This is a genomic window from Serratia sp. TSA_198.1, assembly GCF_052686505.1.
Genome location: NZ_JBQZFP010000003.1, coordinates 400,683 through 457,108, shown reverse-complemented (window position 1 = coordinate 457,108; position 56,426 = coordinate 400,683). Strand labels below are relative to the sequence as shown.

At 56.8% G+C, this 56,426-nt stretch carries 53 protein-coding genes, 1 pseudogene and 2 CRISPR repeat arrays; of the genes and pseudogenes, 30 read left to right on the top strand and 24 right to left on the bottom strand.

The genetic code is table 11. The features are described from left to right. Positions 1–80 precede the first annotated feature (80 nt). The 6 genes from pnp to yedF all read left to right on the top strand — a co-directional run bounded on the left by pnp (position 81) and on the right by yedF (position 6,976). On the top strand, positions 81–2,204 hold the full coding sequence (gene pnp, locus ACUTSW_RS16725) for a polyribonucleotide nucleotidyltransferase (RefSeq protein ID WP_062869311.1): 2,124 nt from the start codon (positions 81–83) through the stop codon (positions 2,202–2,204). 128 nt (positions 2,205–2,332) lie between these two features. Next, positions 2,333–3,217, top strand: a complete 885-nt coding sequence (gene nlpI / locus ACUTSW_RS16720; RefSeq protein ID WP_004952871.1) for a lipoprotein NlpI — start codon at positions 2,333–2,335, stop codon at positions 3,215–3,217. Positions 3,218–3,334: 117 nt separating this feature from the next. Beyond that, on the top strand, positions 3,335–3,415 hold the full coding sequence (gene yrbN / locus ACUTSW_RS16715; RefSeq protein ID WP_096335046.1) for a protein YrbN: 81 nt from the start codon (positions 3,335–3,337) through the stop codon (positions 3,413–3,415). Further along, entirely contained in the window at positions 3,405–5,378 is a 1,974-nt protein-coding gene (locus tag ACUTSW_RS16710; protein WP_062869313.1) for a DEAD/DEAH family ATP-dependent RNA helicase, read from the top strand. Before yrbN ends, ACUTSW_RS16710 begins: the two co-directional genes overlap by 11 nt. 147 nt (positions 5,379–5,525) lie before the next feature. Next, entirely contained in the window at positions 5,526–6,740 is a 1,215-nt protein-coding gene (gene yedE, locus ACUTSW_RS16705) for a selenium metabolism membrane protein YedE/FdhT (RefSeq protein ID WP_013811280.1), read from the top strand. Then, entirely contained in the window at positions 6,737–6,976 is a 240-nt protein-coding gene (gene yedF, locus ACUTSW_RS16700) for a sulfurtransferase-like selenium metabolism protein YedF (protein WP_004952879.1), read from the top strand. Before yedE ends, yedF begins: the two co-directional genes overlap by 4 nt. Positions 6,977–6,984: 8 nt before the next feature. Here the strand turns inward: yedF and ACUTSW_RS16695 are convergent, their stop codons facing one another. Next, positions 6,985–7,851, bottom strand: coding sequence for a helix-turn-helix transcriptional regulator (locus ACUTSW_RS16695; protein WP_004952881.1), 867 nt, complete (start codon positions 7,849–7,851; stop codon positions 6,985–6,987). Positions 7,852–7,972: 121 nt separating this feature from the next. Here ACUTSW_RS16695 and ACUTSW_RS16690 point away from each other — a divergent pair, with 121 nt between their 5' ends. Then, positions 7,973–9,415: an MFS transporter gene (locus ACUTSW_RS16690; protein WP_445584927.1), complete on the top strand. Its 1,443-nt coding sequence runs from the start codon at positions 7,973–7,975 to the stop codon at positions 9,413–9,415. A 44-nt stretch (positions 9,416–9,459) separates the two neighbouring features. On the opposite strand, the gene ACUTSW_RS16685 is transcribed toward ACUTSW_RS16690, so the two are convergent. After that, positions 9,460–10,473 (bottom strand): luciferase-like monooxygenase, encoded by a 1,014-nt coding sequence (locus ACUTSW_RS16685; RefSeq protein ID WP_241921393.1) that lies wholly within the window; start codon positions 10,471–10,473, stop codon positions 9,460–9,462. Positions 10,474–10,697: 224 nt separating this feature from the next. Here ACUTSW_RS16685 and ACUTSW_RS16680 point away from each other — a divergent pair, with 224 nt between their 5' ends. From ACUTSW_RS16680 to ACUTSW_RS16625, 12 genes and pseudogenes are all read left to right on the top strand, one after another. Further along, positions 10,698–11,669 (top strand): HlyD family secretion protein, encoded by a 972-nt coding sequence (locus ACUTSW_RS16680; RefSeq protein WP_445584926.1) that lies wholly within the window; start codon positions 10,698–10,700, stop codon positions 11,667–11,669. Next, positions 11,651–12,805: an ABC transporter permease gene (locus ACUTSW_RS16675; RefSeq protein ID WP_062869328.1), complete on the top strand. Its 1,155-nt coding sequence runs from the start codon at positions 11,651–11,653 to the stop codon at positions 12,803–12,805. Before ACUTSW_RS16680 ends, ACUTSW_RS16675 begins: the two co-directional genes overlap by 19 nt. Beyond that, positions 12,802–13,941 (top strand): ABC transporter permease, encoded by a 1,140-nt coding sequence (locus tag ACUTSW_RS16670; protein WP_006323279.1) that lies wholly within the window; start codon positions 12,802–12,804, stop codon positions 13,939–13,941. Before ACUTSW_RS16675 ends, ACUTSW_RS16670 begins: the two co-directional genes overlap by 4 nt. A 179-nt stretch (positions 13,942–14,120) precedes the next feature. Beyond that, positions 14,121–15,675: a CRISPR direct-repeat array (repeat unit 29 nt; unit sequence GTGTTCCCCGCGTCAGCGGGGATAAACCG). Between the two features lie 364 nt (positions 15,676–16,039). Continuing rightward, positions 16,040–18,724, top strand: coding sequence for a CRISPR-associated helicase Cas3' (gene cas3, locus ACUTSW_RS16665; protein ID WP_445584925.1), 2,685 nt, complete (start codon positions 16,040–16,042; stop codon positions 18,722–18,724). A gap of 582 nt (positions 18,725–19,306) precedes the next feature. Next, a complete protein-coding gene (casA, locus tag ACUTSW_RS16660; protein ID WP_445584924.1) occupies positions 19,307–20,887 on the top strand; it encodes a type I-E CRISPR-associated protein Cse1/CasA in 1,581 nt (526 codons plus the stop codon). Continuing rightward, positions 20,874–21,461, top strand: coding sequence for a type I-E CRISPR-associated protein Cse2/CasB (gene casB, locus ACUTSW_RS16655; protein WP_445584923.1), 588 nt, complete (start codon positions 20,874–20,876; stop codon positions 21,459–21,461). Before casA ends, casB begins: the two co-directional genes overlap by 14 nt. Positions 21,462–21,482: 21 nt before the next feature. Continuing rightward, positions 21,483–22,544 carry a type I-E CRISPR-associated protein Cas7/Cse4/CasC gene (gene cas7e / locus ACUTSW_RS16650; RefSeq protein WP_445584922.1) on the top strand — a complete coding sequence of 354 codons (1,062 nt, stop codon included), beginning with the start codon at positions 21,483–21,485 and terminating at the stop codon, positions 22,542–22,544. An 11-nt stretch (positions 22,545–22,555) separates the two neighbouring features. Continuing rightward, positions 22,556–23,284 carry a type I-E CRISPR-associated protein Cas5/CasD gene (gene cas5e / locus ACUTSW_RS16645; RefSeq protein ID WP_445584921.1) on the top strand — a complete coding sequence of 243 codons (729 nt, stop codon included), beginning with the start codon at positions 22,556–22,558 and terminating at the stop codon, positions 23,282–23,284. Further along, on the top strand, positions 23,284–23,949 hold the full coding sequence (gene cas6e, locus ACUTSW_RS16640; RefSeq protein WP_445584920.1) for a type I-E CRISPR-associated protein Cas6/Cse3/CasE: 666 nt from the start codon (positions 23,284–23,286) through the stop codon (positions 23,947–23,949). Before cas5e ends, cas6e begins: the two co-directional genes overlap by 1 nt. 3 nt (positions 23,950–23,952) lie before the next feature. Continuing rightward, positions 23,953–24,873 carry a type I-E CRISPR-associated endonuclease Cas1e gene (gene cas1e / locus ACUTSW_RS16635; RefSeq protein ID WP_445584919.1) on the top strand — a complete coding sequence of 307 codons (921 nt, stop codon included), beginning with the start codon at positions 23,953–23,955 and terminating at the stop codon, positions 24,871–24,873. Further along, on the top strand, positions 24,873–25,166 hold the full coding sequence (gene cas2e, locus ACUTSW_RS16630; protein ID WP_445584918.1) for a type I-E CRISPR-associated endoribonuclease Cas2e: 294 nt from the start codon (positions 24,873–24,875) through the stop codon (positions 25,164–25,166). The genes cas1e and cas2e overlap by 1 nt, the downstream gene beginning before the upstream one ends. An 84-nt stretch (positions 25,167–25,250) precedes the next feature. Beyond that, positions 25,251–28,271: a CRISPR direct-repeat array (repeat unit 29 nt; unit sequence GTGTTCCCCGCGCTAGCGGGGATAAACCG). Between the two features lie 15 nt (positions 28,272–28,286). Further along, positions 28,287–28,463, top strand: a pseudogene (locus tag ACUTSW_RS16625) (ABC transporter permease); the annotation flags it as partial. Between the two features lie 15 nt (positions 28,464–28,478). Here ACUTSW_RS16625 and ACUTSW_RS16620 read toward each other — a convergent pair. Together ACUTSW_RS16620 and ACUTSW_RS16615 are read right to left on the bottom strand one after the other, a co-directional pair. Beyond that, entirely contained in the window at positions 28,479–29,114 is a 636-nt protein-coding gene (locus ACUTSW_RS16620; RefSeq protein ID WP_445584917.1) for a CerR family C-terminal domain-containing protein, read from the bottom strand. A 30-nt stretch (positions 29,115–29,144) separates the two neighbouring features. Further along, positions 29,145–30,401, bottom strand: a complete 1,257-nt coding sequence (locus tag ACUTSW_RS16615; protein WP_445584916.1) for a M24 family metallopeptidase — start codon at positions 30,399–30,401, stop codon at positions 29,145–29,147. Between the two features lie 368 nt (positions 30,402–30,769). On the opposite strand from ACUTSW_RS16615, the gene ACUTSW_RS16610 reads away from it, so the two are divergent. Both ACUTSW_RS16610 and ACUTSW_RS16605 read left to right on the top strand, forming a co-directional pair. After that, positions 30,770–31,138, top strand: coding sequence for a hypothetical protein (locus tag ACUTSW_RS16610; protein ID WP_445584915.1), 369 nt, complete (start codon positions 30,770–30,772; stop codon positions 31,136–31,138). Positions 31,139–31,184: 46 nt separating this feature from the next. Next, positions 31,185–31,388 carry a hypothetical protein gene (locus ACUTSW_RS16605; protein WP_445584914.1) on the top strand — a complete coding sequence of 68 codons (204 nt, stop codon included), beginning with the start codon at positions 31,185–31,187 and terminating at the stop codon, positions 31,386–31,388. 69 nt (positions 31,389–31,457) lie between these two features. Here the strand turns inward: ACUTSW_RS16605 and ACUTSW_RS16600 are convergent, their stop codons facing one another. Together ACUTSW_RS16600 and ubiU are read right to left on the bottom strand one after the other, a co-directional pair. Beyond that, entirely contained in the window at positions 31,458–32,336 is an 879-nt protein-coding gene (locus ACUTSW_RS16600; RefSeq protein ID WP_445584913.1) for a U32 family peptidase, read from the bottom strand. An 11-nt stretch (positions 32,337–32,347) separates the two neighbouring features. Then, on the bottom strand, positions 32,348–33,343 hold the full coding sequence (ubiU, locus tag ACUTSW_RS16595; protein WP_202291422.1) for a ubiquinone anaerobic biosynthesis protein UbiU: 996 nt from the start codon (positions 33,341–33,343) through the stop codon (positions 32,348–32,350). Positions 33,344–33,570: 227 nt separating this feature from the next. On the opposite strand from ubiU, the gene ubiT reads away from it, so the two are divergent. Further along, complete coding sequence (ubiT, locus tag ACUTSW_RS16590) at positions 33,571–34,092, top strand: ubiquinone anaerobic biosynthesis accessory factor UbiT (RefSeq protein WP_445584912.1); 522 nt, start codon at positions 33,571–33,573, stop codon at positions 34,090–34,092. Continuing rightward, positions 34,086–34,589, top strand: a complete 504-nt coding sequence (locus ACUTSW_RS16585) for a GNAT family N-acetyltransferase (RefSeq protein WP_062869342.1) — start codon at positions 34,086–34,088, stop codon at positions 34,587–34,589. Before ubiT ends, ACUTSW_RS16585 begins: the two co-directional genes overlap by 7 nt. On the opposite strand, the gene ACUTSW_RS16580 is transcribed toward ACUTSW_RS16585, so the two are convergent. Beyond that, positions 34,576–34,878: a GIY-YIG nuclease family protein gene (locus tag ACUTSW_RS16580; protein WP_062869343.1), complete on the bottom strand. Its 303-nt coding sequence runs from the start codon at positions 34,876–34,878 to the stop codon at positions 34,576–34,578. The two genes, ACUTSW_RS16585 and ACUTSW_RS16580, sit on opposite strands and share 14 nt — an antisense overlap. Positions 34,879–35,636: 758 nt before the next feature. Between ACUTSW_RS16580 and ACUTSW_RS16575 the strand changes: the two genes are divergently transcribed. From ACUTSW_RS16575 to ACUTSW_RS16565, 3 genes are all read left to right on the top strand, one after another. After that, positions 35,637–35,795 carry a hypothetical protein gene (locus ACUTSW_RS16575; protein WP_445584911.1) on the top strand — a complete coding sequence of 53 codons (159 nt, stop codon included), beginning with the start codon at positions 35,637–35,639 and terminating at the stop codon, positions 35,793–35,795. 179 nt (positions 35,796–35,974) lie between these two features. Then, entirely contained in the window at positions 35,975–36,409 is a 435-nt protein-coding gene (locus ACUTSW_RS16570) for a YhbP family protein (protein ID WP_197928844.1), read from the top strand. A gap of 48 nt (positions 36,410–36,457) precedes the next feature. Then, positions 36,458–37,096 (top strand): NAD(P)H-binding protein, encoded by a 639-nt coding sequence (locus ACUTSW_RS16565; protein WP_445584910.1) that lies wholly within the window; start codon positions 36,458–36,460, stop codon positions 37,094–37,096. Here ACUTSW_RS16565 and phnP read toward each other — a convergent pair. From phnP to phnF, 11 genes are all read right to left on the bottom strand, one after another. Then, positions 37,047–37,829 (bottom strand): phosphonate metabolism protein PhnP, encoded by a 783-nt coding sequence (gene phnP, locus ACUTSW_RS16560; protein ID WP_197928840.1) that lies wholly within the window; start codon positions 37,827–37,829, stop codon positions 37,047–37,049. The genes ACUTSW_RS16565 and phnP overlap by 50 nt on opposite strands. A 150-nt stretch (positions 37,830–37,979) precedes the next feature. Further along, entirely contained in the window at positions 37,980–38,582 is a 603-nt protein-coding gene (locus ACUTSW_RS16555; RefSeq protein WP_063202367.1) for a DapH/DapD/GlmU-related protein, read from the bottom strand. Continuing rightward, positions 38,579–39,148 carry a ribose 1,5-bisphosphokinase gene (gene phnN / locus ACUTSW_RS16550; RefSeq protein ID WP_063202365.1) on the bottom strand — a complete coding sequence of 190 codons (570 nt, stop codon included), beginning with the start codon at positions 39,146–39,148 and terminating at the stop codon, positions 38,579–38,581. Before phnN ends, ACUTSW_RS16555 begins: the two co-directional genes overlap by 4 nt. Next, positions 39,148–40,284 carry an alpha-D-ribose 1-methylphosphonate 5-triphosphate diphosphatase gene (gene phnM, locus ACUTSW_RS16545; RefSeq protein ID WP_013811300.1) on the bottom strand — a complete coding sequence of 379 codons (1,137 nt, stop codon included), beginning with the start codon at positions 40,282–40,284 and terminating at the stop codon, positions 39,148–39,150. Before phnM ends, phnN begins: the two co-directional genes overlap by 1 nt. Further along, the gene (gene phnL / locus ACUTSW_RS16540; RefSeq protein ID WP_445584909.1) at positions 40,284–40,988 is read right to left on the bottom strand and encodes a phosphonate C-P lyase system protein PhnL; all 705 of its coding nucleotides are present in this window, start codon (positions 40,986–40,988) and stop codon (positions 40,284–40,286) included. Before phnL ends, phnM begins: the two co-directional genes overlap by 1 nt. Positions 40,989–41,003: 15 nt before the next feature. After that, positions 41,004–41,792 carry a phosphonate C-P lyase system protein PhnK gene (phnK, locus tag ACUTSW_RS16535; RefSeq protein ID WP_445584908.1) on the bottom strand — a complete coding sequence of 263 codons (789 nt, stop codon included), beginning with the start codon at positions 41,790–41,792 and terminating at the stop codon, positions 41,004–41,006. Continuing rightward, positions 41,792–42,652, bottom strand: a complete 861-nt coding sequence (locus ACUTSW_RS16530; RefSeq protein ID WP_004952938.1) for an alpha-D-ribose 1-methylphosphonate 5-phosphate C-P-lyase PhnJ — start codon at positions 42,650–42,652, stop codon at positions 41,792–41,794. The genes phnK and ACUTSW_RS16530 overlap by 1 nt, the downstream gene beginning before the upstream one ends. Further along, the gene (locus tag ACUTSW_RS16525) at positions 42,645–43,730 is read right to left on the bottom strand and encodes a carbon-phosphorus lyase complex subunit PhnI (RefSeq protein WP_445584907.1); all 1,086 of its coding nucleotides are present in this window, start codon (positions 43,728–43,730) and stop codon (positions 42,645–42,647) included. Before ACUTSW_RS16525 ends, ACUTSW_RS16530 begins: the two co-directional genes overlap by 8 nt. Further along, entirely contained in the window at positions 43,730–44,311 is a 582-nt protein-coding gene (gene phnH, locus ACUTSW_RS16520; protein WP_445584906.1) for a phosphonate C-P lyase system protein PhnH, read from the bottom strand. The genes ACUTSW_RS16525 and phnH overlap by 1 nt, the downstream gene beginning before the upstream one ends. Before the next feature lie 3 nt (positions 44,312–44,314). Beyond that, entirely contained in the window at positions 44,315–44,758 is a 444-nt protein-coding gene (phnG, locus tag ACUTSW_RS16515) for a phosphonate C-P lyase system protein PhnG (RefSeq protein WP_445584905.1), read from the bottom strand. Further along, a complete protein-coding gene (gene phnF / locus ACUTSW_RS16510; protein WP_174523968.1) occupies positions 44,759–45,484 on the bottom strand; it encodes a phosphonate metabolism transcriptional regulator PhnF in 726 nt (241 codons plus the stop codon). 294 nt (positions 45,485–45,778) lie between these two features. Between phnF and ACUTSW_RS16505 the strand changes: the two genes are divergently transcribed. From ACUTSW_RS16505 to ACUTSW_RS16495, 3 genes are all read left to right on the top strand, one after another. Then, positions 45,779–46,837: a permease gene (locus tag ACUTSW_RS16505; protein ID WP_445584904.1), complete on the top strand. Its 1,059-nt coding sequence runs from the start codon at positions 45,779–45,781 to the stop codon at positions 46,835–46,837. 45 nt (positions 46,838–46,882) lie between these two features. Continuing rightward, a complete protein-coding gene (locus ACUTSW_RS16500) occupies positions 46,883–47,071 on the top strand; it encodes a hypothetical protein (protein WP_445584903.1) in 189 nt (62 codons plus the stop codon). Positions 47,072–47,238: 167 nt separating this feature from the next. Next, entirely contained in the window at positions 47,239–47,514 is a 276-nt protein-coding gene (locus ACUTSW_RS16495) for a putative quinol monooxygenase (protein ID WP_445584902.1), read from the top strand. Between the two features lie 174 nt (positions 47,515–47,688). Here ACUTSW_RS16495 and ACUTSW_RS16490 read toward each other — a convergent pair whose 3' ends face one another. The 4 genes from ACUTSW_RS16490 to ACUTSW_RS16475 all read right to left on the bottom strand — a co-directional run bounded on the left by ACUTSW_RS16490 (position 47,689) and on the right by ACUTSW_RS16475 (position 52,434). After that, on the bottom strand, positions 47,689–48,342 hold the full coding sequence (locus tag ACUTSW_RS16490) for a haloacid dehalogenase-like hydrolase (RefSeq protein WP_445584901.1): 654 nt from the start codon (positions 48,340–48,342) through the stop codon (positions 47,689–47,691). Positions 48,343–48,542: 200 nt separating this feature from the next. Next, positions 48,543–49,007 (bottom strand): anaerobic ribonucleoside-triphosphate reductase-activating protein, encoded by a 465-nt coding sequence (nrdG, locus tag ACUTSW_RS16485; RefSeq protein ID WP_126527414.1) that lies wholly within the window; start codon positions 49,005–49,007, stop codon positions 48,543–48,545. Between the two features lie 168 nt (positions 49,008–49,175). Further along, positions 49,176–51,314: an anaerobic ribonucleoside-triphosphate reductase gene (gene nrdD, locus ACUTSW_RS16480; RefSeq protein WP_445584900.1), complete on the bottom strand. Its 2,139-nt coding sequence runs from the start codon at positions 51,312–51,314 to the stop codon at positions 49,176–49,178. A 214-nt stretch (positions 51,315–51,528) separates the two neighbouring features. After that, positions 51,529–52,434, bottom strand: coding sequence for a LysR substrate-binding domain-containing protein (locus tag ACUTSW_RS16475; protein ID WP_445584899.1), 906 nt, complete (start codon positions 52,432–52,434; stop codon positions 51,529–51,531). Between the two features lie 104 nt (positions 52,435–52,538). Here ACUTSW_RS16475 and ACUTSW_RS16470 point away from each other — a divergent pair, with 104 nt between their 5' ends. Then, a complete protein-coding gene (locus ACUTSW_RS16470; protein WP_197928818.1) occupies positions 52,539–53,063 on the top strand; it encodes an NAD(P)H-dependent oxidoreductase in 525 nt (174 codons plus the stop codon). 206 nt (positions 53,064–53,269) lie between these two features. Here ACUTSW_RS16470 and treC read toward each other — a convergent pair whose 3' ends face one another. Together treC and treB are read right to left on the bottom strand one after the other, a co-directional pair. Continuing rightward, the gene (gene treC, locus ACUTSW_RS16465) at positions 53,270–54,934 is read right to left on the bottom strand and encodes an alpha,alpha-phosphotrehalase (RefSeq protein WP_445584898.1); all 1,665 of its coding nucleotides are present in this window, start codon (positions 54,932–54,934) and stop codon (positions 53,270–53,272) included. A 56-nt stretch (positions 54,935–54,990) separates the two neighbouring features. Continuing rightward, the gene (gene treB / locus ACUTSW_RS16460) at positions 54,991–56,406 is read right to left on the bottom strand and encodes a PTS trehalose transporter subunit IIBC (protein WP_062869377.1); all 1,416 of its coding nucleotides are present in this window, start codon (positions 56,404–56,406) and stop codon (positions 54,991–54,993) included. Between the last annotated feature and the right edge of the window lie 20 nt (positions 56,407–56,426).

The window sequence follows — 56,426 nt, the reverse complement described above, 5'->3', positions numbered from 1 at the left end:
GATGTAGTGAGAAGGCAAATCGAGTCACTGGCGTGTCGAGTCGTCAATACGATTGCGCGTCGTTAATCAAGGATATAATTTTGCTGACACCGATCATTCGCAAATTCCAGTATGGCCAGCATACCGTCACCATCGAGACCGGTATGATGGCTCGTCAGGCCACCGCCGCCGTTATGGTGAGCATGGATGACACCGCAGTATTCGTTACCGTAGTTGGCCAGAAAAAAGCCAAGCCAGGCCAAAGCTTCTTCCCACTGACCGTTAACTATCAGGAGCGTACTTACGCTGCTGGTCGTATCCCGGGCAGCTTCTTCCGTCGTGAAGGCCGTCCGAGCGAAGGCGAAACCCTGACCTCACGCCTGATTGACCGTCCGATCCGTCCACTGTTCCCGGACAGCTTCCTGAATGAAGTGCAAGTGATCGCGACCGTAGTTTCCGTTAACCCGCAGGTAAACCCGGACATCGTTGCGATGATCGGCGCTTCTGCTGCTCTGAGCCTGTCCGGTATTCCGTTCAACGGCCCAATCGGCGCTGCACGCGTGGGTTACATCAACAATCAGTACGTGCTGAACCCAACGACCGACGAGCTGAAAGAAAGCAGCCTGGACTTGGTGGTTGCCGGTACCGCTGGCGCAGTGCTGATGGTTGAATCCGAAGCTGACGTTCTGAGCGAAGATCAGATGCTGGGCGCTGTGGTCTTTGGCCATGAGCAACAGCAGATTGTTATCGAGAACATCAACTCCCTGGTTGCCGAAGCCGGTAAGCCTAAGTGGGACTGGCAGGCACCTGCAGTCAACGAAGCGCTGCACGCGCGCGTTGCAGAACTGGCAGAAAGCCGTCTGGGCGACGCTTACCACATCACCGAGAAACAAGAGCGTTACGCTCAGGTAGATGCGATCAAGAGCAGCGTAATTGAAACCCTGCTGGCACAGGACGAAACCCTGGACGCGTCTGAAATTCAGGATATCCTGGGCAGCGTTGAGAAAAACGTTGTACGTAGCCGCGTGCTGCGTGGCGAGCCGCGTATCGACGGCCGTGAAAAAGACATGATCCGTGGTCTGGACGTGCGCACCGGCGTGCTGCCGCGTACCCACGGTTCCGCACTGTTCACCCGTGGCGAGACTCAGGCTCTGGTTACTGCAACGCTGGGCACCGCCCGTGACGCGCAAAACCTGGATGAGCTGATGGGTGAGAAAACCGACAGCTTCCTGTTCCACTACAACTTCCCTCCGTACTCCGTAGGTGAGACCGGTATGGTGGGTTCGCCTAAACGTCGTGAAATTGGTCACGGTCGCCTGGCGAAACGCGGTGTATTGGCTATGATGCCTAAACCAGAAGATTTCCCGTACACGGTGCGTGTGGTTTCTGAAATCACCGAATCCAACGGTTCTTCTTCAATGGCTTCTGTCTGTGGTGCCTCTCTGGCGCTGATGGACGCAGGCGTGCCAATCAAGGCAGCCGTTGCGGGTATCGCAATGGGCCTGGTTAAAGAACAAGATAACTTTGTCGTTCTGTCCGACATTCTGGGTGACGAAGATCACCTGGGCGACATGGACTTCAAAGTAGCCGGTAGCCGTGACGGTATTACCGCGCTGCAGATGGACATTAAAATTGAAGGCATCACCCGCGAAATCATGCAGGTGGCACTGAACCAGGCCAAGGGCGCGCGTCTGCACATCCTGGGCGTGATGGAACAGGCTATCAGCACCCCGCGTGGCGATATCTCTCAGTTCGCACCACGTATCCACACTATCCGAATCAACCCGGACAAGATCAAAGACGTGATCGGTAAAGGCGGCTCTGTCATCCGTGCGCTGACCGAAGAGACCGGCACTACCATCGAAATCGAAGATGATGGTACGGTTAAAATTGCTGCTACCGACGGTGAGAAAGCCAAGTTCGCTATCCGCCGTATCGAAGAGATCACCGCAGAGATCGAAGTGGGCCGTATTTACCAGGGTAAAGTGACCCGTATCGTTGATTTCGGCGCATTCGTGGCGATCGGCGGTGGTAAAGAAGGTCTGGTGCACATCTCTCAAATCGCTGACAAGCGCGTTGAGAAAGTGACCGACTATCTGCAGATGGGTCAGGAAGTACCGGTTAAGGTACTGGAAGTTGACCGTCAGGGCCGTGTGCGTCTGAGCATCAAAGAAGCTACAGCGCCAGAAGCAGGTTCATCTGCACCTGCGCCTGAAGCAGAATAACTGTATAGATAGATTTACAGCTCCCCGCCATGGGGTTGGGAGCTGTTCGTATCGCGCGGGTAGGATGCCTGCGTATTAGCAAACGGATGACAGGATGTTCATCCAATGTTTGTCTTCGGGAGTGGGAAATGAAGCCTTTCTTGCGCTGGTGTTACGTTGCGACAGCACTCATGCTGGCAGGATGCAGCAACCATGATTGGCGTAAAGACGAAGTTTTGGCGATCCCGTTGCAGCCAACGCTGCAGCAGGAAGTGATCCTGGCGCGCATGGAACAAATACTTGCCAGCCGGGCACTGACGGACGATGAGCGTGCGCAGCTTTTATATGAGCGCGGTGTGCTGTATGATAGCCTCGGGCTACGTGCACTGGCGCGCAATGATTTCTCGCAAGCGCTGGCGATACGTCCTGATATGCCAGAAGTTTTCAACTACCTGGGCATTTACTTAACGCAGGCAGGCAATTTTGATGCTGCCTATGAAGCGTTTGATTCTGTACTAGAGCTTGATCCAACTTACAATTACGCGCGTTTAAACCGGGGCATCGCACTGTATTATGGCGGCCGCTTCCCGTTGGCGCAGGATGATCTGCAGGCGTTTTATCAAGACGACCCAAACGATCCCTTCCGTTCGTTGTGGCTGTATCTTGTGGAAAGAGAAATCGATCCCAAGAAGGCTGACGTAGCGCTCCAGCAGCGTTATGACAAAGCGAACCGAGGGCAATGGGGATGGAATATTGTCGAATTCTACCTGGGCAACATCAGTGAAAAAACGCTGATGGAAAAGCTCAAGGCAGATGCAACGGATAACACTTCGCTCGCTGAGCATCTCAGTGAAACTGACTTCTATTTGGGTAAACACTACCTGAGTCTGGGGGACAAGGACACCGCTTCGGCGCTGTTCAAACTGACGGTTGCTAACAACGTTCATAATTTCGTTGAGCACCGCTATGCATTGTTGGAATTGGCGCTGTTGGGCCAAGAACAAGACGACCTATCGGAATCGGACCAGCAATAGCTGACGAACAACTATCAGCCTGATATACATTGGTTTTATAGCCAAAGTTATCGCCTTAACGGGCGAGGGCTTCTTTGTTCGTTTTATAATCTAATTTGAGCCGGTTCACACTTTTCAATGAAAATGACTGAAAATTTTCTCGACGAGTTATGTAGACTGGCTGCCATTATTAATGAGGCACGTGTACATGACTACTGAGCTTGAAACCTCTTTTGCTGACCTGGGGCTGTCTGCTCCTATCATTTCTGCCCTGACCGATCTGGGCTACGAAAAACCGTCACCGATCCAGGCTGAGTGTATTCCTCACCTGTTGAACGGCCGTGATGTGCTGGGCATGGCACAGACCGGTAGCGGTAAAACTGCAGCGTTCTCGCTGCCACTGCTGCACAACCTTGACGCTTCCCTGAAGGCACCACAGATTCTGGTGCTGGCACCGACCCGCGAACTGGCGGTTCAGGTTGCTGAAGCGATGACTGATTTCTCTAAACATATGACTGGCGTTAACGTTGTTGCCCTGTACGGCGGCCAACGTTACGACGTACAGCTGCGCGCCTTGCGTCAGGGCCCACAAATCGTAGTGGGTACCCCAGGCCGTCTGCTGGACCACCTGAAACGCGGCACGCTGAACCTCTCTAACCTGAGCGGTCTGGTGCTGGATGAAGCCGACGAAATGCTGCGCATGGGCTTTATCGAAGACGTAGAAACCATCATGGCGGAGATCCCGGCTGAACATCAGACCGCGCTGTTCTCTGCAACCATGCCGGAAGCGATCCGTCGCATTACCCGTCGCTTCATGAAAGATCCGCAGGAAGTGCGCATTCAGTCCAGCATCACTACCCGTCCGGACATCAGCCAGAGCTACTGGACTGCGCAAGGCATGCGCAAGAACGAAGCGCTGGTGCGTTTCCTGGAAGCTGAAGACTTTGATGCGGCGATCATCTTCGTGCGTACCAAAAACGCGACCCTGGAAGTGGCTGAAGCGCTCGAGCGCAGCGGTTACAGCAGCGCCGCACTGAACGGTGACATGAACCAGGCACTGCGTGAGCAGACCCTGGAGCGTCTGAAAGACGGTCGTCTGGATATCCTGATCGCTACCGACGTTGCCGCTCGTGGTCTGGACGTTGAGCGTATCAGCCTGGTTGTGAACTACGACATCCCTATGGATTCCGAGTCTTACGTTCACCGTATCGGCCGTACCGGTCGTGCTGGTCGCGCCGGCCGTGCGCTGCTGTTCGTGGAAAACCGCGAACGCCGCCTGCTGCGCAACATCGAACGCACCATGAAGCTGACCATTCCAGAAGTTGAGCTGCCAAATGCAGAGCTGCTGGGTGAGCGTCGTCTGGCCAAGTTCGCCGCTAAAGTACAGCAACAGCTGGAAAGCAGCGATCTGGACATGTACCGCGCACTGTTGGCTAAACTGCAGCCGGAAGAAGAGCTGGAAATGGAAACCCTGGCCGCAGCACTGCTGAAAATGGCGCAGGGCGAACGTCCTCTGATTCTGCCACCGGATCCGGTGTTCAAACCGCGTCAACGTCGTGAGTTCAACGACCGTGACGAGCGTGGTTCTGATCGTGGCAACGACCGTCGCCGTGAAGCGCGTCCAGACAGCCGTGACGGTGGTGCCGAGCGCCCACGTCGCGAACGTCGTGACGTTGGCGAAATGCAGCTGTACCGCATTGAAGTGGGCCGTGATGACGGTGTGGAAGTTCGTCATATCGTTGGCGCGATCGCTAACGAAGGTGACATCAGCAGCCGTTACATCGGTAACATCAAGCTGTTTGCCGGTCACTCCACCATCGAACTGCCAAAAGGCATGCCGGGCGAGATCCTGTCTCACTTTACCCGTACCCGCATCCTGAACAAGCCGATGAACATGCAATTGCTGGGCGATGCGCAGCCGCATGAACGTCGTGAGCGTCGCGAAGGCGGTGCTCCAGGTGCAGGTGGCGAGCGTCGTGGCGGTGGTCGTCCGTTCAACGGCGAACGTCGTGAAGGTGCCGGCGCCGGTGCACCGCGTCGTTCTTTCAGTGAGCGTCGCGAAGGCGGTGCTCCTGCTGCAGCTGGCGAACGTCGTGGCAACGCCAGCCGTGACGGTCAACGCGCACCGCGTCGTGATGATGCCGCTCCGGCTGCACCACGTCGCCGTTTCGGTGATGCATAACGTCTGATTTAACCGTTCGCGGTTAGTCACACTGAAAAACCAGCCTTCGGGCTGGTTTTTTTATGCCTGAAATTTGCCGTTAAGCGCGGTTAAATGGCGTATCCTTTATAAGGTTTTTTCTTATGGATACTACGCACAGGAGATGCCATGAGTTGGCAGCAATTTAAATCTCAATACCTGGTGCGCTTTTGGGCGCCACTGCCGGCGGTGATTGCCGCCGGGATACTCTCGACTTACTACTTCGGCATGACCGGCACCTTCTGGGCGGTAACCGGCGAATTTACCCGCTGGGGCGGCCATCTGTTGCAGGCGTTCGGTCTGCATCCTGAGCAATGGGGTTACTTTAAGGTCATTGGCCTTGAGGGCACGCCGTTGCAACGCATCGACGGCCGGATGATCATCGGTATGTTCGCCGGCTGTATCGCCGCCGCGCTGTGGGCCAACAACATCAAGCTACGCCGGCCACAGCACCGTATCCGCATTGTGCAGGCGCTGTTGGGCGGCATTATCGCCGGCTTCGGCGCGCGGCTGGCGATGGGGTGTAACCTGGCGGCATTCTTTACCGGCATTCCGCAGTTCTCGCTGCACGCCTGGTTCTTCGCGCTGGCGACCGCAGCCGGTTCTTACTTTGGCGCCAAATTTACCCTGCTGCCGCTGTTTCGTATTCCGATAAAACTGCAAAAAGTGCAGGCTGCCGCGCCGCTGACGCAAAAGCCAGAGCAGGCGCGTCGTCGTTTCCGCCTGGGAATGGTGATTTTTTGCCTGTCGATCGCCTGGTCGCTATGGACGCTGTTTGATGCGCCGAAGCTCGGTATCGCCATGCTGTTCGGCATCGGTTTTGGTTTGTTGATTGAACGCGCGCAGATCTGCTTCACCTCGGCGTTCCGCGATCTGTGGATCACCGGCCGCACCCACATGGCGAAAGCGATCATTATCGGCATGGCGGTCAGCGCCATCGGTATTTTCAGTTACGTGCAGCTCGGCGTTGCGCCTAAAATCATGTGGGCCGGCCCCAATGCGGTAATTGGCGGGCTGCTGTTCGGTTTCGGCATCGTACTGGCAGGCGGCTGCGAGACCGGCTGGATGTACCGCGCGGTGGAAGGGCAGGTGCATTATTGGTGGGTCGGGTTGGGCAATATCATCGGCGCCACGCTGCTGGCTTACTACTGGGACGATTTGGCCCCGGCGCTGGCTACCGACTATGACAAGGTCAACCTGCTGGACACCTTCGGGCCGATCGGCGGCCTGCTGGTCACTTACCTGCTGCTGGCGCTGGCGTTTGCCGCGATGCTGTGGTGGGAGAAACGCTTTTTCCGCGCCAAACCCGACGCACAGGTGGTTAATTTAAGGAGAGTGTCATGAAACAGGCGGCGATAGTGCCGGATTACCGGCTGGATATGCTCGGCGAGCCTTGCCCCTACCCGGCGGTGGCGACGCTGGAAGCCATGCCGCAGCTGAAACCGGGGGAAATTCTGGAGGTGATCAGCGATTGCCCGCAGTCGATCAACAACATTCCGCTCGATGCGCGCAACCACGGTTACAAGGTGCTGGATATCCAGCAGGACGGTCCGACCATCCGCTACCTTATCCAACGCTGACCCCCAGGTTACTCTGCGCCGCCGGTCAACTGATGCAGGCGGCGTTCACTCTGCTCATCTGCCGGCACATACACCAGCATCCGATCGCCGTTGCGCGGCGCCGACCACCAGTTATTCTGCCGCAGGCTCATCACCCCGACTAACGGATGGCGAAAGCGTTTGACGTTGTTGTCGATGCTGCGCACCTCATGCCTCTCCCAGAGGGTGCGGAAATCCTCAGAGACCGCCAGATAGCGCGCCAGTTGCGCCTCCCAGATCGGTTCGCCCAAATGCTCCGCCATTTGCGCGCGAAACAGCGCCACCATTTTCGGCATTACTTCATCCCAGTCCAACTGGCTGGCACGCCAGTGCTCGTGGGTGAACGCCAAATAGATACAGTTGCGATCTTCCGGTGGCAGTTCGGCCAGTTCGACGCCCATCAGCAGGCAATAGGCCCGGTTGAAACCCAGGATATCGAAGCGTGCGTTGGAAATGATTGCCGGCAGCGGGTCGAGCTGATCAAGGATTTTTTGCCCGTATGCCGACAACGGCTCACAGCCGTCGTTTTGCGTAGACGCCGGCAAGCTTTGTCCCGCCAGCCTGAACAGGTGGTGAGTTTCCGCTTCGTTGCATTGCAGTGCATTGGCGATCGCGGTCAGCGTTTTTGGCGAGGCTTGAATCGGCCGCCCCTGTTCCAACCAGGTGTACCAGGTGATGCCAACGTCGGCCAACTGCGCGACTTCTTCACGGCGCAGGCCGGGCGTGCGGCGTTGACGCATACGCGCAAGCCCCAGCCGGTTGGGATCCAGGCTCTCGCGGCGTGTGCGCAGAAAAGCGCCCAACAGCTTGCGGTTATCGGCGTGAACGCCAGAGGTAGTGCGGGTAGTTACGGGCATGAATAATTTACTCCTGCAACAAGACCGGTAGTTTTTATACCATGATAATCAAGCACTGGTACCCGTTTGCTTTAAGGGTGATGCTAATCACATTCCTGGGGTAACACAATGGATGAGAAGCATGAGCACACCATCAACGGCGGCCAAGCTGGGCCGCGTGGGGTTAATTATTTTATTGGCGGGGCAGTTGCTGCCGATGATCGATTTTTCCATCGTGAATGTCGGGCTGGATGCGATAGCGCAGTCGCTGGGAGCCAGCCCGGCGCAGTTGGAACTGATTGTGGCGGTCTACGGCGTGGCGTTCGCCGTCTGTCTGGCGATGGGCGGCCGCTTGGGGGATAACCTGGGGCGGCGCACCCTGTTCCTGTGGGGCGTGCGGATATTTGCCGTGGCCTCATTGATGTGCGGATTGGCGAACTCCGTCTGGCTGTTATTGGTGGCTCGCGTGTTGCAGGGGGTTGGCGCGGCGTTTATCGTGCCGCAAATCCTGGCCACCATTCATGTGTGCCTGCGGGGCCGCGAGCATACCAAGGCGCTGGGAATGTACGGGGCTATCGGTGGGTTGGCGTTTATCGTCGGCCAGGTGCTGGGCGGGTTGCTGATCACCCTTGATATTGCCGGCAGCGGCTGGCGCAGCGTATTCCTGATTAATATTCCGGTGTGCCTGTTGGTGCTGGCCTGCGCCCATCGCTGGGTGCCGAATACCCGTGGGGAGAAGCGGGTGAATGTCGATCTCCCCGGCACGCTGTTGCTTGGATTGACCATCGCCTGCCTGCTGTTCCCGCTGGCATTGGGGCCGGTATGGCACTGGCCGTGGCCTTGCCTGGTGCTGCTGGCGGCCAGCATCCCGCTGTTGTGGTTACTGTGGCGGGTCGAACGGCGGCAGGAGCAACGGCGTAATTTCCCGTTGTTGCCGCCGGCGCTGCTGCGCTTGCCGAGCGTGCGCTTCGGGCTGGTGATCGCCATCCTGTTCTTCTCCTGCTGGAGCGGCTTTATGTTTGTGATGGCGCTGACGCTGCAATCCGGCGCGGGGCTGAGCTCATTCCAGTCAGGCAATGCGTTTATCGCGCTCGGGGCGGCCTATTTTCTTTCATCGCTGCTGAGCAGCACGGTGGTGGAGCACTTCGGCAAGGTGCGGACGCTGATGTTTGGCTGCCTGATCCAGATGGTGGGTCTGTTGGCGCTGATGCTGACGTTGAAACTGGTCTGGCCGCATCCGGGGCTGTGGAATTTGATCCCGGCGACGGTGTTGATTGGCTTCGGGCAGGCGTTTATCGTCAGCAGTTTCTTTCGCATCGGCCTGTCTGACGTACCGACAGAGCACGCCGGCTCCGGCAGTGCCATGCTGGCTACGGTGCAACAGACGGCGCTGGGGCTGGGGCCGATCCTGCTGGGCACGCTGCTGGTGCAGATGCTGCATTTGGCGCCCGGTAATTACCTGAATGCGGTGCTGGTGGCGATTGCGGCCGAATTTTGCCTGATGCTGGTGTTGCTGAGCCGCACGTTGCTGTTTCTGCGGGCCGAACGCCGCCAGCAGGTGCATGAAGCGATAAAACAGGCCTGACGGCCCGGTTAAAGGTGGGGGAAGCCATTTCCCCCACCGTTCATTTAGCCTTTCACCACATCGCCTTTCACTCCGGCGACAATCTCAAACGAATGCAGCCGTGCCTGATGGTCAAAGATCTGGCCGTTGACCATGATTTCATCCGCGCCGGTTTCACGCAGCAGCGCCTGCAACCCGTGGCGAACGGTGCTTTCATTACCGACTATCGACATGCGCAGCGCCTGATCGACACCGTATTGCTCTCCGGCGCTCCATAGCGCGTGGATATTGTCCACCGGCGGCGGCAACGGGCCCGGCGAACCGCGGCGCAGGTTAATGAATTGCTGTTGCATCGAGGTGAACAGCCGGCGGGCCTCTTCGTCGCTGTCGGCGGCTACCACGTTGACGCACACCATGGCATGCGGCTGTGCGCATTGCTCGGAAGGTTTGAAGTTATCGCGATACAGCTTCAGCGCCTGGAACAGCATTTCCGGCGCAAAGTGGGAAGCGAAGGCGAACGGCAGGCCAAGCTGTGCCGCCAGCTGTGCGCTGTACAGGCTCGAGCCCAGTAGCCAGATCGGCACATGTAAGCCCTGGCCCGGCACGGCCTGCACCGGTTGGCCTGGTTGCGCATCGCAGAAATAATGCTGCAGTTCCTGCACGTCACGCGGGAAGTTATCCACTTCGCCGGACAGGTGGCGGCGCAGCGCCATCATGGTGCGCTGATCGGTACCGGGCGCGCGGCCAAGGCCCAGATCGATACGCCCCGGGTACAACGATTCCAGCGTGCCGAACTGTTCGGCGATCACCAGCGGCGCATGGTTAGGCAGCATCACGCCGCCGGAACCGAGGCGGATGCTCTGGGTACCGGCGGCCAGAAAGCCCAACAGTACCGAGGTGGCCGCACTGCCGATACCGGTCATATTGTGATGTTCCGCCAACCAATAGCGCTGAAAGCCCCATTTTTCGGCATGTTGTGCTAAATCTAAAGAGGCGTGAAACGCATCGCGCGGTTTGGCCCCTTGCGGAATGGGGGATAAGTCCAGTACCGAAAGCGGTACCACGGTTTTTTCAGTCATGACATCGTCCATCAGAGGAGTGATCGCTTAAAGGGCGATTGCAGGAGTCTGCAAACTACAAAGTCGAATGTGCTTTAGCGTTAAAAGCATAATCCAATTTAAGGTTATAAAAGAGGATATATGTGCTTGTGATATCCTTATGAGAAAAATGGTCTTTTTAGAGCCTATTAAAATATGGACGTGATGATCCCCACCTGCCGCTTACCGTTCCGGGAGCCTGAATAATGAAAAAAAAGACGCTGTTTACCCTGTTGTTGATGGTGGTGGCGATCGCTATGGCGATATTGTTCCGCGCGCATAATCAGGATCTGCTGTTGCAGGGCGAGGTGGATGCGCCGGAAGTGATTGTGGCCTCCAAAGCCAAGGGGCGGGTGATCGAGCGCCTGGTGGAGCGTGGCGATGACGTAAAGGGCGGGCAGGCGATGATTCAGCTCGACAGCCCGGAACTGATGGCGCAGCTGCGTTCCGCACAGGCGACGCGCGATGAGGCCAAAGCGCAGCTTGATCAGTCGCTGCATGGCACGCGTGAAGAGAGCATCCGCAATCTGCGCGCCAGCCTGGCGCAGGCCGAGGCGCAATACCGCAATGCGCAGAATGATTACAATCGCAACCTGAGTATCGCCGGCAAAGGCTATATCTCAAAGTCCGAACTGGACAGCTCGCGCCGTTCGCGCGATACCGCTTTCCAACAGGTGCAGGCCGCCAAGGCCAATCTGGACGAAGGCGTCAACGGCGACCGTATCGAACTGCGGCAGCAATACGCCGCGGCGCTGCGGGCGGCGGAAGAGAACCTGCTGGAAGTGAAAGCCCAAACCGATGATCTACGGGTTTTAGCGCCGGTGGACGGCGAAGTGGGGCCGATCCCGGCGGAAGTGGGTGAACTGCTGAATGCCGGTAGCCCGCTGGTGACGCTGATCCGCGTACCGGATGCCTACTTCGTGTTTAACCTGCGCGAAGACATTCTGGCTCACGTACGCAAAGGCGATAAGATCCAAATGCGGGTGCCGGCGCTGCAGAACAAAATGATTGAGGCAGAGGTGCGCTACATCGCGCCGCTGGGCGATTACGCCACCAAACGCGCCACCCGCGCCACCGGTGACTTTGATCTGAAAACCTTTGAAGTGCGCCTGTATCCGTCACAGCCGGTGGACGGTTTGCGTCCGGGGATGAGCAGCTTATGGCTATGGAAAGAGTAAAAGCCGGTTGGCGCTGCTTCAGCCACGCGTTTGACAACGAGTGCCGCATCGCCTTTCGCAGCCCGGTGGTGCACTGGTTAAGTTGGATCTTCCCGCTGATGCTGTTTGGCCTGATCAGCAGCAACTTCTCGGAAGGCACCTTGCTCGATTTGCCGGTATCGGTGGTGGACAGCGATCACAGCTCGTTGTCCAAATCGCTGACCCGCAGGCTGGATGCCGGCTCCCATGCCCACGTCGAAGCCTACGATGGCGGGCTGGATGAATCGCTGCACCGCCTGCGCAGCGCGCAGGATTATGCGCTGCTTTACATCCCGCCGGATTTCGAGGCCAACGCGCTGGCGGGCAAGCAGCCGAGCGTGGTGATGTATTACAACGCGCTGTTTTACGGCGCCGGGCTGTATTCCACTCAGGATTTCAGCGGCCTGATGACTGAAATCAACGCCAGTACCCGCAGCATCATCGCCGGCGAGATGGGCAAAACGTTGCCGCCGCTGGCGGACGTCACGCTGTCGTACGGCAGTTTGTTCAACGCCAGCGGCAGCTATATTTATTATCAGCAATTCGCCGCCACTATTCACCTGCTGCAGCTGTTTGTGGTGACCTGCATGATTTACGTGCTGGCGCGCAGCAAGTCACTGTTGAAGGCCAGGCCGTTCAGCCTGGCGCTGCTCGGCAAACTGGCGCCTTACACCCTGTGTTTCACCAGCCTGCTGATGGTGGAGATCGCGGCACTGGTGGGCATTTTTGACGCCCGCGTCAGCGGCAATCCCTTGTTTATGCTGATGATCGCCTTTTTTTACGTGATGGCGGCGCAGAGCGTCGGCCTGCTGCTGTTTACCTTTACCGGCAGCACTATCACTGCCTACAGCCTGATCGGCATCCTGGTGAGTATCGCGTTGACCTTCTCGGGCATGGCGGTGCCGGAGCTGTCGATGCCGCTGCCGGCGCGGATTATCTCCAATATCGAGCCGCTGACCCACGCGCTGTACGCCATGTTCGACGTGTTCCTGCGGCAGGTGCCGGCCAGCGCCATCTTCAGCGTCTGCGCGCTGCTGGCGGTCTACCCGCTGGTTACCGCGCTGCTGGTGCGTAACCGGCTGTTGCAGCGGTTGTTGAAGGAAGGGGGCGCGGGATGAAGATCTATTGGCAAACCTTTGTCCGGGTGCTGCTTGGCATGCTGGAACGGCCGATGTGGCTGATGCTGCTCCTGTCGTTGTGCATTATGAGCATGGTGTATGCCAACCGCACGGTGTGGGATCTGCCGGTTGGCGTGGTCGATCAGGACCATAGCACCGCCAGCCGCCAGTTGATCCGCCAACTGGACGCTACCTCGAAAATCGCGATTCAGACCTACGACAGCCAGGAGCAGGCCCAGCGAGACCTTGGCTGGCGCAAGCTGTTTGCGGTGATCATCATGCCGGTGGATCTGGAGAAGAAGATCCTGAGCGGGCAGAATATCGTGGTGCCGGTGTACGGCGACGCGACCAACCGCCTGGCCAACGGCCAGATCCAGCAGGACGTAGTGGCGGCTTATCAACAACTGTTGAGCCAGTACAACAACGGGCTGCTGCTGCGCAGCGGTTTCAGCGAACGCCAGGCGCAGGTGATCCTGACGCCGATCGTGGGGCAGACGCTGGACGTGTTCAACCCCGGCATCAGCTTTGCGGCAATCATTTTCCCCGGCCTGCTGGTCATGCTGTTGCAGCACTCGTTGTTGATCGCCTGCATACGCGTCAGCATCGCCATGAAGAGTACGCCGGGCGGTAAAGCACCGTTGGCGGCGCATCTGGGCGGGTTGACGGCGCTGCTGCCGATCTGGTTATTCCTGTCGATCGTGCTGTTTGTGCTGTGGCCGTGGGTGCTGGGTTACCGCCAGACGGCGGGCATCCCGGAAATTCTGTTGCTGACCTTCCCGTTCCTGCTGGCGGTGCTGGGGTTGGGCAAGCTGGTGACCGAGTGCTTGCGCAGCGTCGAGATGATCTACCTGACGCTGGCATTTATCACCACGCCGATATTCTACCTCTCCGGCACCATCTGGCCGCTGCAGGCGATGCCGGGCTGGGTGCGAACCATTTCCTATTGCATCCCCTCCACCTGGGCCACCAAGGCGATAGCCGGGGTTAACCAGATGGGGTTGTCGCTTAACGAAGTGTGGGGCGACGTGGTGATGCTGCTGGTCCTGGGGATTATTTATACCTTGCTGGGCGTCGGCGTGGGCTTTCTGCGCAACAGCGTGGCGTTGCGCAGCCTGTTTCGCAAGCGGAGTGCATAGCGCGAGGTGGTTGTAGTATTGCCGCAATAGTAGAGGTTTTCGGTGAATTTGCATTTTTGCAAATACGTGGTTTTTTATTGCATAAATATCAAATGGTTAGATTTTTTCAAAATGACTTAATTGTTGGTGGAATTTTATAGTCTTAAAAAATACAATTAATTCAGTTAGATAGTTTTAGAGTGTTCCCCGCGTCAGCGGGGATAAACCGTGAACGTTGACCTTGCCGCATCAGGCGTAGCGGTGTTCCCCGCGTCAGCGGGGATAAACCGGAAATATAACGCCCTCATCACCCGCCATGTCAGTGTTCCCCGCGTCAGCGGGGATAAACCGAGTACGTATCCGCCCTGCGTGCTGACGCTGCCGTGTTCCCCGCGTCAGCGGGGATAAACCGTGACTGTGTTGGTATGTTCGGGTGGGTGTCTTGTGTTCCCCGCGTCAGCGGGGATAAACCGGCTTCCGCCGCCGCAATGATTGTGTTGTAAAAGTGTTCCCCGCGTCAGCGGGGATAAACCGCAAGTTGTTTCATGGGTTACTCCTGATTGATAGTGTTCCCCGCGTCAGCGGGGATAAACCGAAACTGACAAATATTTTTGTGACCAAATACGCGTGTTCCCCGCGTCAGCGGGGATAAACCGTCTGACAGTTGGCCTTTCTTGGTCCACTGTTCGTGTTCCCCGCGTCAGCGGGGATAAACCGGCTGATCTGCTGCTATGATATTGGGATATTCAGTGTTCCCCGCGTCAGCGGGGATAAACCGTGACAAACATGGGGCCTCTGCTTCGAGGTCTGGTGTTCCCCGCGTCAGCGGGGATAAACCGACACGCTGGACGGTTACAGCTCCTCCCGCTCCGTGTTCCCCGCGTCAGCGGGGATAAACCGCTGAAGGTGGCCGGTATCGTACCAACGGTGGAGTGTTCCCCGCGTCAGCGGGGATAAACCGCCGGGAAAATTGACGGATTCCGCAAGACAAAAGTGTTCCCCGCGTCAGCGGGGATAAACCGATATATGCAGACTGTGTGCTGATATCGGCCAGGTGTTCCCCGCGTCAGCGGGGATAAACCGCAGTTTCGCCAGATCGTCACCATTGAGGATGCGTGTTCCCCGCGTCAGCGGGGATAAACCGCACCCAGAGTGGAATGTAATCGCCTGCTCATAGTGTTCCCCGCGTCAGCGGGGATAAACCGTTCAACGGAATGATTTTGGCAGTCTGTTTGTGGTGTTCCCCGCGTCAGCGGGGGATAAACCGTTTTCCCACCACGACAGGGCTGGGTATTTCTTGTGTTCCCCGCGTCAGCGGGGATAAACCGATGGCAAACAGGGCAGCGAGGAGTTTGTGGAAGTGTTCCCCGCGTCAGCGGGGATAAACCGCCATACCCAGATCGACAGCATCGGCCAGTACCGTGTTCCCCGCGTCAGCGGGGATAAACCGCGATCGTCAATCTTGATATGAATGCTCATTGCGTGTTCCCCGCGTCAGCGGGGATAAACCGGAATGCTGCATTATCTGCTATCCAAGCCTGATGTGTTCCCCGCGTCAGCGGGGATAAACCGGGGACAGCATTGTCCTACGTCGTGGAAACAGCGTGTTCCCCGCGTCTGCGGGGATAAACCGTTATCGGCAGTATGTAACCAGGCTAAGCAGTCGTGTTCCCCGCGTCAGCGGGGATAAACCGGTCTGGATCATGGTCAGATCTTCCAGCGATGGGTGTTCCCCGCGTCAGCGGGGATAAATCGACACTCCGTAGTTCCCAACGGACAGATGTCACTAATGAGCGTACTACTTACGAAACCATGTATATCTGGAGGTGGGTATCTTTCATAAAGAGTGGAACTGACATCGATTTGCTGATTTGATGTAATTTAAAAGCTATTAGGCATGGTAAGTTAGTTGCATTGTTAATTATTTTATTTTCTAGTTTTTCCCATGAGTTTTATGATTGCAGTTATATGGGATTTTAATTGATTTTGTGATGTTTTTTCCGGTTTGGTATGAGGTTAATTGGTTTTTTGTGTTTTAGAATAACTTATAGTTACCATTAACCTGGGGTGAGTGTTAAAACATACAATATATCGTTATTTTATCTAGCAGAGATTTTTTATGGGAAGCGATATTCCTGTTAATTATATGCGCTATTGGGGAAAGGCGAAAAAAACAGACCTTTCAGAGGGCGATGATTATCACTTATTAGCCTACCATTGCCTGGATGTAGCTGCATGCGGGTATCAACTGGTTATCGACAATCGTTTCCATGCGGCAGATATTTTGGCAAAGCTGGGATTCTCTCGTGAGGAGGGCGCTTACTGGTTTGCATTTTTTTTAGTGATGCATGATATCGGTAAGTTTGCGCGTGGTTTTCAAAGGCTTTATCCGCACAATAACCCGGCATTGGTGCCTGATGTGGGGCGAATTTATCCCCTACGTCATGACTCTCTGGGTTACTGGTTATTGAATAATTATATATTGCCCCGTTGGCAGGAAGAGGACGTCTCCCTGCTCCCTGGCAATGAAAATAAGAGGCAGTGGACAAAAAGCGTAGACATTTGGCTGCAGGTGGTCACCGGGCATCATGGTGAGCCGCCAGATACCGCCAGCGGCGCGTTAGCCTTTACGCATGAAGATATGTTGGCGGCAGAAGCGTATCTGCTTGCCATTCAGAAAATATTTCCCGAAACGTGCTTCCCACCGCAATTTGCCGATAAAGCCTGGCGTCACAGCTTAAAAAAACAAAGCTGGTTGCTGGCTGGGCTGGCGGTATTAGCCGATTGGTTAGGCTCTAACCAACAGTATTTTCCTTTTGTAGCGTCGCCAATGCCATTGGCTACTTATTGGGGGCAAGCACAGCGACAGGCGCAAGACGCCATTGCCTCCTTACCCCCGATATCGGCAGTTAATACTCGGTATGAATATAAAAGCATTTTCCCGTTTATCAAAACGTTAACCCCGTTGCAGCGCTATGCTGACGATGTGGATATCGGTGCCGATGGTGGGCAATTGTTTATTCTGGAAGATGTGACTGGCGCAGGGAAAACGGAAGCGGCGTTGATTCTCGTTAACCGTCTGATGGCACAGGGAAAAGCGGACGGTTTGTATGTGGGTTTACCCACCATGGCGACGGCGAATGCCATGTATCAGCGTCTGGCGGATGCTTACCACGCCTTATTTCAGCCTTCTTCTCGCCCCTCTTTAGTGCTGGCGCACGGTGCCAGTAAAATGTCCAAGGCGTTCAGCCAGTCGGTATGGCAAGGGGATAACACCGGGCAGCTACGTTATGACATGTCTGAATCCAGCGCCAGCAGCGAATGCAACAGTTGGTTTGCAGACTCGCGTAAGAAAGCGTTATTGGCCGAAGTCGGCGTCGGCACCTTGGACCAATTATTAATGGCGGCCATGCCATACCGCCATCAGTCGCTGCGGTTGCTAGGCATTAACCATAAGGTGCTTATTCTGGATGAAGTGCACGCTTATGACAGTTATATGGTGCGCTTGTTGGAGGGACTGTTGTATTTCCATGCTGCGCAGGGAGGCAGCGCAATTATCTTAAGTGCGACTTTACCTTATTCATTGCGTTGCAAATTGCTGACCGCTTTTTCTCGCGGCGCGGAATGGCCTGCGCCTATGCCTGTGCAGGACGCCGGTTATCCATGGGTATCACATCTGCATGGTCAGAATTTAATAGAAAAACAGCTGGCGACTCGTGCAGAAGTGCAACGCAGCGTCAGCGTGGGTTGGCTAACGCATCTTGAAGACGCCCTCACTATGATTGAGCAGGCCGTCGCTGAACAACGCTGCATTTGTTGGATACGCAATAGCGTTGATGACGCCATGCTGGTTTACCGTCAATTGCAGCAGCGCGGCAAGGTTTCCGCAGAAGACTTATTACTGTTTCACAGCCGTTTTGCCTTTGTCGATCGCTTGCATGTAGAGCAAAAGACGTTGGATTGGTTTGGTAAACATGCCGATCCGCAGGTTCGACGAGGAAAAGTGTTGATTGCCACTCAGGTAATTGAGCAGAGCCTGGATATCGATCTGGATATGATGATCAGCGATCTGGCACCCATCGATCTATTAATTCAACGAGCCGGACGTTTGCAACGACACATTCGTGATGAAAACGGCAATACCGGCAATATGGCGCAAGATGCACGCTCTTCGCCGGTATTATCAATCTTTGCGCCCGAATGGCAGCCGGATGCCCAGACGGATTGGCTCGGGGAGACGCTGCGCAATACCGGCTATGTTTATCCCGATCACGCCTGCCTGTGGCGTACGCAGGCGATATTGCGCGAATTGAAAGGCATCACTATGCCCGAACAGGCCAGAACTCTGGTGGAAAGTGTCTATGAAGGCCGCATCGAAGCCCCGCCGGCATTGTTACCGATAGAGGATAAAGTTTATGGCGCAAGGCTTGGCGAACGAATGGCCGCAGGGCAAAACGTATTGTCTCGCGACAAGGGATACGATCGCCGCGCCAGCAGCACGTTGTGGAATCCCGCTGCGGAGTTAACTACCCGGCTCGGCGAAGAAACCCTGGATGTTTACCTGGCCTACCGCACAGAGGAAGGTATTGAACCTTATGCCGGGGGAGACGAGTTTCCATGGGAAAAAAGCCGGGTACAGGTGAGGGAAAACTGGTGGCGCAAGAATTGTTCAGACCTCCCCCAACTTTCGGCACAAGAGCTGGAAGAGTTTCGGCAGCGGCAACATCGGCCTTTGGGCGTAGTGTTGCTGCTGGAGCCAGACTGCGACTACTACCATCAAGCACTGGGGTTGTTAGGAAGATAATCCATGTAGGTGTGAGAGTTCTTGAACGGTTTATCCCCGCTGGCGCGGGGAACGGATATCTTAAATGGTGATAGACGGTTTATCCCCGCAGATGTGGGGAACATGATTCCGCCGTAAGAATAGCAGCCATTGAGAGGTCAAAGGGGGATTTCTAGAGATTTTCATACATCGTTGCCTTTTGTATTAGGCTTCTTAGATAGTAATAGACTTAAAATTATTGCCTCTAACACTATCGTGGGATAGGATGCATTTGTCAGCACCTGGCAACGGGGGCTGTAAGGCAGGGCTCCCGCCGCCAGGGCCGAACGTTAGACACTCGTATCCTATGGTGGGGCTCTGTTGATAGTCAACCTGTAACGGAGGCACTATGCCGATTATCTTCAGACGTTATAAAAAGTCACCAACCGGGAAGCTGATGGACTCTCATGATTATGGCTACGCCGCCTGGCCAATCAAAGTGAAAGAACCGACCAAGAAACATCCAAGCAAGCGGTCCCCTGCCAGCCTGAGAGGGAAGAAGCGGTAAAACAAAAACGGCTCCAAGGATGGAGCTATCCAATCACGGAGATGGAGGATTACAACATGTTTTCACTACTTACCGAACCCTGGCTACCGGTTGTCACCCGCTCGGGCCAGAGTAAAAAGATTTCTCCGCAGCAATTGTCTGACGACGACATTATCGAACTGGCCTATCCGAGACCCGATTTTCAGGGGGCAGCCTACCAGTTTCTGATAGGCCTGCTGCAAACGGCGTATGCCCCTGAGGATGAGGATGAGTGGGACGAGATTTGGCAAGGGGGGATAGATCGCCCCGCCTGGGAGCAGGCTCTGCTGAGTATTGCCGACGCAATGCAGTTTGGTCCGCAAAAACCTGCTTTTTTGCAAGACTTCTCTTCGCTGGAAAGCGAAAACAGCTCCATTTCCGGCTTATTGGTCGATTCGCCCGGCGGTAACACGCTGAAGCTGAATAAAGACCATTTCGTTAAGCGCGACAGCTACCGGCGCTTTTGTCCGCATTGCACTGCCATGGCGTTATTCACCGTACAGACCAATTCACCGGCGGCGGGGGCTGGCTTTCGTACCAGTATGCGCGGCGGTGGGCCGATGACGACGTTGATGATGCCAAAAAACAACGATCTGCAGTTGTGGAAAAAACTTTGGCTGAATGTGTTGCCGCTGGAAAAGCCACCATCATTGGCTGAACTTCCTCTGATTTTCCCTTGGTTGGTACCCACGCGCACTAGCGAGAAGGCGGGCAATAGTGTCACGCCAGAAAACGCTCATCCTTTACAAGCTTACTGGGGGATGCCGCGGCGTATCGAGATTGATTTTGCTCAGACTGAAGTCGGTTGCTGCGATCTCTGCGGCGAACATCATCCCGCCTTGTTGACGCAAATACGCAATAAAAACTATGGCGTGCAGTATGAAGGTTGGCTGCATCCGCTGTCGCCTTATCGCCAGGCGGTTAAAGCGGGTTCGCCGCTGTTATCGCTCAAGGGGCAGCCGGGCGGCTTGGCCTATAAAGATTGGCTGGGCTTGGCGCTGGGGGGGGAGGATAAGTTCAATCGTGCCCTGCCGGCAGAGGTGGTGCGCGAGCAAAGCTATCGCCGGCTAAATCCGGCAGAACCGCTCTATCTTTGGTGTTTTGGTTTCGACATGGATAACGCCAAAGCGCGGTGTTGGTATGAACACCGTTTACCGAGCCTGATCATCGACAAAACGGCGCGGGCGCAGTTCACCGACATCATTGAACGGGTTATTGCCCTGGCGACAGGCAGCCTGTCATTGCTGAAATTGGCGCTGAAAGAAGCCTGGTTTGAGACGCCGAAGGAAGCAAAAGGCGACTTTAGCGCGCTGGATATCGCCTATTGGCAGGAGACCGAAGCCGATTTCCGCACGCTGCTGGCCTGCCTGATGCAGGAACTGTCCGACGAATCAACGGCAGCTCGCACCGCACTGCGCCAGTGGGAATTCGCCCTGCATCAATATCTGTTTGTGACTTTCGATCGGCTGGCGTTGAACAACCCGGACGATAATCAGGAATTGCTGCGCATTCTGACCGCACGGCGCCTGTTGGATAAAAATTATACCAAGCAGAAGGTACTGAAAGAATTGCAAACGCTGATGGCAGAACGCAAGGAGGTTCAGAGTGCTGAACAGTAATACCAGCAATGAATTGGTTTTTACGCAAATTGATGCGCAAAAGGTGTTAAAGCGTTGGTTTGAAGACTTGCAACAGCGAGATCACAGCAAGTCTTTTAACGGTCGTTTATGGCGGGCGGAGTTGCGGCGGACGAAAGGTCCTTATGAGGCGCTAACCTGCGAGGGGTTTCGTGCGTTGTGCCAGCGGCTGGAAAAAACCATGGCCTTTCAGCCTGGCGATATGCTGGCATTGGCATTGTTTGCCAGTGTTGCGGCGCATGCCCACCGGGCGAATGGGCAAGACAGCTTCGCGGCTCAATTGGGTAAAGAGTTAAAAAGTCGTCCCTGTTTGTCGCGGCTGCGTTTTGAACGTTTACAGCAGGCAAGACAGCCGGAAGAGCTGCATAGCCAACTGATTAAAGCCGTGAAGTTGCGCGGTGAAGAAGGGGTAAATGTGGTTTCACTGGCAGATGGGATTTTTCTATGGATGCGTGAATGGTTGGCGCGCGAGGAATACCGTAGCGTCGAAACCAATCCATTCCGTCGGAACAGTGTGCGTTGGGCCAGTGAATACCTGATGGCGTCTGGAAAATAAATTATTAATAAGGAATTAGTCATGACTACGTTTATTCAACTGCATTTATTAACCGCATACGCGCCCTCAAACCTGAACCGTGATGATACCGGGCGCCCGAAGACCGCCATCATGGGAGGCGTCGAACGCCTGAGGGTATCTTCACAAAGCTTAAAACGTGCCTGGCGAACTTCAGAAACTTTCTCTGCATTATTGAACGGGCATATTGGCGCACGCACACGGCGCCTGGGACGCGAAATTTATCAACAATTGTTGAGCGGAGGTGTGGCGGAGGATGCTGCATTATCGATCGCCGGCAATATCGCCGGCAAACTTGGCGCGATTAAGAAAGATAAAAATGCGACGCCTATTCAGAGTCTGGATATTGAGCAGTTGGTACATATCAGCCCGGAAGAGCGGAGCAGAATCAATCAACTGGTGAATGAATTGATCACGACGCAGCGCGAACCCAAAGAAGATGAACTGAACATCAAGCAGCTGTTAGGCGAGCAGGCGCAAGGCGTAGATATCGCCCTGTTTGGCCGCATGTTGGCATCTAACCCGGAGTTTAACGTTGAGGCCGCCTGTCAGGTTGCTCATGCTCTGGGGGTTAGCGCGGTGGCGGTAGAAGAGGACTTTTTCACTGCGGTCGACGATCTCAATCGCAAAGATGAAGATGCCGGTTCTGCCCACATGGGAGAACAGGGCTTCGCTTCGGCCCTACTGTATAGCTATATCTGCATCAGCCGCGACCTGTTGCTGCAAAACTTGAATGGCGATGAAGCCTTGCTTGAACGCACCTTGCGGGCATTAACGGAGACGGCAATTACTGTTTCGCCAACGGGGAAACAAAACAGTTTTGCTTCGCGCGCTTATGCTTCTTATGTGCTGGCGGAGAAAGGGGAATGTCAGCCGCGTTCTCTCTCGGTCGCTTTCTTCAATCCGGTTCGCGGAGAAGATCAACTTATGCAAGCCATGACAAGTCTGCAACAGCAGTACCAAAAGTTTGCGCGTGCGTATGACATGCATTCCGAACTTTATCAGCTGAATGTGGAAAACGGCGAGGGAACATTGGCTGGTTTGCTGGACTTTGTCGCCAAATAAAAGGAGGCCTCATGTCCCGCTATCTGCTATTTCAACTTTATGCGCCTTTGGTTTCCTGGGGCACGGCTGCTGTGGGGGAGGTGCGTCATACGGATGCGATCCCGACACGCTCGGCTTTGTTGGGGCTATTGGCCGCAGCATTAGGCATTTCCCGGGAGCGCGAAGAATACCTGAATCAATTTAACCAACATTATTGCTTTGCTGTCTTGCCACTGTCATCTCGTGAGCAATGGTTACGCGATTACCACACCACTCAGGTCCCGAGAGAGAATAAAAAACGTCGTTACTTCACACGGCGGGAAGAACTGACGCAGGCGCCGCAAGAAGTGGGCACGATGCTGTCCTCGCGTGAATACCGTTGTGATGCCTATTATCTGGTCGCCGTTAGCGCTGAATCTGACGCTCCGGAAGATCTGGAAACCTTGGCCCAGGCGCTGAGAAAACCTGTATTTCCCCTGTATCTGGGGCGTAAAGCATGCCCATTGGCATTACCTCTGGCACCCAGGATTTTGGAAGGGCATTTGGCGGACGTTTTTCGCGCCGGGGAAAAGCAGTTGGAACAGGATCTGGCCTTGTTGTATTTGCCTGCGCAACCGCTGGCGCTTTGCTATTGGGAAGGAATGGCCGAAGGCGTGGAGGTTATGGAGTCACGGCAGCGCAACGATCGGCCGATTAGCCGGCAGCGTTGGCAATTTGGTACGCGCATGCAATATAGCGGCAAGTATCGGAGGGATGCGTAATGTTTCTTTCTCGTATCACCCTGGATTTGGCCAGGCTGCCGCCGGTTATGTTGGACAAATGGCTCAGTGAACAACAGGCTTACGCCAGCCACCAATGGTTATGGCAACTGTTCCCCGACGAGCAGAAAAGGCGCTATTTATTCCGTCAGGAACCCTCGGCTTCTCAAGGTTTATTTTATCTTCTGTCGGAAGAACGGCCGCAACAGCAACACAATTTGTTCCAGATCCAGACTAAGCCGTTTGAACCGCAGTTGGTGAAAGGGATGAGCTTGTTTTTTAGCCTGCGAGCGAACCCGGTTGTTACCCGAAATAACAAACGCAGCGATGTAATGATGGACGCAAAATTTCATGCGAAGCGGCAGGGGATACCTTCCGATGAATGGCGAACATTGCAAGAACAGGCGGCTCAGCATTGGTTGCAGGGGCAGGGAGAGCGTCATGGTTTCCGGTTAGTGCCATTGGCGGAAAACTTCACTCATGTCGTCTCTTTCCAGTCGCAACGGCTGTCACGTCGCGATGGGGAAAAGCCGATTACTTTCAGTACTGTGGATTACGCCGGCTATCTGACGGTTACTGAACCGAAGCTTTTTTTACAGGCTTTGCATTCGGGTCTTGGCAAAAGCAGAGCATTGGGTTGCGGGTTATTGATGATCAAAAGGGGGTAATCGATGAGTTTTATCCCTCTTAACCCTATTCCCTTGAAAGATCGAACTTCAATGGTGTTCCTGCAATATGGCCAGATTGACGTCATTGATGGTGCGTTCGTCTTGGTGGATAAAACGGGAATACGGACACATATTCCGTTGGGGTCCGTGGCTTGCATTATGTTGGAACCGGGAACCCGAGTGTCACATGCGGCGGTGAGGCTGGCCGCGACGGCGGGCACATTGTTGGTTTGGGTCGGCGAGGCTGGGGTGCGGCTGTACGCCAGCGGCCAGCCGGGTGGTGCGCGTTCGGATCGTTTGCTTTATCAGGCCAAGTTGGCTTTGGATGAAGACTTGCGTCTGAAAGTGGTTCGTAAAATGTTTGAGCTGCGCTTCGGGGAGCCTGCGCCGAGCAGGCGCTCTGTCGAGCAACTGCGCGGTATTGAAGGCGCCAGAGTGAGGCAAACTTATTCGTTGCTGGCTCAGCGCTATGGCGTGAAGTGGCATGGACGGCGTTATGACCCTAAGGATTGGGAAAAAGGTGATGTGGTAAACCAGTGCATTAGTGCCGCGACGTCTTGTCTATATGGCATTACAGAAGCAGCAGTGCTGGCGGCGGGTTATGCGCCTGCAATTGGTTTTGTGCACACGGGGAAACCTCTGTCTTTTGTTTATGATATTGCAGACATTATCAAGTTTGAGGGCGTGGTTCCTAAAGCCTTCGAAATTGCCGCGAGTTCGCCGTTATCGCCGGATAAAACGGTGCGTATAGCCTGCCGGGATATTTTCCGTAGTCAAAAAACGTTGGCCCGATTGATCCCCTTGATCGAGGAAGTTTTAGCCGCTGGGGAAATCGCGGTGCCCACGCCTTTCGATGATGCACAGCCGCCAGCAATTCCGGAGCCTGTTGGGCTCGGCGACGTTGGCCACAGGAGCCGTGACTAATGGGAATGCTGGTGGTGGTGACGGAACAGGTTCCCCCAAGGCTGCGTGGTAGGCTGGCGGTCTGGTTGCTGGAGATTCGCGCCGGGGTTTACGTCGGTGATAGCTCACGCAAAGTCCGAGAGATGATTTGGCAACAGATCACGACGCTGGCAGACGAAGGGAATGTCGTTATGGCCTGGGCGACAAATAATGAGTCCGGGTTTGATTTCCAAACCTGGGGAGAAAACCGGCGTGAGCCGGTGGATCTTGATGGATTAAGGTTGGTCTCTTTCTTGCCCTTGGAAAATCAGTAGGTTATAGATCTTTAAAAACACGGAAAACTTGGTGGAATTTTAGAGGTGTAAAAATTTCTATTATAACAATTAGTTAGGTTTAGAGTGTTCCCCGCGCTAGCGGGGATAAACCGGTGAGATGGAGGGCTGGGAATTTCGCGGGCGGGTGTTCCCCGCGCTAGCGGGGATAAACCGTACACAGCAGAATTGAATATTTCGATGCACCAGTGTTCCCCGCGCTAGCGGGGATAAACCGGAACTGACGGTGTTTTACCCATGGCTCGCATCGTGTTCCCCGCGCTAGCGGGGATAAACCGGGAAATGGTCTGAGGCATCGAGGGCCGTCGATGTGTTCCCCGCGCTAGCGGGGATAAACCGCCAACCCCGTCAAGGGTCATTATCGCCGCATGCGTGTTCCCCGCGCTAGCGGGGATAAACCGGGTCGATGTCTTCAGGCGCAGTCTGCAATCTGGTGTTCCCCGCGCTAGCGGGGATAAACCGGCGGTGAGATGCGCGGAACCTTCAGCCATAGCGTGTTCCCCGCGCTAGCGGGGATAAACCGGATGCAGACCGCCGTAATTTGGTTGGGCGCTAGTGTTCCCCGCGCTAGCGGGGATAAACCCACACCATCAAGCTTGTCTGCAAAATCGATAGCGTGTTCCCCGCGCTAGCGGGGATAAACCGAGGATTTGTCTATCCTGCGCGGTCTGCCGGCCGTGTTCCCCGCGCTAGCGGGGATAAACCGTATATCTTAATATTATTTGATTAAGCGGCTTGCGTGTTCCCCGCGCTAGCGGGGATAAACCGCCGGTGCGCACCGTCGTAGTCAGCGGGCAGGAGTGTTCCCCGCGCTAGCGGGGATAAACCGTATCAGATTCCCGTCTCGGTCTACCATGTCTGGTGTTCCCCGCGCTAGCGGGGATAAACCGCAAATGGGCGTCGCAAAACTGGACGGCGTCATGTGTTCCCCGCGCTAGCGGGGATAAACCGGCATGAAGTACGCCGATATTCAGGCATCTGAAGTGTTCCCCGCGCTAGCGGGGATAAACCGGCTGACGATGGTGCTACACAGGCAGTCGCTCAGTGTTCCCCGCGCTAGCGGGGATAAACCGTGATCGTAGGCCGCTCGAAAGAAATCCGTGGCGTGTTCCCCGCGCTAGCGGGGATAAACCGACCCGACAACCCGCATCGAGTTCACCCGCAACGTGTTCCCCGCGCTAGCGGGGATAAACCGAGAACGCCAGCAACACCAGATCCCACCCGTTGGTGTTCCCCGCGCTAGCGGGGATAAACCGAAATAGATCACGATCTGGCATGCGTCGTAATTGTGTTCCCCGCGCTAGCGGGGATAAACCGGATAATTGAGATCGGCGAACAATGCCCCAGCCGTGTTCCCCGCGCTAGCGGGGATAAACCGCGCTGCCTGAAAAATGCGGCTCGCTCCGGATAGTGTTCCCCGCGCTAGCGGGGATAAACCGGTGACAGAGTGGATGAACTTCGGGCTGGGGAAGTGTTCCCCGCGCTAGCGGGGATAAACCGCCACGGAGTAACGGTTCTCCGGCGCGTACGCCGTGTTCCCCGCGCTAGCGGGGATAAACCGCACCCTAATGCTGCGAATCATCTTGCGGTAATGTGTTCCCCGCGCTAGCGGGGATAAACCGCTTTGGCGGCGTCGACCGCTTGGCTGAACACCGTGTTCCCCGCGCTAGCGGGGATAAACCGGCTGAGACTTAACCCAGCGAGTAAATTTTTCAGTGTTCCCCGCGCTAGCGGGGATAAACCGCCCCAGGCTTCCATCACCTTCAGCGCTTCTATGTGTTCCCCGCGCTAGCGGGGATAAACCGTCTGATACCGAGAGCCGGTTACCAGGTTCAGGGTGTTCCCCGCGCTAGCGGGGATAAACCGGTGTGGTCATCATCGATGAAGCGGCTTTCCATGTGTTCCCCGCGCTAGCGGGGATAAACCGCGGGTGAACACCACCAGATAGCGGTCATCAGAGTGTTCCCCGCGCTAGCGGGGATAAACCTCGCAGTAGCGTTTCTCCACCACCGCCATGACCGTGTTCCCCGCGCTAGCGGGGATAAACCGTCCTCGATAAATTTATTGAATTCTTTTATGGCGTGTTCCCCGCGCTAGCGGGGATAAACCGGCCATTGTCTTGTCTCCCGGTTATGGGTTGTAGTGTTCCCCGCGCTAGCGGGGATAAACCGAAGATTTACGCGGATACACCCAGTGCCATTTCGTGTTCCCCGCGCTAGCGGGGATAAACCGGAGCGGATGAACGCTTCTGCTGCTTCTGGGACGTGTTCCCCGCGCTAGCGGGGATAAACCGGTTGCATCCTCTAGCCCTCTTTCCGGATTATTGTGTTCCCCGCGCTAGCGGGGATAAACCGACCGCCCAGACACCAACACTGGCAAGACATGGGTGTTCCCCGCGCTAGCGGGGATAAACCGGGTTAGTCAAAATCTCAACCTCCCTGTCATCCGTGTTCCCCGCGCTAGCGGGGATAAACCGGGGCGGACACGTGGAGCAATGGCGCAATCACTGTGTTCCCCGCGCTAGCGGGGATAAACCGCATGATTATTCCTCTTCGCTACGGATTTGATAGTGTTCCCCGCGCTAGCGGGGATAAACCGAAGGGCAAGGCTGAGGCGATGAAGGCCGGCGATGTGTTCCCCGCGCTAGCGGGGATAAACCGGGATTATCCCGCTGTTGGGTATCGAACTGCATGTGTTCCCCGCGCTAGCGGGGATAAACCGATGACCTGACCCATGCGTTGCGCGATCTGCAGGTGTTCCCCGCGCTAGCGGGGATAAACCGGGCAGCGGGTAGAAGTGGTGGACTCAACAGGTGTGTTCCCCGCGCTAGCGGGGATAAACCGTATTCATCACGATATTCAGAATCACCAACCGCGTGTTCCCCGCGCTAGCGGGGATAAACCGCAATCTGATTTGCGCCGCGTGTGGTGCCGAGGGTGTTCCCCGCGCTAGCGGGGATAAACCGTGGGAGGAAGTCCTTCGCAATAACGATCAGGAGTGTTCCCCGCGCTAGCGGGGATAAACCGTTGTAAACCCAGAGTTTACAGGTGCGCCAGCAGTGTTCCCCGCGCCAGCGGGGATAAACCCTAGGTTCTCGTATTTCCCTCAACCTGGGCCACCAAGGCGTTAACCCAGATGGGGTTGTCGCTTAACGAAGTGTGGGGCGACGTGGTGATGCTGCTGGTGCTGGGGATTATTTATACCTTGCTGGGCGTCGGCGTGGGCTTTCTGCGCAACAGCGTGGCGCTGCGCAGCCTGTTTCGCAAGCGGAGTGCATAGCCTATGCCGCCGTATCTAGTGTTGTGCGGCGGCAACCGACATAACACCTACCAGCCCGGCAATCTGCGCCACCTGTTGCGGCTGCAATGCATTTTCGCCAAGTCGACGCAGCAGGGCCTCCCGCGCCACGGAGAAGGCTAATGCCTGGCCGAGGATGGCGTGAGCGCACAGAATATTTTCCCGCAGGCCCGGGTCTTGACCGCGGATCGCCGCGACTAACTCGCTAACGGCCTGATGCAGCGGCAAAAACAGGCGCGAATACAAGGCATCGAACTCAGCGCTGGGCTGGAGTTGTTCGCGCGCTAATAGCAGACTGCTTGCTGTAGAGGTTTCAGACCCCAGCAAGGCACGGACGAAATCCTGCATCAGCGCTTGCAAAGCTGCTGCCGGCGATTGTGAGTTTGTCAAAAGACGAGGCAATGCCAGGTGTTCAACGATGCCGTTGGCAACGTGTTCAAGCACCGCTAAATACACACCTTCTTTGCCGCCAAAATGGTACGGAATGGCGGACTGATTCACGCCCGCTTCGTCGGCCAGCTGTCGGGTGCGTACGCCTTCCAGCCCCTGTTTGCTGAACAGGCTCAATCCAGCCCGAATAAGCCGCTCCTGGGTTTCGCGGGCTCGTTCACTGAGCCTGTCCTGATCTTGCATGGATTCACCATCTCCTGATAATAGATTCGCCTAGCCTTCTGCCTGCATCAACCGCGTAGAGTTTTCATTGAGCGCCACACCGCCCGAGTCCCCGACCAATACCGTTCCGCCGATGTTGGCCATGTGCCGACCGAAGGCGCAATTAGGCTCGAAAGCGAAGCACATGCCCGCCTGCAGCGGAAGATCGCGCCCTACGGTCGGCAACCGTTTGAGCTGCGCGTAGCGGGCCGCCTCGGGCAAGGATTCTATGCCAGGTGCCGTACCGAAACCTACTGGGCCGTAAGGGTTGATGCTATGGACCAAGGGATGCACATGCCAGCCCCCGGAGGCCAATAACGGTTGCTCCATGGCATCGACTACATCGCCGAAGGTATTGCCCGTGCGTAGCGTTTGTAACCCTGCTTCATAGCTCGCCCTGGCCACCTCGGCGGCGCGCAAGATCTCCGGGTGCACTTCGCCGATGGCGACAGCGGCCTGGTGCTGTGTTTCCATCATACCGTACAGCGCGAAGATCTCCGACAGCACGAGATCGCCTTCCTGCAACACCCGTGGCGCCTGTGCGCGGTATTGCCAGGCCGGTGGCCCCCAGCCGACGTATTCGGGTCCAGAACCCAGCAATAGCTCGGCGGTGTAACCGCCCATCGAAAAGCAGGTTGCCGTCACCGCCGCCACCAGATCCGCTTCGGAAACGCCAGGCCGTGCCGTGGCTCGGAGAGTTTCACACATCGTTTCGCCGATGTGCGCGGCATAGCGTACCAAGGCGAGTTCTTCTTCACTTTTTACCGACGCACGCCGGAAGAATTCACGGTATACCGGTACCCAGGTTGCCGTAGGGAGGGCGTCTGCCAACCCTTGAAAGGTACGAGCGGGCATGGCGCCGTCAAAGTAGAACGGCGGATAGGGCTCTAGCCCGATAATGCCGATGCGTGTTCCCTCCAACCGACGGCTGGCCAGCCAGGCCCCGACGTCGGGGCCGGTTTTGCCGACAAACAGCTGCTCCGCGCCGATCCACTGCAAGTCACCGCGTAATGATGCCTGAAGATGATCGGCCACCATCAGTGAGGCGAAAGTGTAAACCCGCGGGGGTTCATCGCCGATAAACACCACGATAGAGCCGGGGCGGTCGTTGGTGAAATAACAATCCGGTGCGAAACCGGCAGGTGCGGCGGCCTCTCGATCGCCATACACGATCAGGGCTGCCAGGTTCTCTGTCTGAATAATGTCGCGTGCCAGTTGCCAGCGGCGGTCACGTTCGGTACGGGATAACGATTTTGGCGGTATCAACATGGTGTGACTCCTTGTTGCGTGTCAGGGAATCCTGAAATTAATTCATTCAAATGAATTAATCAATGCTTAAATTCTGAACGCAGCGATGAGGTTCCAGATTCTATGGTTGCAGAGCATTAACAGCCTGCTGGGTTGCGGCGTGGGATTTGTGAGCAGAATCTTCCACAAACGGCGGAAGAGTGAATAAATAAAGGCGCCGTACCCGACGTCTTTATTATTTTAATATTATTGATTCGTTTTAATTAAATAATTTAAATCTAAAATTAACGTTTTTGATTAATATTGATTTAATTTGACTTTGTTTATTGTTGCTGATAATTATTGTTTGTTGATCGTGTGGTGGTTTGCAGTTAATAAATCTTCGATTAATGTTAATTGAACATGTTAAATCATTTGTTAAAGGGAAAGATATTATGTCAACAATAAGGGAATTGACGTTAGACGAGATGACGTTGATTGGCGGTTGCGGGGATGGAAATAACGGCGGTGACCGCGACAGAACCGACCGCGGTGCGCCTGATACCTGCGCAAACAAAACAGGTGCCTACATGATTATTGGGGCATTTACGGGTATGCCTGGCGGCCCGCCTGGGATGCTTGGTATGGCTTTCGCTGGCGCCTTAACCGGGGTTGTTGGTTGTGATATAAATAGGCAGTCAAAGAATAACAGTGATAATAAAGGTGCATTGGATGGCAATAGAAATGCTAATAGCGTAAATGGTCAGTGCCGCTGGTAATTACTCATTTATATTACTTTTAAAGTTTTAAGAATAGGTGCTAACTATGGGGCCAGGAAAGCTCGCCAAGTCTTTTGCTACTTTTATCGGGCTGATGATAACCATGCAGTTGCTTTATCACCCGTTATTACTCGCTGGTTCTTCAAGAGAACACGTAGCGAATGCGGCTATTGCTGTTTTTATGGGGTTGGGCGTCAGAAGTTTTTGCCTGATGTGCGTGAGTTTTTATCATTGGTACAACGGAAAGTAATGCGATTTAACGCGAAGCAATAAGATACCGACAGCAGAAAAGTTGTCGGCATCCCTTTGATTAATCCCGCTACTGCACCAGCTCCAACCCCGCAACCCGGCGCCAGTAGCCGTTGCAGTCGGCTTTATCGGCCAAAACCAGCGGTTGCGCACCCTGTTCGTTGGCGCGGAAGCTGTCGATCAGCGCCAGCGTTTCTGCGCTCTGCGGCGAAAGGCGCACGATATCCACCAGCCCTTGCATGCTTTGCAACTCATTGCCGAGGTTATAGCAGTAGCCGCTCATCGTCTGGATGCCGTTGAGCACAAACACCTGCTGTTCCTCCTGCGAACGCATCATCCGCCCTTGCGGGTAGCGGATGCAGCAGGTTTCGCATTCGTCCTTGCCACGGTTCTCCGAACGAGCGGTGAAGCAGCGTGCCGAATAGGCCAGCGGCAGGTGGCCATAACTCAAGACTTCCACTTCGAACTGATGGCGGAAACCCAGCTCGTCGCATTGCGCCAGCAGATTGGCCAGCCAGTCGCGCGAAAGCTCGACCGGCATGCACCAGCGGACCATGCCCTGGCGGTGCAGCAGGCGCAGGGTGTAGGCGTTGTAGCAGTTGAGCGCATGCCCGGCGACGAACGGCAGGCCGCGCTCCGCCGCCATGTTCACCGTGCCCAGATCGTTGGCTTCGATCAGAAACTCGCCGTTCTCCACATAGCGTTTCAGTTCGTTCAGCTCCGACGGCGCTTGCAGCAGCGCCAGGGTGGAAATCACCACCTGCTTGCCGCTGCGGGCGATCTCCTGCGCCAGCGTCAGCCAGTCGCCCACCTTCATTTCGCGCCGCTTGGTGCAGACGCTTTCGCCGAGGTAAATAATCTCCGCGCTGCTGTTCACCGCCTGCCGGTAGAACTCCTCAATCTCGGTTTTCGGCCAGTAGTACAGCACCGAGCCTAATGCGTATTTCATGGTCTCTCCTGCTACTGCCATTTGCGGTGATAGGCGCCGAGCGTAGTCTGCGTGCCTTCGGACATCGCGCCGAGGGCCTCCATCCAGCCTGCGTCTGCCCGGTAGGTGGCCGGGTCGGCCTGGCAGCGGTCTATCGCCTGGCGCCAGATGCGCGCCACCTGGCTGACATAGGCCGGGCTGCGCTGGCGCCCTTCAATCTTCACCGAAGCGATATTGGCGGCCAGCAATTCCGGCAACAGCTCCAGCGTGTTCAGGCTGGTGGGCTCTTCCAGCGCGTGATAACGCACGCCGTCCACCCGATAACGCCCTTTGCACAGCGTCGGATAGCTGGCGTTTTCATCGTCCTGATAACGGTCGATCAGCACGTCGTTCAGGCGCGATTCCATGCCCTGTGCGGTTTTCTGCCAGCGTACGTAGCGCGCGGGGGAGCAGGCGCCGACGGTATTCGGCGATTCGCCGGTCAGGTAGGAAGAGAGGTAGCAGCGCCCTTCGGCCATGATGCACAGGCTGCCGAAAGCGAACACCTCCAGCGGCACCGGGCTGGTGCGCGCCAGCTGTTTGACCTGATGCATCGACAGCACGCGCGGCAGCACGACCCGGCTGACGTCAAAATGGCGCTGATAGAAACGGATCGCCTCTTCGTTGGTGGCGGAAGCCTGCACCGAGACATGGCGTTCCAGCTGCGGATAACGTTCGGCAGCGTATTCCAGCATCGCCAAATCGGCCAGGATCAGCACGTCCGCACCCAGTTGCGCCGCCATGTCCACCGCCCGTTGCCAGCGGCCATAGCCGTCCGGGTGGGCGAAGGTGTTGATGGCGATATGCAGTTTGCGGCGGTGCCGGTGCACGTACTCGACCGCTTCCTGCAGCTTTTTCTCGGTGAAGTTGAGGCCGGCAAAGTGGCGCGCGTTGGTATCGTCTTTCAGGCCGATGTACACGGCGTCTGCGCCGTTATCCACCGCGGCTTTCAGGGCCGGAAGGTTACCGGCGGGACAAAGCAGCTCCATAGATTTATCCTGGTTAACAAGGGCTGTCGGCGGCGGTATTCAACCGGCAAGCGCCCATCGGGGAAGCAATTTTAGTGAAAGCGCGGCGAACAGGTTTTGATTTGAGGCAGCTTCTGGCGTATTGATAAAGCCGGCGGCCAAATGCACTATTTGTTGATATAGACCGCTTCAGGTGCGCGCCGATGTGGCAAAATAGCGCTAGTCTGTGTTGAAAGGAGTGAACGACAGTGTTGGAACAACTACGAGCACGCATTGTGCGCCAAGGGCCGTTGCTGCTGCGCGTACCGCTAAAATTCACGCCGTTTGCCTTGCAGCGGCAGCTTCTGGAACAGGTGCTGGGCTGGCAATTCCGCCAGGCGCTGGCGGATGGCGATTTGGCTTTTCTCGAATCGCGCTGGTTGAAGATCGAAGTTCGCGATCTGGCACTACACTGGTTTATGACGGTAGAAAACGACAAACTGGTTGTCAGCCACCACGCCGAAGCTGATGTCAGTTTCAGCGGCGACGCCAACGATCTGATTCTGATCGCAGCGCGTAAGCAAGATCCCGATACGCTGTTCTTTCAGCGTCGGCTGCAGATTGAAGGGGACACCGAATTGGGCCTGTATGTAAAAAATCTGATGGACGCCATCGAGCTGGAAGCCATGCCTGCGCCGTTGCGCATTGGCCTGCTGCAACTGGCTGAATTTGTGGAAGCAGGATTGCAGGAGGGCACGGTGCAGACTTCCCGTGTGCCGGTAGCATGCTGATCCGCGTAGAAATTCCGGTAGACGCGGCGGGGATTGATGCCTTGCTGCGCCGCGCCTTTGGGCGAGATGACGAGGCCGATCTGGTGCAGCAACTGCGCGAAGACGGCCTGCTGACCCTGGGCATTGTCGCCACCGACGACGAAGGCGGCGTGGTGGGTTATGCCGCGTTCAGCCCGGTTGATGTCGCCGGAGAAGACCGGCAGTGGGTCGGCCTGGCGCCGCTGGCGGTGGATGAAAGCCTGCGTCGCCAGGGGCTGGGCGAAAAGCTGATTTACGAAGGGCTGGATTCCCTGAACGAGTTCAGTTACGCCGCCGTGGTGGTGTTGGGCGATCCGGCTTACTACGGCCGTTTCGGCTTTAAACCGGCCGCTGCCTATGGCCTGCGTTGCCGCTGGCCGGGTGCCGAAGCCGCGTTCCAGGTTTATCCGCTGGCGGAAGACGCGCTGAACGACGTGAGTGGGGCGGTGGAATACTCCGAGCCGTTTAACCGGTTTTAACCTCAGCGCTCGGCAGTAAATAATCCAATGAGGGCGGCGGGTGACTTACCAACCGTTCTTTTTGTATTTTGCTCAGCTGCTTTACCCGATATTCCAGCCTCAGCGCCGTCGAGCGATCCCCCACCCGGCAATGAAACGCCAGAGTCAGTTCCCCCTTTCCCCGCAACGCCTTGGCGCCTTTGCCCGCCTGATGCTGCGCCAACCGCCGCGCTACGTCGGTGGTGATGCCGGTATACAGCATGCCGTTCGGCAAACGCAGCATATAGAGGTGCCAGGTTGGAATGTCCATCATTGGGTCCCAGTTGAGAGTTGAGCGTTACTATAGGCAACGTCAGGCTGCCGCTGAACCCTTTTTTTTCGACATGCTTTAACTTGTTGATTTTAAACATGCTGAATGGGCAGGCTGAAAAAAGCCTTTTTGGGGGAATCGTGGTGTTACTCTTCAATAATCAGCTGATTAGCGCTAATCTTCAACGGTTCACTGCCGTACAGGCAGCTTAGAAATATGACACCGATCGCAGCCGTGGTGTGAGCCAGTTCACTGCCGTACAGGCAGCTTAGAAATACTGCATTTTCATCATATGAAAAAGGCTTACGTTCACTGCCGTACTGGCAGTTTCAAAACCGATGATAATGTAATTGCATTTTGCTATTTTTCATTAAGTTGGACGTATTTATACTGTGGCTTGAAAAGATCAAAGTTACGACAGACGATGCATTAAATTCCATGGCTATTTATTAATTAGCAAGATTATTAATTCTCATAAATTAAAATAAACTTGGTAGTCTTTTTTTGGTGGCGTTGTTATGTAAAATAAACCTGAAAATAAGGTAAGATAAGGTTTGTTTTTATGTGCATGGCTTGTTTTTAACTTTATGATTTTTATGTAATTTAATGAAATTAAGATGTGTTTTTTTAATTGAAGTTATTAAAGTTAATTAATTTAATGATGTTTTTATTGAGGATTAAATCACAAGGTAATAAATTTATTTCACTCTCAGGGTATGAGAGCAAGTTAATTAATTGCTCAATTAAATGGAGTTACTATGAAATACTTTCTGATGGGCGCTTTACTGTTAGCCGCTAACGGTTCTGCTTTTGCTGTTGAGTTATCGAAGTTTGACCGTGTAGAGCATAAAGAAAATATAATTTGTTGGCCAAATGGTGAATGTGTCGATATTGATGATCCAGGTAACCACCCATAATAAATAATAATGCAATGCGTTAGCTTGTGCCTTACTCGGCAGTATCCTGATGTTGTCGAGTTATACACAATTTCAAAGCCATCAACTTGATACGCGAGTTGATGGCTTTGTTGTTTTTGTCGACGCTGCAGCCCCTCCATAATCAATATAAGATAGCGCCACTGAAGGGGAGAAATGATGTGAACAATCTTGATCAGCAACAGCTTATTACGCATTTTATCGGCAAGCAGCATGTGCTGACGCTGTGCGCCGGCAACGGCCTGGACATGTGGTGCGCCAACTGTTTTTACGTGTTTGACGCCGAGCAGATGGCGTTGTGGTTGATGACCGAAACCCACACCCGCCACGGCGAGCTGATGCTGCAAAATGCCCGTGTCGTGGGCACTATTGCGCCGAAGCCAAAGACCATCGCGCTGATCCGCGGCGTGCAGTACAGCGCCGAGGCGGTGATGCTGAGCGGTGATGAAGAGGCGCTGGCGCGCGCCCGTTACTGCAAGCGTTTCCCGATTGCCAAAATGATGAAAGCGCCGGTGTGGCAGCTGAATTTGCAGGAAGTGAAGATGACCGACAACACCCTGGGATTTGGTAAAAAACTGCATTGGACGCGGGCCTGAGCACAACACACTATACTTTTTCAGAGTCATCAATCGGCGGGAGAGTCTATGGCACGGGTATTAATTGTAGGGGCCACCGGGCTGGTGGGCAGCGAGCTGTTGCAACAGTTGCAAGGCGATCCGCAGGTGACGGCGATTGTGGCACCGACGCGCCAACCGCTGTCCCCAAACGAAAAAACAGATAACCCGGTGGGCGAGGATCTGTTCGCGTTGCTGAGCGGCCTACAGTCTCCAGTCGATATTATTTTCTGCTGCTTGGGCACTACCCGTAAAGCGGCCGGCAGCGATGCCAATTTCCGCTATGTCGATTATCAGTTAGTCGTCGAAAGCGCGCTAACCGGGCGGCGGTTGGGGGCGCAGCATTGTCTGGTCGTCAGCGCCGTGGGGGCGAACCCGCGTTCGTCATTCCTCTACAACCGTACCAAAGGCGAAATGGAGCAGGCGCTGCGTGAGCAGAACTGGTCACGCCTGACGCTGGTGCGCCCCTCAATGCTGTTGGGCAATCGCCCGTCGCCGCGCTTGATGGAGCGGCTCACCGCACCGCTGTTCAAACTGTTACCGGGCAAGTGGCGCTCGGTTGCCGCCAAAGACGTGGCGCAGACTCTGCTGGAACAGGCGTTCAGCCCTGGCAGCGGCGTTACGGTGCTGGAGTCCGACCAACTGCATCGCTATGGCAACGTACACTGAGATTATCGAAAGCCAGTTCCATGCCCGGCGGCAGTTCGTTGTCCATCAGCCATAAATCGAGATGATGGCTGATATGCGTCAGCAGCGTGCGACCTGGCTGCAAACGTTGTTGCGTCTCCTGAGCGCGGGTCAGATCGTTATGATTGCGCGGCGCCTGGGGTTGTGGCGGCAGGCTGCAATCGAGCACCAGCAGATCCAGCGTTATTTTGCGCAGGAAAGCCTCGGTGTCCGGCGGCAGGCCGACGGTATCCGTCAGATAGGCCAGCGCGTAGCCTTCTGCCTGGACCAGATAACCCAACGTCGGTTTGGAATGTTGCAACGGCAGCGGGGTGATATGCAGCCCACCCAGTTCAACCCTTTCGAAGGGGGTTAACGGCGGTTGAAACGCCAGAATACCGGGGTGTTTAAACAGATCGTCGCAGCCTTGTTCATCCGCCGGGCCGTACACCGGAATGAAATTTCCGCACCCCCAACGCAAAGGAAATAACCCCTGAACGTGATCCATGTGGTAATGTGTCAGTAAAAAACGTTGAATTTCCCCCGCCGAAAAGCGCCGTTCCAGCGACGGCAATCCCGCATCCAGCAAGGTCGTTTCCCCCTGAAATTTGAGCATCGCACTGCATGGCCGTCGCCGGAATGCCGGTTCGCGCCGCGCCCGCTGGCACACCAGGCAATCGCAACCGAAAACCGGGGTCTGCTGGGCACCGCCGGTGCCGAGAAACGTCAATTGCATGAGTTGCTCCTTTACCCTTCGCCTTTCACGCCGCAGCGTTGTTGGCTGCATACGCGCACCTCAGTCACTTACTTGAGTAAGCTCCTGAGGATTCACGCATTTGCCGCCTGGCTGCAACGCGAAATTCATTGGGTAAGATTAATAAGGGTTTTAAAGGTACTTCTCCGCAAAGGCGTTGATATCGCGGAAATCCGCCAGTCGTTCCTGCAATGTCTGATGATCCCAGTGCCACCATTGGCTGCGTTCGATGCGTTCAATCAAGGCATCGTCAAAGCGCATGCCGATCTTTTTAGCCGCTACGCCGGCGACGATCGCATAAGGTTCGACGTTTTTGGTCACCACCGCCGCGCTGCCGATCACCGCGCCGTTGCCGACGCTCACACCGGGCATCAGGATGGCGTTATGGCCGATCCACACGTCGTGGCCGACGGTGACGTGGTGCTCGCGCCGCCAGTCGAAGAAAGCCTCGTCATCTTCCCCCAGACCGTACTCGGAAGCGCGATAGGTGAAGTGGTGCTGGGCGATGCGCTGGTAGGTTGGGTGGTTGCCGGGATTGATGCGTGCGTAAGAGGCGATCGACACAAACTTGCCGAGGGTGGCGTAAAAAATCTGGTTGTGCCCGGCGGTATAAGAATAGTCGCCCATTTCCACTTCTTCGAGGATCGCATCGTCGGCCACATGTACGTACTGGCCGAGCCGGGTGCGGTTAAGGATCACGTTGTCGCCGATTCTCGGTTGTGCAAAGTCGTTCATTGCGTGGCGTCCTGGGGGTGTTTGGTTGAAGCCGGTAACAGCGCCAGCAGCGCCGTCAGGGTGTCTTGCAGGTCGCCATCGTTCGCCAGAAGGCGGCAACCGGCGGGCAGTTTTTGCTGGTACTCCGCCGCCCGTGCCAGCCGTTGTTCGATTTGCGCGGCGTCTTCACGCCCACGGTTTTGCAGGCGTTGGCGCAGCACGTCGGTGCTGACCTGCAGGCAGACCGGCAACAGCTGCGCACCGTAGCGCTGCTGCGCCTGCGGCAGATGGGCGCGCGAACCGTTGACCACCACGTCGATCCCTTGCAACAGCCAAAGATCCACCTCGATCCCAAACGCGTAATGGTGCTGGTGCGCCTGCCAGTCGAGAGCGAACAGTCCCTTGGCGCGGCGGCGCAGAAACTCAGGCTCGCTGAGCGCAATATGGTTTTCGCAGCCGGCATCCGCCGGCCGGGTGATATAACGGTGCGCCACCAGCGGCGCACTGTCGGCATCGGCCCTAAGCTGCGCAAGCAGGCTGTCTTTGCCGGAGCCGGACGGCCCCATCAAGTAGATAAGCTGCGCCATCAGAACACCTGCTTGCCCTGGCGCCAGACGTTCTGCACGTAAATGTGCTCGCCGTGCGGCCGCGCCAGCACCAGATCCGCCCGCAGCCCCTCGGCGATGGAGCCGCGATCGTGCAGATCCAGCGCCTTCGCCGGGTTGCTGGTGATCATCTGCACCGCTTGCGGCAGGCCGTAGCCGTTACGTTCGTCGGCCGCGATGCGGAATGCCGCATCCAGCAGGCTGGCCGGGTAATAGTCGGAAGACAGAATATCCAACACCCCCAGCGCCGCCAGATGGTGCGCCGCCACGTTGCCGGAATGGGATCCGCCGCGCACGATGTTCGGTGCGCCCATCAGGACCTGCAACCCCTGCCGGTGCGAGGCGCGGGCGGCGTCCTCGGTGGTCGGGAACTCCGCAATCGCGCTGCCCAGCGCGCAGGACTCGGCCACGTGTTCGGCGGTGGCGTCGTCGTGGCTGGCGAGGGAGATTTTACGCGCCCGGCAGTGGGCGGCGATCGCCTCGCGGTTCGGCGTGGCCCAGCGGGCGGAAAGCCCGATCTGCTGCTCTTCGTACTCGCTCATCTGTTGGTCATTGAGATGATATTTGCCCTGATAATACTCACGGTATTTTTCACGGGAGGCGAACTGGCGCTGGCCCGGCGAATGGTCCATCAGCGACACCAGCGATACCCCCGGTTTGTCCATCAACTGCTCGAACAGCGACAGGGTGCTCTCGTTCGGCAGTTCGCAGCGCAGGTGCAGCCGGTGCTCGGCGCGGTTGACCCCGGCGCGCTGGCTGTGGATCACCGCGTCGATCATTTTTTGCAGGTTCTCCAGCCGGTGGCCGCCGTCGCGCACGTCACCGATCGCCACCGCGTCCAGCACCGTGGTGATGCCGTTGGCGACCATCAGCGCATCGTGGCTGCTCATCGCCGAATGCGCCGGCCAGTCGACGTTGGGCCGCGGGGTGAAAAACTTGTCCAGATTGTCGGTGTGCAACTCAATCAGCCCCGGCAGCAGCCAGCCGCCTTCACCGTTCAGCGCCTGCGGCAGTTGGCTCGGCGTATCGGCGAAGCTGCGGATCACGCCGTCGTTAATCTCCAGCGAACCCTCGACAATCTGGTCTGCCAGCACCAGTTTCACGTTATTGATGATCATCAGAAGATCTCCAGCGCCTGGGGCGCTTGCATGTCGTATAACCGGTCGGCGACCTGTTGGCGAACGCCTTCGTCATGGAAAATGCCGACGATCGCTGCGCCGCGTTGCTTGGCCTGTTCTATCAGGCCGACCACCGCCGCGCTGTTGCGGCTGTCGAGTGAGGCGGTCGGTTCGTCGAGCAGCAAAATCGGGTAGTCGACAATAAAACCGCGCGCGATATTCACCCGCTGCTGTTCACCGCCGGAGAAGGTCGAGGGCGCCAACTGCCACAGGCGCTGCGGCACGTTGAGCTGGTTGAGCAGCGTCTCGGCGCGTTCGCGGCATTCGGTACGCTCGACGCCCTGTTCCAACAGCGGTTGCATCACCACGTCCAGCGCGCTGATGCGTGGGATCACCCGCAGAAACTGGCTGACCCAGCCGAGGGTGTGGCGGCGGACCGCCAGGATCTGGCGCGCTTCGGCCTGCACCATGTCCAGCCATTCGCCCTGATGATTGACCCAGATATGGCCGCTGTCGGGCAGGTAGTTGGCATACAGCGAGCGCAGCAGGGTGGATTTACCGCTGCCGGAGTGGCCATGCAGCACCACGCATTCGCCGCTGCTGACCGTCATGTTGGCGTCATGCAACACCGGCAGGCGCGTGCCGTGCTGCTGGTGGAGCACGAAGGTTTTGCTGAGGTGTTCAACCCGGATTTGAATCGTCATTGTTATCCCCTAGTGTTACGACAGCACCGAAGAAACCAGCAGCTGGGTATAAGGATGGTGCGGATCGTCCAGCACCCGGTCGGTCAGGCCACTTTCCACCACCTGGCCCTCTTTCATCACCAGCAGCCGGTGCGCCAGCAGGCGCGCCACGCCGAGATCGTGGGTGACGATCACCGCCGCCAACTGCATTCCCACCACCAGATTGCGCAGCAGATCGAGCAATCGCGCCTGCACCGAGACGTCCAGCCCGCCGGTCGGCTCGTCCATGAACACCAGCTTCGGGTGGGTCACCAGATTGCGGGCGATTTGCAGCCGCTGCTGCATGCCGCCGGAGAAGGTGGTCGGCAGATCGTCAAGGCGCGACACCGGGATCTCCACGTCCTCCAGCCACTGGGCAGCCTGGCGGCGGATGTCGCCGTAGTGACGCTGGCCGATGGCCATCAGCCGTTCGCCGATGTTGCCGCCGGCGGATACTTTGGGCCGCAGCCCGTCGAGCGGGTGCTGATGCACTACGCCCCAGTCGGTGCGCAGCAGGCGGCGGCGATCGCTCTCCGCCATCGCGTACAGGTCGTGCTGTTGCCCGGCCTGCGGGCGATAGAGGATCTGCCCGTGCTGCGGCGCCAGCCGTGCGGAGATGGATTTCAGCAGCGTGGTTTTACCGGAGCCGGATTCGCCGACGATGCCCAGCACTTCGCCGGGGTAGATATCGAAAGAGACATCGCTAAAACCTTTGCCCGGCGCGTACAAATGGGTGAGGTTGGCCACCGACAACAGCGGCGTGGTGCTCAGGGGTTGGGAAATCATCAGTGCTGCGCCTCTTGCGAAGGTTGCGCCAGCTGCTGCCGGCAGTAGTCGGTGTCTGAGCAGACGAACATGCGGTTGCCCTGGTCGTCGAGTACTACCTCATCCAGATAGCTGTGGCGCGAGCCGCACAGCGCGCAGGGTTCATCCCACTTTTGCACGCTGAACGGATGGTCGTCGAAGTCCAGGCTTTCCACCTTGGTGAACGGCGGCAGGGCGTAGATGCGCTTCTCGCGCCCGGCGCCGAACAGTTGCAGCGCCGGCATCATGTGCATTTTCGGGTTGTCGAATTTTGGGATCGGCGAAGGGTCCATCACGTAACGATCGTTGACCTTCACCGGATAGGCGTAGGTGGTGGCGATATGGCCGTAGCGCGCAATGTCCTCGTACAACTTCACCTGCATCACGCCGTACTCTTCCAGCGCGTGCATTTTTCGGGTCTCGGTTTCGCGCGGTTCGATAAAGCGCAGCGGCTCCGGGATCGGCACCTGATAAATCAGGATCTGGTCTTCGTGCAGCGCCGTTTCCGGAATGCGGTGCCGGGTCTGGATCAGCGTGGCTTCCGGCGTGCGTTCGGTGGTGGCTACCCCGGCAACGCGCTGGAAGAAGCGGCGAATAGACACCGCGTTGGTGGTGTCGTCGGCGCCCTGGTCAATCACCTTCAGCACGTCGGCGCGGCCAATCACGCTGGCGGTCAGCTGAATGCCGCCGGTGCCCCAGCCGTAAGGCATCGGCATCTCACGGCCGCCGAACGGCACCTGATAGCCGGGGATCGCCACGGCTTTAAGGATGGCGCGACGGATCATGCGTTTGGTTTGCTCGTCGAGATAGCCAAGGTTATAGCCGGTCAATACTTCACTCATTGCGGGCCTCCTGACGCTCGCTGAACTCCTGCCGCAGGCGCTTGAGCAGCTCCAGCTCGGCCTGGAAGTCAACGTAGTGCGGCAGTTTGAGGTGGGAAACGAAGCCGGCGGCTTCGACGTTGTCGGCATGGGCCAGCACGAACTCTTCATCTTGCGCCGGGCTGGCGACGCCTTCCTGGTACTCGGGGCTTTGCAGTGCGCGGTCCACCAGCGCCATGCTCATCGCTTTACGCTCGGCGCGGCCAAACACCAGGCCATAACCGCGGGTGAAGTGCGGCGGCCGGTCTTCCGGGTCGACAAAGCCGTTGACCATTTCACATTCGGTCAGCAGGATTTCGCCGATATCTAGCGCGAAACCCAGCTCTTCAGGCACGATCTCCAGCGAAACGTAGCCGGTCCGGATCTCGCCGGCGAACGGGTGGGTACGGCCGTAGCCGCGCTGGGTGGAATAGCTCAGTGCCAGCAGGAAACCTTCGTCACCGCGCACCAGCTGTTGCAGCCGCGCCGAGCGTGAACAAGGGTAAACCGGCGGGTTGCGGGTGATGTCGTCCGGCACGCTGCCGTCGTCTTGTTCCGCCAGCGCCAATTGTTGTTGGCTGAGCAAATCAAACACGTGGGCGCAATTTTCCGGCAGCGGTTCGTCGGCCTGCGGCGCGCGCGGTGTTTCACCTTCCGCCAGCAGGGCAAAATCCAGCAGCCGGTGGGTGTAATCGTAGGTTGGGCCCAGCACCTGCCCGCCGGGCAAATCCTTGTAAACCGCCGAGATACGGCGTTCCAGCCGCATGTTTTCGGTCGCCAGCGGTTCGCTGACCGCCAGACGCGGCAAGGTGGTGCGGTAGGCACGCAGCAGGAAAATCGCCTCGACCAGATCGCCGCTCGCCTGCTTGATGGCCAGCGCGGCCAGTTCGGGATCGTAAATGCCGCCTTCGGTCATCACCCGATCCACCGCCAGCCCCAGTTGCTGTTCAATCTGCTGGATGCTGAGCGCCGGCATGCTGTCGTCGCCGCGCCGCAGCTGTTCCTGTAACTGATGGGCGGCCTCAATGGCTTTTTCGCCCCCTTTAACGGCTACGTACATCAGCACACCTCCACGCGGGTGGTCCGCGGCAGCGCCAGCAGGCGATCGCCGCAGGTCAGCAAAATATCCAGCCCCAGCGGAAAGCGCAGCGGGCGGTTAATGAGAAAATCCAGCAGCGCCGGCGGCAACTGTGGTGAAACCTGGCGTTGGCGCTCAATGCCGGGGCCGGTCAGGCGCAGCGGGGTGCCTTGTTCCAGCCCATTGAGCTGCACGATGACCGTGGCGCCGAATTCCGGCGAGATTTCACTGCCGTGCGGCAGCGCCAGTAAATCGGCGGCCTGCAACTGCGTATCGAACAGGGCAAAACAGACTTCTTCAGGCTGGGCCGCCAAGGGTGCACCGCTGTGGAAGCGAATGTTTGTTAGCACTTGCTCACTTTTAAAGGCTTCACACAGCTGGATCGGGGTTTCCTGATCCGCCAGCGTCAGCAACGCGGCGGTGCTGGCCGAGTTCAGTGCACCCCAGGCCGGGCCGCCTTGCAGCGTGACGGTATGGCCCGGTTCGCTTAATGCCTTGAGAATCAGGCGAAAAGCGTGCTGCGATTGGTCTATAGGCTGTTCAAATCCGGTTAACAGGCTCATCGGTTAATCCCCCCGAACCAGCGTAAAGAAGTCGACTCGGCTGGAGGCGACAGAGCGGGCACGCAGCTGGCGTTGTTCGTGAAGCAGAGCGGCCAGCGGTTCAATCAACCGCTGTTGCAGCAATTCGGTTTGATCCGGCTGTTGCAGCAGGGCGTCTGCCAGCGCGCAGAGTTCGGCATGCGCCTTGTCGCGCCCGGCGATATAGCTGTAGCCATAGCCGCCGTTTTCCAGTTGCACCACCGCACGGGTGACGGTCATGTCGCCCAGCACAAAGCGGCGGCCGGTGGCGCCCATGCGCCCTTGCAGTTGCGCCAGTCCAATCTCCGGCGCGCGAATGCTTTGGTAGCGCGGGCTGAGGTTCAGCGCCTGCCAGTGGCTGCGCAACTGGGCCGGCTGGCTGTGCGCCAGTACCGACATCCAGCGTTGTCTCGGCTGTAAGGCTTCCATTTAGTGCTCCATCGTCAGTTCAATCATGTCGGCGCGCGCCAGGCTGACGGAGTATTCCGCCACGTTGTCTCTGCCGGTGCAGACGTTCAGAGTGCGCACGCACAGCAGCGGCGCGTGGGTAGCGATCTCCAGCAGCCGGCTCTCTTTGGCCTGGGCCCGGCGGGCGCTGATGCGCGTCTGGCTGCGGGTCAGCGGCTGGTGAATATGCTGTTCGATAAACTCGTGCAGGGAGCCGCTGTGGAACTGTTGCAGGGCCGGCCACCAGTCCAGATCGGGCAGATAATGGTCGATCAGGCTCATCGGCACGCCGTTGACCCGGCGCAGGGTGCGCAGGTGGATCACCGTTTCGCCTTCTTCACGCGATAGCGCGCTGGCGATATGCCCATTGCACGGGCGTAACACAGCGAGTAAGCGCTCACTGGTGGGGTGGCTGCCCTGCTCGAACAGGTTCTGGCTAAAGCGGGTATTGGCATGCAGCGGGTAGTCATAGGGGCGCATCAGCACCAATATGCCGATGCCGTGCCGGCGTTGCAGCCAGCCGCGATCCACCAGTTGATCCACTGCGCGGCGCAGGGTATGGCGATTGACCTGGTAGCGATCCGCCAACTGTTGCTCGGAAGGCAGATAGTCGCCACAGCGGTATTGGGTGCGTAACTCTTGTTCCAGCTGCGCGGCGATCTGCTGGTAACGGGTAGGAAAACTGGTCGGATGTCTAGATAAGTCCATCATAATAAAAACCTCGGCGTGCCGGATACCCATTAAACTGTATGATTTATCAGGATTTCTTACAGTACTGGTGCTTACCCTATGACGTTCAAATTGCAGCTAACAACGCTACGGCTTGAAAGGCGACGGGTATGCCCTTTGGCTTTCAAGTTGGCATTATGTTGCCGCCGCCAGATGACAATCGCGTTACGCGCCGGTGGCGAACAGATGAACTATTTTGGACAGGCCGATGATGCGCAGGGGCCGGCGGCGCGCTAAGCTGGCGTTATCGATGCACTGACCTGAGCCACCCCTATGCCGCAACCTTTGACCGCTTCTGAAAATACTTCCCGCGCCTGGCCGCTGTGGAAACCGATCCTGTTCTTGCTGGTGGTGGCTATCGGCCTCTACTACGTCAAATGGCAGCCTTATTACGGCAAAGCCTTTTTGGCGGCGGACACGCACTCCATCGGCAAATCGATTCTGGCCAATGCCGACAGCAACCCGTGGCTGGCGGCCTGGCACTATGCGCTGGTGTATTTCACTGCGGTGTGGAAGGCGGCGGTGCTCGGCGTGTTGCTGGGGTCGCTGGTGCAAGTGCTGATCCCACGCGACTGGCTGCTACGCACCCTGGGCCACCCGCGTTTCTCCGGCACTCTGCTGGGCGCTGCGATCGCGCTGCCGGGTATGATGTGTACCTGCTGTGCTGCACCGGTGGCCGCCGGGCTGCGGCGTCAGTCGGTCTCCAGCGGCGCGGCGATGGCGTTCTGGTTGAGCAACCCGGTGTTGAACCCGGCAACCTTGATTTTTATGGGCTTTGTGTTCGGCTGGCCGTTTGCCGCTATTCGGCTGGTGGCTGGGGTGATTATGGTGCTGGGCGTCGCCTGGCTGGTGCAACGGATCACCGCCAGGGACCCGCAGCCGGCCGCTCTGCAACCGCCAGCGGTGCCGCAGGTGAGAACCGAGGATCGGCCGTTCCTCGGCCGCTGGTTGAAAGCGCTGTGGGCGCTGTTTTGGGCGACCATTCCCGTTTACATTGTGGCGGTGCTGGCGCTGGGTGCGGCACGCGTGTGGCTGTTCCCGCACGCCGATGGGGCGATAGACAATAGCCTGCTGTGGATTATCGCCCTGGCGATCGCCGGTTGCCTGTTCGTGATCCCCACCGCAGCGGAAATTCCGATTGTACAGACCATGATGTTGGCGGGCATGGGCACCGGCCCGGCGCTGGCGCTGCTGATGACCCTGCCGGCGGTCAGCCTGCCTTCATTGCTGATGCTGAACAAAGTCTTCTCCGCCAAAGCGCTCTGCCTGACCGCATTGCTGGTGGTGTTGTGCGGGATCGCGACGGGTCTGGTGGGAATGGGGTTGATGTGACTTATTGTTGCTGATGAGTGGCCCGATGCTATCTCAAAGGAGGAGATGGAAACGGAACAGAGGAATAAACCTGAAATGGATGCGAAGTTTATGTTCCAAGAGGAAGAGTTGCGCGAGAGAGTGGATGCCGCCTTTGAACGTTTAAGAACCGGTAAAGCGGTGTATATAAGCCATTCGGATGTAGAAAAAAGAATGGCTATATTCAAAGCGAAAATTCGGGGGCGTTATCGATGATAAGGTTGAGCTGTGCTGGCTCGGAGCTGAACTGACAGTTTCTGCGGTATCTGGCAGTCGGCTTTGAGCGAGGAGCGGATATTCCTATTTACTTTACTTTTAGCTGTTTGGTATAAATTTTATCGACAGGAAAACAGATAAAGCCTCAACCTAAGAAAGGGATTAGAATGATTAAATTGATCGGTCGTTTAGTATGCACAAGCGTCTATGAGGCAGATCTTGTTCGCCAGTATCTTCCTGAGCATAAGAGACTTACAAAAGAGGAATCTGGATGTATTTCTTTTGAAGTCACTGAAACAACGGATCCTCTGATCTGGAAAGTTGAAGAACTATTCAAAGATCAGGCTACCTTCGATGCTCATCAGAATAGAACCAAAGCTTCAGTGTGGGGAAAAGAAACTAGCACTATCACTCGTGAATATGAAATATTTGAAGTTGAATAGTAGTACAGCTTCTGATTTTTAGAATGACCGCATCCGATACAAAACAGATAAGCGCGTAGCTCTTATTTTCGCTAAGAGCGGAAATCTACTTTGAAATAGTTCAACCTACCTGTAGGTTGAATCTCGAGATTAGCGAGATATTTAGAATGTCACTTATACCCAGTTATAAACACCTTATGACCAATTAAGTAGTTTAAGATTTCTCACAACGTATTCTTTTTTGCATGTGGAGTTAATCAAATAAGGGTTTTCGCTATTCAAAAGGATAGGGTAATCATCATTAAAATCATCGGTGTAGGCTGCGTACCATTTTGTCGATACTCCTATACTCTTTATTCTTCTCACTTTCTCTTCATTCCTGCAGTGGGCACCTCCAATCCAACCACCAAATAAACCTTTGGATAACGGGGTTCCTATGACTTCAACATTAAGATTTACAGCATCTAGAATTTTAGATGCTAGCAACTCAGGTGCAGCAGTGGCAATTATAACTCGCCGGCCTTCTTTTAAATGTTTTAAAATCTCCTTAAATCCATCATCAAACCACCTGACACTATTTATTTTCCCATCTCTAATTTTAGATGAAAACGAAGAGAAACTGTCTATCATTTCTCTCTCATTCATCCTGAAAGATGCGACAAATAATAGCATGTATGCACCAATGAATTTTAATTTCTTGGACTTCAGAAAAACCAGAGCTATGGGGGCCAAGATGGCCGCACACAAGAATCTTAACTTCCCGGACTTAAACCTCATCAACATCCAAGCTTTGGTAGAATCGCCAGACAAGAGAGTCTTATCCAAATCAAAAATAACAACTTTACTCATAAATACCTCGTACAGCTTGCATAAACTTAAAATTGTTATTTCTATGAAGTTGACTATGAAGAAGATGGAGAGAGTCAGCAACTACATTTTAAGGCACCATTGCCCGCTCCCGACACAAACCCGCCTGCTAGATTGGCTTTATACTGTAGCTATGTCAGGTCGAGTCTGGGCTAATACATGTTGAGCCGTGTTTTGTTGGATCAACGCAGCTTATGCACCACCTGGTTAGCGCTGCCGCGCCAGATCAGCGCCGGGTCTTTCAGATCCTGCACAAACTTTCCGTCAATCAATACGTTAATCCTGTCCACCACCTGCATCTGCTGCGCATCCAGTTCCGCCAGCCGGTAGCCGGTCCATAGCCAGATATCCTTGCCGGGGCACTCGGCGCGCACCCGTTTCACCAGTTGCAAAATCGACGGGACGTTGGCCGGGTGCAGCGGATCGCCACCGGACAGCGACAGCCCCTGGCGCGGAATGCGTGCGTCGTTGAGATCGGCAATCAGCCGGTCTTCCATTTCCTGAGTAAAAGGCCGGCCGGAGTTCAGCCGCCAGGTACTTTTGTTGTAACAGCCGACGCATTGGTGCACGCAGCCGGCGACAAACAGCGTGCAGCGGGTACCGGGGCCGTTGACCACGTCGATAGGGTAGTACTGGTGATAATTCATGTGAGGCCTGCCCATCAGGCTATTTTACTGGCCATTTTGCCTCCGGGCAGTGCTGCAAATCCTCACGTACTGCGTGTACGCTCCGGTTTGTGCGCGCTGGCCGAAGACAAACTGGCTGCGACAATCACGCCTGATGAACAGGCTTCTGCATAGGCTGCACGGCGCTTTTCAGCCGAGCTGCCCATTGCCGAGGTGTTTCACCCGGCGCTTCACCTCTTCCTGCTTGCCGGCGTTGAACGGCCTGGCGTCCGGGCTGCCGAGGTAGCCGCACACCCGGCGGGTGACCGACACCTTGGACGGCTCGTGATTGCCGCATTTCGGGCAGGTAAAGCCCTTGCTGGTACAGGCGAATTCGCCGGTAAAGCCGCACTCGTAGCACTCGTCGATCGGCGTGTTGGTGCCGTAATAAGGCACGCGGCTGTAGCTGTAATCCCACACGTCTTCCAGCGCTTTTAAATTGTGTTGCAGGTTGGGGTATTCGCCGTAACAGATGAAACCGCCGTTGGCCAACGGCGGATAAGGCGCCTCAAAGTCCAGCTTGTCGTACGGATTGACCTTTTTTTCCACGTCGAGATGGAAACTGTTGGTGTAATAGCCTTTGTCGGTCACGCCCGGCACCACGCCGAAATCGGCGGTGTCCAGCCGGCAGAAGCGATCGCACAGGTTCTCGCTTGGCGTGCTGTACAGGCTAAAACCGTAGCCGGTCTCTTCTTTCCAACTGTCGGTCGCGGTGCGCAGGCGTTCAACTATGGCGACCGCTTTGGCGCGCAGCGCGGCATTGTCGTAAACGTGAATGCCGTTGCCGAACAGTGCGTTGATGGTTTCATGCAGGCCGATATAGCCCAGCGAAATCGACGCGCGGCCATTTTTGAAGATGTCGGCGATATTGTCGTCCGCCTTCAGCCGTACGCCGCAGGCACCTTCCATATACAGGATCGGGGCTACACGCGCCTTGATGCCTTCCAGGCGTGCGATACGCGTCATCAGCGCCTTTTTCGCCAGCAGCAGCCGCTGGTCCAGCAGGCGCCAGAAACGCGTCTCGTCGCCGGCCGCTTCCAGCGCGATACGCGGCAGGTTCAGGCTGATCACGCCGATATTGTTGCGGCCGTCGTGCACCAGTTCGCCATCTTCCTCGTAGGTGCCGAGGAAACTGCGGCAGCCCATGGGCGTTTTAAAGGAACCTGTGACTTTAACTACCTGATCGTAATTGAGAATATCCGGGTACATGCGCTTGCTGGCGCATTCCAGCGCCAGCTGTTTGATGTCGTAATTCGGGTCGCCGTACTGGTGGTTCAGGCCGTCGCGGATGGCGAACACCAGTTTGGGGAATACCGCCGTCTTGCGGTTCTTGCCCAGCCCGGCGATACGGTTTTTCAGGATTGAACGCTGAATCAGCCGCGATTCCCAGCAGGTGCCCAGGCCGAAGCCGAAGGTGACGAACGGCGTTTGGCCGTTGGCGGTGTGCAGGGTGTTGACCTCGTATTCCAGCGACTGGAAGGCGTCGTAACACTCTTTCTCGGTGCGTGCCATCGCATAACCCTGCGCGTCCGGGATTTTCCACTGTTCGGCCACCTGGCGGTGTTTTTCGAAGCTTTCGCTGACGAAGGGGGCGAGGATCTCGTCGATGCGGTTAATGGTGGTGCCGCCATAAATGTGGCTGGCCACCTGCGCGATAATTTGGGCGGTCACTGCGGTGGCGGTGGAGATCGACTTCGGCGGTTCGATCTCGGCATTGCCCATCTTGAAGCCGTTGGTCAGCATGCCTTTCAGATCGATCAGCATGCAGTTGAACATCGGGAAGAACGGCGAATAGTCGAGATCGTGGTAGTGGATCTCGCCGCGTTCATGCGCCAGCACCACGTCGCGCGGCAGAATGTGCTGCTTGGCGTAGTGTTTGGCGACGATCCCGGCCAGCAGATCGCGCTGGGTGGGGATCACCTTGCTGTCTTTATTGGCGTTCTCGTTCAGCAAGGCCATATTGCTTTGTTCGACCAGACCGCGGATCTCCTGGTTCAGCCGCCCGCGCAGCTCGCGGGCTACGTCGCGATCGTGGCGATATTCGATATAGGCGCGCGCCAGCTGCTTGTATTCGCCGGCCATCAGCTGATTTTCCACCGCCTGCTGAATGTCATGGATATCCACGCGCGGCTGTTGCGCCATCTGTTGAGCGACCACGCGGGCCACGGTTGCGCAGTAATCGGCATCGACAACCCCGACGGCCAGCGCGGCCCGTTCGATAGCCTGCCCAATACGTGCCTCGTCAAAAGAGACCTGACAACCGTCCCGTTTAATCACTACTGGTTTCACGTTTCGACTCCTTGTTCCCCGAAGGATAGGTTATCCACAGGGTAACGCCGCAGCGCGCAAGGGCTCCGGCGGCGTGTGGATGAATTTGTGGATAACTACTATATATAGGTAATTTGCTTTCTTTACGCACTATATATAGATATTAGCGGGGGTCTTTTGATGTAGAACAAGGAAAGCGGAAGAGCGTGCGCAACCTGTACAGACGTCAATCTGCTCACGAGCGATCGCGAAAATGTGCCAGCAGGAAGTCGACCCAGGCACGCACCCGTGGCGGCAGATCCGCAGAGGCGTAGTACAGCCATAGCTGTGTCGGCTGCGGCCAGCAGCCCGGCAGCACCGGTTGCAGCGTGCCCTGCGCAAAATGGGGCTCTGCGTACCAGCTTGCCAGGCAGACGATACCCAGCCCGGCCAGCGCGGCATCCAGCAGCATCTCCGGCCGGCTGGCGACCAGGCGGCCATGCAGCTCCAGGGTGTTGGTTTCGCCGTGCTGCCGCAGGGGCCATTTTACGCTGCGGCCGTTGGCCGGATTGCGGTGCAGCAGGCAGTTATGCCGCAACAGATCGTCAGGATCCTGCGGCGTGCCGCATTGCGCCAGATAACCGGGGGACGCCGCCAACACCATCTGCATTTGATACAGCGGCCGCGCTACCAGCCGGCTGTCGGGATCGACCCGGCTGCCGATGCCCACGTCAAAGCCTTCGCCCACCAGATTGACGACCCGCGCATCCAGCGAAAGATCGAGGTCGATCTGCGGATAACGCTCAAGGAACTGCGGGATCAACGGCATCAACATCTGGCGGCCGAAGCCGGGGATCATGCTGACGCGCACGGTGCCGGAGGGATCTTGCTGCGCGCCACCGGCGTTTTCCAGCGTGGCGGACAGCGCCTGCCACAGCGGCGCCACCTGCGCCAGCAGCGCTTTGCCTTCGTCGGTCAGCACCACGTTGTGGGTGTTGCGCTGGAACAGACGCAGCGCCAGCTTCTCTTCCAGCACGCGGATATTTTTGCTGACTGCCGCCGGGGTAACGCCTAACTGGCGGGCGGCGGCGGAAAAGTTTTGCGCCTGGGCGGCGCTGAGAAAAGCCGGCAGCAGGCGATGCACGTCAAAGGGCAGCGACATAATGGTTGATACTTTTGGTTGAAATTGAAGTGACAGAGAACAGCCTACACCCCGGGCGAAGGAAATGGAAAAATGCGATATCAATTTTCAACCGAGGATCTCTTATGTCACGCATTTTAGCGTTAACCGCTCACCGCTTTCCCGATGATTCACGCGTCAACAAGGCGCTGATTGAGGCGTTGAACCCGCTGCCCAACGTTACCGTACATGAACTGATGCGCGCCTATCCGGATTACCGTATCGACGTGGCCCGCGAGCAGGAGCTGCTGCAAAGCCATGACGCGGTAGTGATGCTGTTCCCGTTTTACTGGTACAGCTCGCCGGCGATCCTCAGCGAATGGCAGGACGCGGTATTAACCTACGGTTTCGCCTATGGTAGTGAAGGTACCAAACTGCACGGCAAACCGCTGCAACTGGTGGTGACGACCGGCGGCAATCCGCAGGCCTATACGCCGGAAGGTTACAACCGTTATCCGGTGGCGGACTTGCTGCGGCCATTCAATGCCATGGCCAACCTGACCGGCATGGATTATCTGCCGCCGCATCTGGTGCAGGGGGTGTTTGATATGAGCGATGAACGCCTGGCGCAAGAGGCAGCCGGGGTGGTGAAGCTGCTGCAAAAATTGTAGGGCGCAGCGGGTTGCTGCACTGCGCACATTGTGGCTGCTAAATAGCTGCGCCGAATAGTGTTACAGGTAGGGTCATGCAGAGCGCCGACACGCCGTGAACCCGTCCCTGGGGCTCGTATCGCGCATCCCTGCGCTCAACGGTCGGCTAACCTGCAATGCTCCCACCTGCCTCAAGCTTAGGGTGCAGCGGTATTAAACGCAGTTATTTAGTCCTCCAGCAGCCACCATACCGCTTCGAACGGCCGCAGGGTCATCGCCTGCGGTTGGTCCGCCGCATCGGCGTAGTTGCCCATCAGCGGGCGCCACTGGCTGGAAGGTTCCACGCCTTCGGCATCCCAGGCCAGCGGTTCGCGGCTCAGGTTGGCGGCCACCAGCAAACGCTGCCCGTTCCAGCTGCGCTGGTAGCACCATAGAGCGGGGTGCGCAGGCGCCAGATCCTGATAGTCGCCGTGGGTCAGCAGCGGATACTGCTTGCGCAGGGTGATCAACTGGCGGTAGGCGTAAAACACCGAATCCAGATCGGCCAGCGCCGCTTCGGCGTTGATCTGCGGGTAGTTTGCCGCACAGCCAATCCAGGGTGTGCCTTGGGTGAAACCGGCGTTCGGCGCGCCGCTCCACTGCATCGGCGTGCGGCCGTTATCGCGCGATTTGCCGGCCAGGATCGCCAGCAGTTCGGCGTCACTCTTGCCCTGGGCGCTCAGTTCGGCATACATGTTCAGGCTTTCCACATCGCGATACTGCCCGATGGCGCTAAAGCCCGGGTTGGTCATGCCAATCTCTTCGCCCTGATAAATATACGGCGTGCCCTGCATGCCGTGCAGCACCATGGCCAGCATTTTGGCGGCCGGCACCCGCAGTTCGCCCTCATCGCCGAAGCGTGAAACGATGCGCGGCTGATCGTGGTTACACCAGAACAACGCGTTCCAGGCGCGGTTATGCATACCCTGCTGCCAGTGGCGGAAAATCTGCTTCAGTTCGACGTAGTCCGGCGCCGCCAGCGTCCATTTTTCCCCACCGGCGTAGTCCACTTTCAGGTGGTGGAAGTTGAAGGTCATCGACAGCTCTTCGCCGCTGCGCGCCGCATACCGTTGGCAATGTTCCAGCGTGGTGGAGGACATTTCGCCGACGGTCATCAGGCCGCGCGGTTGGAACACGTCGCGGCTCATCTCTTGCAGGAATTCGTGAATGCGCGGGCCGTCGGTGTAGAAACGGCGGCCGTCGCCCTGAGGATCGGACGGGAAATCCTGCTGCTTGGAGACCAGGTTGATCACGTCGAGACGCAGGCCGTCGACGCCCTTGTCCGCCCAGAACTGACACACCTTTTTCAGCTCTTCGCGCACTGGCGGGTGTTCCCAGTTGAGGTCCGCCTGTTCGGTGGCGAACAGGTGCAGGTAATACTGGCCGCTGTCGGCGTGCCACTGCCAGGCGTTGCCGCCGAATTTGGAACGCCAGTTGTTCGGCAACGCATCGCCTTCGCCGTCGCGCCAGACATAGAACTGGCGGAACGGGCTGTCAGGGTCTTGCGAGGCCTGGAACCACGGGTGTTCGGTCGAGGTATGGTTGAACACCATATCCATCACGATGCGGATGCTGCGCTGGTGGGCGGCGGCAATCAGACGATCGAAATCCTCCATGGTGCCGTAGGCTGGATCGATGGCGCAGTAATCCGCCACGTCATAACCGTTGTCCACCTGCGGGGAGACATACACCGGCGTCAGCCAGATGGCGTCGACGCCCAGCTCCTGCAGATAGTCCAGCCGCTGGGTCACACCGGCCAGATCGCCGTAGCCGTTACCGGTGCTGTCCTGAAAACTCTTCGGATAGATTTGGTAGATGACACCGTTCTGCCACCAGGGGATTGGATTGCTCATAGTTATACCTTTGAATCGTGACAACGGGCCCGGCGTACCGGGCCCCTACATTTCAATCAGACCGGCAGTTCGCCGCGGGCGGCTTTGCGTTTGTAGACCATGATGGTCAGCAGCATTGGGATCACCACGGCCACCACAATCGCCGCCGAGTAAACCAGCCAGAACTGCGGTTTGATGGACAAAATACCCGGCAAGCCGCCGACGCCGATGCCATTGGCCATCACGCCGTCCAGGCCGCAGATCAGGCCGGCGAAGGCGGAGCCGATCATCGCGCACAGCATCGGGAAGCGGTATTTCAGGTTGATCCCGTACATCGCCGGTTCGGTAACGCCGAGGTAAGCGGAAATCGCCGCCGGCACCGAGATTTCACGCTCGTTGGCCTTGCGGCTGATGATGATAATGCCCAATACCGCAGAAGCCTGCGCAATGTTGGACAGCGCAATCAGCGGCCATACCGGGGTGCCGCCCATGCTCTGGATCATCTGCATATCGATGGCCAGCGTGGTCTGATGCACGCCGGTAATCACCAGCGGCGCATACAGGAAGCCGAACAGCGCGGCGCCAATCGGGGCGAAGCTGCCGGTCATGACGGCTTTCACCGCCCAGGCTACGCCGTCGCCGATCATGCGGCCAAACGGCCCGATCAGCGCGTGCGCCAGGAATACCGCCAGCAGCAGTGAAACGACCGGCACCACCACCAGATACAGATAATCGGGCACGATCTTTTTCAAGCGGGTTTCAATCCAGCCCAGCGCCATACCGGCCAGCATGGAAGGGATCACCTGCGCCTGATAGCCGACTTTTTGAATGGCGAACCAGCCGAAGTTCCACACTTCCGGCACTTGCTGCCCGAGTTGGTAAGAGTTCATCAACTGCGGGGAGACCAGCGTGACGCCCAGCACGATGCCGAGTACCGGCGTGCCGCCCATTTTTTTCACCGTCGACCAGCAGATGGCCACCGGCAGGAACATGAAGATCGCTTCACCGAGCAGCCACAGGAAGTCGTAGATGGTTTTCCACGCCGGGTGCATTTGCGCCAGCGTCTGGCCGCCGGACATCGGGATGTCGCCGATCACGTTGCGGAAGCCGAGGATCAGACCGCCGCTGATCAGCGCCGGCAGCAGCGGGAAGAAGATTTCGGCGAAGTGGGCGATGGCGCGCTCGCTCCAGGTCATGTTCTGCCGCGCGGCGACCTTGGCCTGCTCCTTATCGGCCTCGTTGAGGCCGGTGGTGGCGATCAACGCCTGATAGTAATCGCCGACCTCCGGGCCAATCACCACCTGGAACTGCCCGGCGTTGGTGAAGCAGCCTTTGACCATCGGCAAGGTTTCTATTTCTTTCGGGTTGGCTTTGGCGGGGTCGTTAAGGACGAAACGTAACCGGGTAATGCAATGGCTGACGGTGGCGATGTTATCGCGTCCGCCCACCAGCACAATCAGGCGGTCGATATCCTGTTGTTTAACTTTGCTCATTATAAAGTACCTTTTTTGGG

Excerpts from the sequence above, each read along its gene's own strand:
- casA (WP_445584924.1), top strand. The coding sequence starts at position 19,307 with ATGTTTTCACTACTTACCGAACCCTGGCTACCGGTTGTCACCCGCTCG.
- ACUTSW_RS16530 (WP_004952938.1), bottom strand. The coding sequence starts at position 42,652 with ATGAGTGAAGTATTGACCGGCTATAACCTTGGCTATCTCGACGAGCAA.
- phnL (WP_445584909.1), bottom strand. The coding sequence starts at position 40,988 with ATGACGATTCAAATCCGGGTTGAACACCTCAGCAAAACCTTCGTGCTC.
- ACUTSW_RS16690 (WP_445584927.1), top strand. The coding sequence starts at position 7,973 with ATGAGCACACCATCAACGGCGGCCAAGCTGGGCCGCGTGGGGTTAATT.
- yrbN (WP_096335046.1), top strand. The coding sequence starts at position 3,335 with ATGAAAATGACTGAAAATTTTCTCGACGAGTTATGTAGACTGGCTGCC.
- ACUTSW_RS16525 (WP_445584907.1), bottom strand. The coding sequence starts at position 43,730 with ATGTACGTAGCCGTTAAAGGGGGCGAAAAAGCCATTGAGGCCGCCCAT.
- ACUTSW_RS16600 (WP_445584913.1), bottom strand. The coding sequence starts at position 32,336 with ATGAAATACGCATTAGGCTCGGTGCTGTACTACTGGCCGAAAACCGAG.
- ACUTSW_RS16470 (WP_197928818.1), top strand. The coding sequence starts at position 52,539 with ATGTCACGCATTTTAGCGTTAACCGCTCACCGCTTTCCCGATGATTCA.
- cas1e (WP_445584919.1), top strand. The coding sequence starts at position 23,953 with ATGAGTTTTATCCCTCTTAACCCTATTCCCTTGAAAGATCGAACTTCA.
- phnP (WP_197928840.1), bottom strand. The coding sequence starts at position 37,829 with ATGCAATTGACGTTTCTCGGCACCGGCGGTGCCCAGCAGACCCCGGTT.
- nrdG (WP_126527414.1), bottom strand. The coding sequence starts at position 49,007 with ATGAATTATCACCAGTACTACCCTATCGACGTGGTCAACGGCCCCGGT.
- yedE (WP_013811280.1), top strand. The coding sequence starts at position 5,526 with ATGAGTTGGCAGCAATTTAAATCTCAATACCTGGTGCGCTTTTGGGCG.
- ACUTSW_RS16670 (WP_006323279.1), top strand. The coding sequence starts at position 12,802 with ATGAAGATCTATTGGCAAACCTTTGTCCGGGTGCTGCTTGGCATGCTG.
- ACUTSW_RS16585 (WP_062869342.1), top strand. The coding sequence starts at position 34,086 with ATGCTGATCCGCGTAGAAATTCCGGTAGACGCGGCGGGGATTGATGCC.
- ACUTSW_RS16710 (WP_062869313.1), top strand. The coding sequence starts at position 3,405 with ATGACTACTGAGCTTGAAACCTCTTTTGCTGACCTGGGGCTGTCTGCT.
- treB (WP_062869377.1), bottom strand. The coding sequence starts at position 56,406 with ATGAGCAAAGTTAAACAACAGGATATCGACCGCCTGATTGTGCTGGTG.
- ACUTSW_RS16555 (WP_063202367.1), bottom strand. The coding sequence starts at position 38,582 with ATGAACGACTTTGCACAACCGAGAATCGGCGACAACGTGATCCTTAAC.
- ACUTSW_RS16615 (WP_445584916.1), bottom strand. The coding sequence starts at position 30,401 with ATGTTGATACCGCCAAAATCGTTATCCCGTACCGAACGTGACCGCCGC.
- ACUTSW_RS16495 (WP_445584902.1), top strand. The coding sequence starts at position 47,239 with ATGATTAAATTGATCGGTCGTTTAGTATGCACAAGCGTCTATGAGGCA.
- ACUTSW_RS16580 (WP_062869343.1), bottom strand. The coding sequence starts at position 34,878 with ATGGACATTCCAACCTGGCACCTCTATATGCTGCGTTTGCCGAACGGC.
- cas2e (WP_445584918.1), top strand. The coding sequence starts at position 24,873 with ATGGGAATGCTGGTGGTGGTGACGGAACAGGTTCCCCCAAGGCTGCGT.
- ACUTSW_RS16605 (WP_445584914.1), top strand. The coding sequence starts at position 31,185 with ATGGGGCCAGGAAAGCTCGCCAAGTCTTTTGCTACTTTTATCGGGCTG.
- ACUTSW_RS16500 (WP_445584903.1), top strand. The coding sequence starts at position 46,883 with ATGGAAACGGAACAGAGGAATAAACCTGAAATGGATGCGAAGTTTATG.
- phnF (WP_174523968.1), bottom strand. The coding sequence starts at position 45,484 with ATGGACTTATCTAGACATCCGACCAGTTTTCCTACCCGTTACCAGCAG.
- cas7e (WP_445584922.1), top strand. The coding sequence starts at position 21,483 with ATGACTACGTTTATTCAACTGCATTTATTAACCGCATACGCGCCCTCA.
- ACUTSW_RS16575 (WP_445584911.1), top strand. The coding sequence starts at position 35,637 with ATGAAATACTTTCTGATGGGCGCTTTACTGTTAGCCGCTAACGGTTCT.
- phnN (WP_063202365.1), bottom strand. The coding sequence starts at position 39,148 with ATGGCGCAGCTTATCTACTTGATGGGGCCGTCCGGCTCCGGCAAAGAC.
- ACUTSW_RS16695 (WP_004952881.1), bottom strand. The coding sequence starts at position 7,851 with ATGCCCGTAACTACCCGCACTACCTCTGGCGTTCACGCCGATAACCGC.
- phnM (WP_013811300.1), bottom strand. The coding sequence starts at position 40,284 with ATGATCATCAATAACGTGAAACTGGTGCTGGCAGACCAGATTGTCGAG.
- ACUTSW_RS16475 (WP_445584899.1), bottom strand. The coding sequence starts at position 52,434 with ATGTCGCTGCCCTTTGACGTGCATCGCCTGCTGCCGGCTTTTCTCAGC.
- ACUTSW_RS16565 (WP_445584910.1), top strand. The coding sequence starts at position 36,458 with ATGGCACGGGTATTAATTGTAGGGGCCACCGGGCTGGTGGGCAGCGAG.
- cas3 (WP_445584925.1), top strand. The coding sequence starts at position 16,040 with ATGGGAAGCGATATTCCTGTTAATTATATGCGCTATTGGGGAAAGGCG.
- ACUTSW_RS16620 (WP_445584917.1), bottom strand. The coding sequence starts at position 29,114 with ATGCAAGATCAGGACAGGCTCAGTGAACGAGCCCGCGAAACCCAGGAG.
- cas6e (WP_445584920.1), top strand. The coding sequence starts at position 23,284 with ATGTTTCTTTCTCGTATCACCCTGGATTTGGCCAGGCTGCCGCCGGTT.
- ubiU (WP_202291422.1), bottom strand. The coding sequence starts at position 33,343 with ATGGAGCTGCTTTGTCCCGCCGGTAACCTTCCGGCCCTGAAAGCCGCG.
- yedF (WP_004952879.1), top strand. The coding sequence starts at position 6,737 with ATGAAACAGGCGGCGATAGTGCCGGATTACCGGCTGGATATGCTCGGC.
- ACUTSW_RS16685 (WP_241921393.1), bottom strand. The coding sequence starts at position 10,473 with ATGACTGAAAAAACCGTGGTACCGCTTTCGGTACTGGACTTATCCCCC.
- phnH (WP_445584906.1), bottom strand. The coding sequence starts at position 44,311 with ATGAGCCTGTTAACCGGATTTGAACAGCCTATAGACCAATCGCAGCAC.
- ACUTSW_RS16680 (WP_445584926.1), top strand. The coding sequence starts at position 10,698 with ATGAAAAAAAAGACGCTGTTTACCCTGTTGTTGATGGTGGTGGCGATC.
- phnK (WP_445584908.1), bottom strand. The coding sequence starts at position 41,792 with ATGATTTCCCAACCCCTGAGCACCACGCCGCTGTTGTCGGTGGCCAAC.
- cas5e (WP_445584921.1), top strand. The coding sequence starts at position 22,556 with ATGTCCCGCTATCTGCTATTTCAACTTTATGCGCCTTTGGTTTCCTGG.
- phnG (WP_445584905.1), bottom strand. The coding sequence starts at position 44,758 with ATGGAAGCCTTACAGCCGAGACAACGCTGGATGTCGGTACTGGCGCAC.
- ACUTSW_RS16610 (WP_445584915.1), top strand. The coding sequence starts at position 30,770 with ATGTTAATTGAACATGTTAAATCATTTGTTAAAGGGAAAGATATTATG.
- treC (WP_445584898.1), bottom strand. The coding sequence starts at position 54,934 with ATGAGCAATCCAATCCCCTGGTGGCAGAACGGTGTCATCTACCAAATC.
- ACUTSW_RS16490 (WP_445584901.1), bottom strand. The coding sequence starts at position 48,342 with ATGAGTAAAGTTGTTATTTTTGATTTGGATAAGACTCTCTTGTCTGGC.
- ACUTSW_RS16505 (WP_445584904.1), top strand. The coding sequence starts at position 45,779 with ATGCCGCAACCTTTGACCGCTTCTGAAAATACTTCCCGCGCCTGGCCG.
- nlpI (WP_004952871.1), top strand. The coding sequence starts at position 2,333 with ATGAAGCCTTTCTTGCGCTGGTGTTACGTTGCGACAGCACTCATGCTG.
- ACUTSW_RS16675 (WP_062869328.1), top strand. The coding sequence starts at position 11,651 with ATGGCTATGGAAAGAGTAAAAGCCGGTTGGCGCTGCTTCAGCCACGCG.